Below are 55,111 nucleotides of genomic sequence, written 5' to 3' on the forward strand. Positions count from 1 at the left end.
GCCCTTGTCCATCCGTCGCAGTGGCAACCCGCGCCGGCGCAGGTGACCGATCTGCGCGGTCTGCCTGCCAATATGGTGCATGGGGCGGCGGCGGAAAGGGCTCAGCCAAAGCGCGCGGTCCAGCTCGGCTGCAGGTCGCCCGGCATCGCCGTGGCGGCATGGACCGCGCGGGCGATGGCGCGGGCAAGGCAGCTGGACGCGGCATGGCCGAGCAGGAAGGTGTCGGCGACCGGATCGGCGAGTGGCTTCGCGCCGGTCGCCGCGGCAAAGACCAGATCGCCGTCAATCGGTGTGTGCGAGGGCACGAGCGCACGCGCCATGCCGTCATGCGCCGCCGTCGCCATCCGCTGCGCCTGTGCCTGGCTCAGCGCGGCATCGGTGGCGACGATGGCGATGGTGGTGGCCTCGCCCATCCGCTTCTTCGGTGCGGGCTCGGCGGCGGCGGGGTACAGCAGCGCTGTGCCGCGACCGCCGAATTCGCCCTCAAGCTCCCAGGGCGCGGCCCAGAAATGCGGGCTGTCCTCGACCGTGGCCGAGCCGAGCGCGTTCACCGCGACCAGCGCGCCGACGGTCATCCCGTTCTCCAGCACCGCCGAGGCCGAGCCGAGCCCGCCCTTGAGCGTGCCGGTGAGCGCGCCGAAGCCCGCGCCCTCGCTGCCGATGGCAAACTCGGGGCTTGCCGCCTCGAGCGCCGCCCGGCCAAGCGCGGCATAGGGGTTGGTGCCCCAGCCCTTGTCGCCGCCATTGAGCAGATCGAACAGGATCGCCGCCGGCACGATCGGCACGCGCATCTCGCCGACGGCAAAGCCGCGGCCGCGCGCGCGCAGCCCCTCGGCCACGCCCGAGGCCGAATCGAGCCCGAAGGCCGAGCCGCCAGAGAGCACGATCGCATCGACCTCCTGCACCAGCCGGTCGGGGGCGAGCAGATCGGTCTCGCGGGTGCCGGGGGCGCCGCCCATCACCTGCACGGCGGCGGTGAAGGGGCGGTCCGCCAGCAGCACGGTGCAGCCCGAGCGCAGCCGCCCGCTGTGCGCGTTGCCGACGCGCAGCCCCTCGATGTCGGTGATCAGATTCTTCGGTCCCGGCTGCATGACGCTCTCCTCGCTGCGCTGCAGCATTATGCGCTGGTCGCGGGGGCGGGATCAAGCGTGCTCCACGTTTCGGGCAGCCGCGGCGTCGCGGCAAGCAGCCGGCGGGTGTAGGGATGGCGCGGCGCGGTGAAAAGATCCGCAGTCGGGCCTTCCTCGACGATCCGGCCGGCCTGCATCACCAGGCAGCGCGTGGTGACGGCACGCACCACCGACAGGTCGTGCGAGATGAAGAGGTAGGAGAGCCCGTGGTCCGCCTGCAGCCGGGCGAGCAGCGACAGCACCTGCGCCCGCACCCGCACATCGAGCGCCGAGACCGCCTCGTCGAGCACGATCAGCCGCGGCCGGATGATCAGCGCGCGGGCGATGGCAAGGCGCTGGCGCTGACCGCCCGAGAACTCGTGGATGTAGCGGTCGCGGTCTTCGGGCGAAAGGCCGACATCGCTCAGCGCGGCATCGATCCGGGCCTCGGCATCCGGCGGGCGGCCGGTCAGGTGGAAGGGTTCGGCGATCAGCCGCGCCACCGTCTGCCGCGGATCGAAGGAACCGTAGGGATCCTGGAACACCACCTGCACCGCGGCGCGCTGCGCGGGCGGCATGCGCGGCGAGACCGGCGCGCCGGCGAGCGCGATGCGCCCGCCCGAAAGCGGGTCGAGGCCGAGGATGGCGCGGGTCAGGGTCGACTTGCCGCAACCCGATTCGCCCACCAGCCCCAGCGATTCCCCGGCGCGCAGGCTGAAGGAGACACCATCGACCGCATGCAGCTCGGGCGCCGCGGCGAACAGCGAGGGCCGGGGCAGGCGGTAGCTGCGGCGCGCGTCCTCGACCCGCAGCAGGGCGTCCGCGTCGGGTTTCGAGGCTTTTTGCCAGGAAAAAGCCCCCGCTGCTTTTCCCTGGTCCAAATACGCATCGGACAGCGGGGCAAGGCGCGCGGCGGCCAGAAGGGCGCGAGTATAGGGCCGGGCGGGGGCGCGGAACAGCGCCTCGGTCGGCCCCTCCTCGACGATTCGGCCGTCCTGCATCACCGCGACGCGCGCGGCCATCTTCGCGGTCACCGCAAGGTCGTGGGTGATGAGCAGAAGCGCCATCCCCTCCTCGCGCACGAGGTCGCGCAGCAGCGCCAGCACCTCGGCCTGGGTGGTGACATCAAGCGCGGTGGTGGGCTCGTCGGCGATCAGCAGTTGCGGGCGCAGCGCGATGGCCAGCGCGATCGCCACGCGCTGGCGCTGGCCGCCCGAAAGCTCGTGCGGATACAGGGTCAGCGGAAAGCGCGGTGCGGGCAGGCCGACGCGGTCGAGGCGGTCGCGGGCGATCCGCCGCGCCTCGCTGCGGGCAAGGCCGCGGTGGACGATCAGCGTCTCGGCCACCTGATCGCCGATCGTCATCAGCGGGTTCAGCGCGGTCATCGGCTCCTGAAAGATCATCCCCACGCCGGCGCCGCGCAGCCGGCACAACTCGCGTTCGGCAAGCGTGGTGATCTCGCGCCCGGCCAGCCGGACCGAGCCGGAGGCTTGCGCGCCCTCGGGCAAGAGCCCCATCACCGCCAGCGCCGTCATCGACTTGCCCGAGCCCGATTCGCCGACAAGGCCGAGGATCTCGCCCGCCTGAAGCCGCAGCGAGACGTCGCGCAGCACCTCGGTCGTGCCGATGCTGACGCCGAGGTGCTCGATCGCAAGCAGGCTCATGTCAGCCGCCCCCGCAGCCGCGGGTCGAGCGCATCGCGCAGCCCGTCGCCCAGAAGGTTCAGCCCGAGCACGGTGAGCACGATCGCCAGCCCCGGGAACAGCGCCACATGCGGGGCAATCGCCACCATCGTCTGCGCCTCGGCCAGCATCCGGCCCCAGCTGGCGGTGGGCGGTTGCGCGCCAAGGCCGACATAGCTCAGCCCCGCCTCGGCGAGGATGCCGAGCGAGGCCTGGATCGTCGCCTGCACGATCAGCAGGCTGGCGATATTCGGCAGCACATGTTCGGCCGAGATCCGGGCGCGGCCCTTGCCCGCCACCCGGGCGGCGCGGATGTAATCGAGCGTCCACAGGCTGAGCGCGGCGCCGCGGGCGGTGCGGGCGAAGACCGGGATGTTGAACAGCCCGATCGCCAGCGTCGCGTTCAGCGCCGAGGGGCCGAGCGTCGCGGTGATCAGGATCGCGGTGACGAGGGCTGGGAAGGCGAAAATGAGGTCGTTCAGCCGGGCGAGCGTGGCGTCGAGCAGGCTGCCGCGGCTGGCCGCCGCGGCGAGCCCGAGCGGTGTGCCGATGCCCGCGCCGATCGCCACGGCGGCCAGCGCCACGGCCAGCGAGCTGCGCGCCCCCGCCATCAGCATCGACAGGATGTCGCGACCGAAATGGTCGGTGCCCATCCAATGCGTGGTCGACGGCGGTTGCAGCCGCGCGCCGATCGCCAGTGCCGCGGGGTCCCAGGGCGTCCAGACGAGCGACAGCGCGGCCGCGGCGACGGCCAGCCCGCTCAGCCCCGCGCCGATCAGCAGCGCGGGCCTCATGCCGGCCTCCGCAGCCGCGGGTCGACCAGCGCATAGGCAAGGTCGGTGACGAAGCTGACGACGATCACGGCGACGACCAGCAGCATCACCGCGCTCTCGACGACGATCAGATCCCGCTGGGTGATTGCCTGGAAGATCAGCCGGCCGAGCCCGGGCAGGTAGAACACGTTCTCGATGATGATCGCGCCGGCCAGCAGGAAGGAGAACTGCATGCCAAGCACGGTCAGCACCGGGATCAGCGCGTTGCGCAGCGCGTGGCGGGTCAGTGCGGCGCGCCGGCTCAGCCCCTTGGCGCGGGCGGTGCGGATGTAGTCCTGCGCCATCGCCTCGATCAGCGCCGAGCGCAGGATGCGGGCGAGGATCGCGGCCTGCGGCAGGGCGAGGGCGAGGGCGGGCAGGATCAGCGCGCGCAGCGCGGCGCCGGGGTGCGCCCAGCCCGGGAACCCGCCCGCCGGCAGCAGCTGCCAGCGCAGCGCGAAGAGCGCAACGAGCATCATCGCGAACCAGAAATTCGGCACCGCGATGCCGATCTGCGCAAGCCCGGTGACGGCCAGATCGGCGCCCTTGCCGCGGCGCGCGGCGGCGATCAGCCCGGCGGGCAGGGCGAGCGCCGTCGACAGGATCAGCGCCAGCCCGGCGAGCGGCGCCGACAGTGCCAGCCGTTCGGCGATCAGCCCGGCGACCGGGGTCTTGTAGGTATAGCTGATGCCGAAATCGCCGCGCAGCAGCCCCGCGAGCCAGTGCAGATAGCGCCAGACCAGCGGCTCGTTCAGGCCGAGCTGGTCGCGCAGCGCCGCCACCGTGTCGGGGGCGGCGTTCATGCCGAGCATGTAGGAGACCGGATCGCCCGGCACCACCTCGATCGCCGCAAAGATGACGAGGCTCGCCGCCAGAAGCGAGGCCGCGAGCGAGAGGGTGCGAAGGAGAAGGAAGCGCGCCATTGCCGCAAGCTTGCCCGCTGCGCCGCAGCGGTCAAGCCCTGTCAGGCGGCCGAGCCGCCGACGGTGATCCCGCCGATCAGCAGCGAGGGCATGCCGACGCCCACCGGCACCCATTGCCCGGCCTTGCCGCAATTGCCGATGCCGGGGTCGAGCGCCATGTCGTTGCCGATGGCGCGGATCCGGTGCAGCGCGGTCGGCCCGTCGCCGATCAGCGTCGCGCCCTTGACCGCGGCGCCGACAACGCCGTTCTTCACCCGGTAGGCCTCGGTGCAGTTGAACACGAACTTGCCGTTGGTGATGTCGACCTGCCCGCCGCCGAAGCCCACGGCATAGATCCCGTCCTTCAGATCGGCGAGGATCGCCTTCGGGTCGGCATCGCCGCCGAGCATGTAGGTGTTGGTCATCCGCGGCATCGGCGCATGGGCAAAGCTCTCGCGCCGGCCGTTGCCGGTGGCAGGCACCCCCATCAGCCGGGCGTTCTGCCGGTCCTGCATGTAGCCCACGAGCACCCCGTCCTCGATCAGCACGTTGCGCCCCGAGGGCGTGCCCTCGTCATCGACGGTGATCGAGCCGCGCCGGTCGGGGAGGGTGCCGTCGTCGAGGATGGTCACCCCCTTCGCCGCCACCTGTTGCCCCATCAGCCCGGCGAAGGCCGAGGATTTCTTGCGGTTGAAATCGCCCTCGAGCCCGTGACCCACGGCCTCGTGGATCAGCACGCCCGGCCAGCCCGGGCCAAGCACCACGTCGAACTGCCCGGCGGGCGCGGGTTCGGCCGACAGGTTCACCAGCGCGATGCGCAGCGCCTCGCGCGCGACGGGCTGCCAGTTCGCCGGCTCGATCAGGCTCGACAGGCCGAAGCGGCCGCCGCCGCCATGCCCGCCCGATTCGCGCCGGCCGTTCTCCTCGACGATGACCGAGATGTTGAGCCGCGCCATCGGCCGGATGTCCTGCACGAGGCCGCCTTCGGGGCGCAGGATGAACACCTCCTGATGCGAGGCCGCCATCGAGGCGGTGACCTGCACCACGCGCCGGTCGAGGCCGCGGGTGAAGGCGTCGATCTCGGCAAGGATGTCGATCTTCGCGCCAAAGCCCGCGTCGGCCATCGGGTCGGCGTCGGTGTAAAGGTGGCGGTTGGTGCCGGCGGGCGGGGGCGCCATCACGCCACCGCCATCGCCCACGGCGAGCCGCGCCGTTTCCGCCGCGCGCTTCAGCGCCGGTTCGGAAATCTCCGTCGAATGGGCATAGCCCGCGACCTCGCCCTTGACCGCGCGCAGCCCGAACCCCTCGGAGGCGTCATAGGAGGCCGTGCGCAGCCGCCCGTCATCGAAGACCAGCGCCTCGGAGCGCCGACGTTCGAGGAACAGCTCGCCGTCCTCGGCCCCCGCGGTGGCCCCGCGCAGCACCGCAAGTGCGGCGGCCTCGTCGATCTGCGTCTCGAAGGGGGCGAAACGGTCCTCGGTCATGGCGATCCTCTCTGACGGCCCGGTGCGGCGCAGTGTCGCAGCTTTTGCTTGCCGGACCGGGCTGAATGTGTATGCAATACCTACATAACGTCCCGATCGGTGAAGGGAAGCACCGGTTTGGGCGGGGCGGCTGGGGAGAGCCGTCCGAGGGAGGAAAACATGCGACTTGCGAGGCTCTGCCGCCCCTTGGCGGCCGGTTTCCTGCTGGCCTGTGTCAGCGGGCAGGTGATGGCTCAGGACATGATCACCGGGTTGCCGGTGATCGGTCAGCCGCATCTTGGCGGGGTGGGGTTCCAGCCCGCCTCGTCCGAGCTGGCCCAGGATCAGCAGTGGCTTGACCACATGCTGCTGACGATCATCACCGCGATCTGCATCTTCGTCTTCGCGCTGCTGATCTATGTGATGATCCGCTTCAACAGCCGGACGAACCCGGTGCCGAAGCGCTTCACCCACAACACCCCGCTCGAGATCGCCTGGACGCTGGTGCCGATCCTGATCCTCGTGGTGATCGGCTCGTTCTCGCTGCCGATCCTGTGGAAGCAGCAGGAGATCCCGAAGGGCGACATCGTCATCAAGGTCACCGGCAACCAGTGGTTCTGGAGCTATGAATACCCCGACGAGGGGATCAGCTTCGACGCGATGCCGCTGGAAAAGGCCGATCTTGCCGCGAATGGCTATGACCCGGACCAGTATCTGCTCGCCGTCGACAATGCGGTGGTGGTGCCGCAGGGCAAGCGCATCGTGATGCAGCTGACCGGCGCCGACGTGATCCACAGCTGGACGATCCCGGCCTTCGCGGTGAAGCAGGACGCGGTGCCCGGCCGCATCGCGCAGCTGTGGTTCGATACCGAGCGCGAGGGCGTCTATTTCGGCCAGTGTTCCGAGCTCTGCGGGCAGGGGCACGCCTATATGCCGATCGTGGTGAAGGTCGTGCCGGCCGAGATCTATGACCGCTGGCTTGCCCGGGCGAAGGCCGATTTCCCGGCCGGCGAGCGCATTGACGTCACCGCCTGGCACGCCGGGCGGCTGCAGGTCGCGGCGAACTGAGGGGGCGGGGATGAGCGACACCTCCTTTTCCGCCGCCGCCCCGGGCGAGGCCGGTCTGCGCGATTTCCTCGCGCTGCTGAAGCCGCGGGTGATGTCGCTCGTGGTCTTCACCGCCTTCGTCGGGCTGGTGGTGGCGCCGGTGCCGGTGCATCCCTTCGTCGCCGCGGTGGCGATCCTGTTCATCGCGCTTGGCGGCGGCGCCGCGGGGGCGCTGAACATGTGGTATGACGCCGACATCGACCGGCTGATGCGCCGCACCGAACGTCGCCCGGTCCCTGCGGGCCGGGTCAGCGAGGGCGAGGCGCTCGGCTTCGGGCTGGCGCTTGCGGGCATCTCCTGCGTGATGCTGGCGCTGGCCGCGAATGTCTTCGCGGGGTTGTTCCTGGCCTTCACCATCTTCTTCTACGTCGTCGTCTATACCGTCTGGCTGAAGCGGCGCACGCCACAGAACATCGTGATCGGTGGCGCCGCCGGGGCCTTTCCGCCGATGATCGGCTGGGCGGTGGCGACGGGCGGGATCTCGGCCGAGAGCCTCTTGATGTTCGCGCTGATCTTCCTGTGGACGCCGCCGCATTTCTGGTCGCTCGCGCTCTTCATGCGCGACGACTATTCCCGCGCCGGGGTGCCGATGCTGACGGTGACGCATGGCCGCCCCGCGACCCGCGGCTGGATCCTTGCCTATACCTTGGCACTGATCCCGGCCTCGCTGGCGCTTGCCTTCAGCACGGTCGGCGGGCCGCTGTGTCTTGCCGCCGCCGTGGTGCTCGACGCGCTGTTCCTGCGCGGTGCGCTGCGGCTGTGGCGGCGCGACGAGGCCGTGGCCGAGGCGGATGGCTTTGCCGCCGAGAAGCGGCTCTTCCGCTTTTCGCTCTTGTGGCTCTTCGGCCATTTCGCCGCGCTTCTGGCCGAGCGCGCGCTGCATCTGACGGGTTGGGGAGGCTGGGCATGACGCTTGCACATGTGCACGATCTGCATCGGCGCCGGCTGGGGCGCAACCTCGGCCTCGGCGCGGCGCTTCTGCTCTTTGTCGCGCTGGTCTTCGGGCTGACGCTGGTCAAGGTCGGGCAGGGCGACCGGATGCACGCGAATGACGCGCCGGGGGCGGCCCGGGCGGCCTCCGGGGGGCAGCCATGAACGGGCGGGCGAACACGCGCCTTGCCGCGCGGCTGGTGCTGGTGATCCTCGCCATGGGCGCCGCCGCCTGGGCCGCCGTGCCCTTCTACAGCTGGTTTTGCCGCACCACCGGCTATGGCGGCACCACCAATGTCGCCACCGCCGGCCCGGGCGAGGTGCTCGACCAGACCATCGAGGTGCGTTTCGACGCCAATGTCGCGAAGGGCATGCCGTGGAAATTCCGCCCCGCACAGACCAGCATGACGCTGCGCATCGGCGAGACCGGACTTGCCTTCTTCGAGGCCGAGAACACCTCGGATCGCACCGTGGCCGGCGCCGCCGCCTATAACGTCGCCCCCGACACCGCGGGCTATTACTTCGACAAGATCCAGTGCTTCTGCTTCACCGAGCAGGTGCTGGCGCCCGGCGAAAAGGTCGAGATGCCGGTCTCCTTCTATGTCGACCCGGCGATGGTGACCAACCCCGACACCGCCCGCATCCGCTCGATCACGCTGTCCTACACCTTCTTCGAGACCGACCTGCCCGAGCGGCAGGCCGCCGTTCCCGCCGCGCCCACGCCCGTCAACTGACAGGAGCTCCGACATGGCCCACAGCCGCAACCACGATTATCAGATCCTGCCGCCGTCGATCTGGCCGCTGCTGAGCGCGCTCGGCGCCTTCGTCATGCTGTTCGGCGCGGTGCTCTGGATGCAGCACGTCACCCCTTATGCCTTCGTCGCGGGGCTTTTGCTGGTGCTCTACTGCATGATCGGCTGGTGGTCCGACGTGGTGCGCGAGGGCGAGGCGGGCGAGCACACGCCGGTCGTGCGGATCGGGCTGCGCTATGGCTTCATCCTGTTCATCATGTCTGAGGTGATGTTCTTCGTCGTCTGGTTCTGGAACTTCTTCAAGAACGCGATGTATCCGCTCGGCCCCGAGTATCCGCTGAAGGACGGCGTCTGGCCGCCCGCGGGGACCGAGCTGTTCGACCCCTGGCACCTGCCGCTGATCAACACAGTGATCCTGCTGCTGTCGGGCGTCACCCTGACCTGGGCGCACCACGCGCTGGTGCACGAGAACAACCGCCGCGACGCGATCAATGGGCTGGTGTTGACGGTGATCCTCGGCCTCAGCTTCACCGCGCTGCAGGGCTTTGAATACCTGCACGCACAGCAGGCGATCGGCACCGGCTCGCTCTACTGGGACACCTTCTTCATGGCGACGGGGTTCCATGGCGCCCATGTCATCATCGGCACCATCTTCCTGCTGGTCTGCCTGATCCGGCTGACCCGCGGGCAGATGACGCCCGAGCAGCATGTGGGCTTCGAGGCCGCCGCCTGGTACTGGCATTTCGTCGATGTGGTGTGGCTCTTCCTCTTCGCCTCGATCTATATCTGGGGCAGTGCCTGAGCCCACCGGCCGGCGCGACAGCTGACGCGGGGGGCGTTCCCCCGCGTCTTGCGTTCGAGAGGTGTCATGCGTCGTTACGTCTTCCCGCTGTTGCTTGGCCTGATCGGCTGCGCGATTCTGGTTTCGCTGGGCGCCTGGCAGGTCGAGCGGCTGCACTGGAAACAGGCGATGCTGGCCGCGATCGAGGCGCGGATCGGGGCCGACCCGCAGGAGCTGCCGCCCATGGGCACCGACACGCGGGGGCTGAAATACACCCCGGTGCTGCTGATGGGGGCGACGACCGGGACCGAGATCCGGGTGCTCAGCGGCGAGAAGGGCACGGGGCCGGGCTTCGAGGTGATTTCGGCCTTCGAGACCGGCGACGGCCGGCGCGTTCTGCTGGACCGCGGCTTCATCCCCGAGGAGCACGGGCCTGACCCGCGTCCGGCCACGGCGATGATCGTCACCGGCACCCTGCACTGGCCCGAGGAGACCGACGCCTATACCCCCGCGCCGGACGCCAGGACCGGGATCTGGTTCGCCCGCGACGTGCCGGCGATGGCCGCGGCGCTTGGCACCGAACCGGTTCTGGTCGTCGCGCGCGCGGTTCAGGGCGATGCGCAGGGCGTGGTGCCGCGCCCGCTTGGCACCGAAGGCATCCCGAACGATCACCTCGAATATGCGATCACCTGGTTTTTGCTGGCGATCGTCTGGGCAGGGATGACAGCGTTCCTGTTGTGGCGTATCAGGCGGGGACGGAATTGAAGGGCGAAAGATGCGCTATATCTCCACCCGGGGGCAGGCCCCGGTTCTGAGCTTCGGCGAGGCGATGCTGACGGGCCTTGCACGGGACGGCGGGCTCTATGTGCCGGAAACCGTGCCGGTGATGACCGCGGACGAGATCGCGGCGCTTGCCGGGCTGAGCTACGAGGAGGTCGCCTTCCGGGTGATGCGCCCCTTCACCGGCGACACCTTCACCGAGGCCGAGCTGAAGGGCGCCATCGCGCGCGCCTATGCGGGCTTCGGCCATGCCGCGCGCGCGCCGCTCAAGCAGCTGGCGCCGAACCACTTCCTGCTCGAGCTGTTCCACGGCCCGACCCTCGCGTTCAAGGATTTCGCGATGCAGGTGATCGGCCAGCTGTTCCAGATCGAGCTGGCCAAGCAGGGCCGCCGCATCACCATCGTCGGCGCCACCTCGGGCGACACCGGCTCGGCCGCGATCGAGGCCTTCCGCGGCCTCGACAATGTCGATGTCTTCATCCTCTTCCCGCATGGCCGGGTGAGCGAGGTGCAGCGCCGGCAGATGACGACGCCGATCGAGGGCAACGTCCATGCGCTGGCCGTCGAGGGCGATTTCGACGATTGCCAGGGCAAGCTGAAGGACATGTTCAACGACTTCGCCTTCCGTGACGAAGTGGGCCTTGCCGGCGTGAACTCGATCAACTTCGCCCGGGTGCTGGCGCAGATCGTCTATTTCTTCACCTCGGCCGTGGCGCTTGGCGCGCCGCACCGCAAGGTCAGCTTCACCGTGCCGACCGGCAATTTCGGCGACATCTTCGCGGGCTTCCTGGCGAAGGAGATGGGCCTGCCGGTCGAGCGGCTGGTGATTGCGACGAACCAGAACGACATTCTCGACCGCTGCCTGAAGGCGGGCGATTACACCAAGCACGGCGTCACCCCCTCGATCAGCCCCTCGATGGACATCGAGGTCAGCTCGAACTTCGAGCGCGCGCTGTTCTGGGCCTATGGCAAGGACGGCGCCGCCATCTCTGCGCTGATGGACGAGCTGAAGACGAAGGGCAGCTTCACTGTCTCGGCCAATGCCATGGCGCATCTGCGCGACACCTATGACAGCGGCTCGGTCGGCGAGGCGCGCACGCTCGAGGTGATCGGCGAGACGCTGAGGGAGACGGGCGAGCTCGTCTGCCCGCACAGCGCCGTGGGCGTGGGCGTCGCGGCCGGGGCGATCGACCGCGATCCGGGCACGCCGATGGTGACGCTGGCCACCGCGCATCCGGCGAAATTCCCCGATGCGGTCGAGGAAGCGACCGGCATCCGTCCGGCGCTGCCGCCGCGCATGGCCGACCTCTTCGAGCGGCCCGAGCGGGTGACCCGCGTGGCGAACGATCTGGCCGCGCTCGAGGCGCTCATCCGCAAGGAGCGGCGCGCATGATCGAGACCACGACGCTGCCGAACGGGCTTCGGATCATCACCGAGCCGATGCCCGGGCTTGCCTCGGTCTCGGTCGGGATCTGGGTGCTGGCCGGCGGCCGCCACGAGCGGCCCGAGCAGAACGGCATCGCCCATTTCCTCGAGCACATGGCCTTCAAGGGCACGAAGACCCGCACCGCGCTGCAGATCGCCGAGGCGATCGAGGATGTGGGCGGCTATATCAACGCCTATACCTCGCGCGAGATGACGGCCTTCTACGCCCGGGTGCTCGGGGCGGACGTGCCGCTTGCGCTCGATGTCATCTCGGACATCGTGCTGAACCCGGTCTTCGACCAGCGCGAGATCGAGGTCGAGCGCAACGTGATCTTGCAGGAGATCGGCCAGACCCTCGACACGCCCGACGACATCATCTTCGACTGGCTGCAGGAAGCCGCCTATCCGGATCAGGCGATCGGCCGCACCATCCTCGGCCCGGCCGAGAAGGTGTCGCGTTTCGGGCGCGAGGATCTGTCGCGTTTCGTGGGCGAGCATTACGGCCCCGACCAGATGATCCTGGCCGCCGCGGGCGACGTCGATCACGACGCGATCGTGAAGCAGGCCGAGGCGATCTTCGGTGGCCTGTCGCCGGTGCGCCAGCCGGCGCCGCAGCTGGCCCGCTGGGTCGGCAGCGAACGGCGCGAGCTGCGCGACCTCGAGCAGGTGCATTTCGCCCTCGCCTTCGAGGGGCCGACCTATCGCGACCGCGACCTTTACACCGCGCAGGTCTACACCACCGCCATGGGCGGCGGCATGTCCTCGCGGCTGTTCCAGAAGATCCGCGAGGAGCGCGGGCTGTGCTACTCGATCTTCGCGCAGGCCGGCGCCTATGACGACACCGGGATGATCACCATTTATGCCGGCACTTCCGAGGAGGAGGTGGCGAGCCTTGCCGCATTGACCATCGACGAGCTGAAGCGCGCGGCCGAGGACATGACCGAGGCCGAGGTGGCGCGGGCGCGCGCGCAGATGAAGGCGGGGATGCTGATGGGGCTTGAAAGCCCGTCGAGCCGGGCCGAGCGTCTGGCGCGCAATCTGGCCGTCTGGGGCCGGGTGCCGCCGCTCGACGAGATCGCGGGTCTGATCGACGCGGTCAGCACCGCCGATGTGCGCCGCTATGGCGAGGAGATGATCACCCGGGACCGCACCGCGCTTGCCCTCTATGGGCCCGCGGCCAGCGCCCCGGATCTTGCGGGGTTGCGCCAGAGGCTCGCCGCCTGATGCTCGTCCGTCGCCGGAAGCCGAAGGTCGAGACGGAACGCATGACGCTCCGCCTGCCGATGCATTCGGACTACCGGGACTGGGCGCTGCTGCGCGAGGAAAGCCGGGCCTTCCTGACGCCGTGGGAGCCCGCCTGGTCGCCCGATCACCTCGGGCGCAAGGCCTTCACCAACCGTGTCTACTGGGCGGCGCGGGCGGAGAGCGCGGGCACGGCGCTGCCCTTCTTCCTGATCCGGCGCGAGGACGGGCGCGTCCTTGGCGCGATCACCCTCGACAACATCCGCCGCGGCCCGGCGCAGGCCGGCACCATCGGCTACTGGATCGGCGAGCGTTATGCCCGGCAGGGCTACATGCGCGAGGCGATCCGCGCCGTCGTGCATCACGCCTTCCACGTCCTCGACCTGAGCCGGGTCGAGGCCGCCTGCCTGCCCGAAAATGCCGCCTCGCGCGGGGCGCTGGAGAAATCGGGGTTCAAATACGAGGGCGTGGCGCAAAGCTATCTGCAGATCAACGGCCGCTGGCGCAACCACGTGCTCTATTCCAACCTGCGCACCGACCGGCGCGGGCGCACCGACATCGGCTGAGACGGCCCCGGCGGGCCCGACAGAAGAAGGAGACCGCGATGCTGACCCCGGCAGATCAGGCATTTCTCGACCGGCTGCGCGCCGAGGGCGTCGAGGTGGGCGAGGCCGAACCGCGTTACCTCGAGGAGCCGCGCGGGCGCTGGCCGGGGCGCGCCGCGGGCGTGGCGCGGCCGCATTCGACGGCCGAGGTGGCGCGGGTGCTGCGCGCGGCCGCGGCGGCGCGGGTGGCGGTGGTGCCCTATGGCGGCGGCACCGGGCTTGTCGGCGGGCAGGTCAAGGGCGAGGGCCCGCTGCCGCTGGTGCTCAGCCTCGAGCGGATGACGGCGCTGCGCGCGATCGACCCGCAAAGCCTGGTGGTCGAGGCGGGGGCGACGCTGCAATCGGTGCAGGAGGCGGCGCAGACGGTGGGGCGGCTCTTCCCGCTGACCATCGCCGCGCAGGGCACGGCGCAAATCGGCGGGTGCCTGTCGACCAACGCGGGCGGCGTGCATGTGCTGCGCTATGGCAATGCCCGTGCGCTCTGCCTTGGCCTCGAGGCGGTCCTGGCCGACGGCACGGTCTGGAACGGGCTCACCCGGCTCAGGAAGGACAACACCGGCTATGACCTGCGCGATCTGCTGATCGGTGCCGAAGGGACGCTCGGCGTGATCACCGCGGCGGCGCTGCGGCTCTTCGAGCCGCCGGCGGTCGAGGGCCTTGCCTTCTTCGCGCTGCCGTCGCCCGCCGCCGCCGTGGCGCTTCTCGGTCTGGCGCAGGGCCGCTTTGCCGGCTGTGTCTCGGCCTTCGAACTGATCTCGCGGCAGGGCCTGTCCTTCCTGCGCGAGGTCGGGCCCGAGGTTCACATGCCCTTTGCCGAAGACCCGGACTGGATGGTGCTGATCGAGCTTGGCCTGCCCGCCGGCATGGACGCCGAGGCGGCCTTTGCCGAGCTCTTCGAGGCGGCGGACGATCTGGTTCTCGATGCGGTGATCGCGCAATCGGGTGCGCAGGCCGCGCAGATGTGGGAGCTGCGCGAGAGCCTGCCGCTTGCCAACCGCCGCATCGGCGCGATCTCGAGCCATGACATCTCGGTGCCGGTGGCCGCGATCCCCGATTTCGTCGCCGAGGCGGGCGCGATGCTCGCCGCCATGGGCGCTTTCCGCATCAACTGTTTCGGCCATGTCGGGGACGGCAACCTGCATTACAACGTCTTCCCGGCGCCGGGGCGGAACCGCGGCGAATACGACGCGCAGAAGGATGCGGTGAAGACCGCGGTGCATGACCTCGTGGTGCGCGGCTACAACGGTTCGGTCTCGGCCGAGCATGGCATCGGCCGGCTCAAGGTCGGCGACCTCGAGCGTTACGCCGATCCGGCGAAGCTGACGATGATGCGCGCGATCAAGACGGCGCTTGATCCCTTGGGCATCCTGAACCCCGGCGCGGTGCTGCGCGATTGAGGGCTCAGGCGCCCTCGAACTCGCACAGCACGCTGATCGGCAGGCCGAGGCTTTCGAGGAGCTTGCGGCCACCGAGTTCCGGCAGGTCGACGATGAAGGAACAGCCGACGATCTCGCCGCCAAGCCGCTCGATCAGCTGCGTGCCGGCGCGGCAGGTGCCGCCGGTGGCCAGCAGGTCGTCGACGATCAGCACCTTCTCGCCGGGCGCGATCGCGTCCTCGTGGATCTCCATGATCGCCTCGCCGTATTCGAGCTTGTAGGCCTGGCTGATCGTCGCACCGGGCAGCTTGCCCTTCTTGCGCACCGGCACGAAGCCCTTCGAGAGCTGATGCGCGATCGCGCCGCCGAGGATGAAGCCGCGCGCCTCGAGCCCCACCACCTTGTCGATCTGCTCGCCGGCCCAGGGGGTCAGCATCTGGTCGACCGCCATGCGGAAGCCCTTCGGATCGGCAAAGAGCGTGGTGACATCGCGAAACAGGATCCCCTCATGCGGGAAGTCGGCGATGGTGCGGATGTAATCCTTGACGGTTTTCATTCTTGGCCTTTCAGGACGCGGCCCATCACGGGCATCAGCTGGGCGACGAGCGCGGGGTCGCGCTTCGCCGGATGGGTCATGATCGCGCTGTCGAGCGCGTGGGTGCAGCCCGCGGCGCAGTCCACGGCGGGGCCGGCGATACGGGCGGGGAGTGCCGCGACGAGGGCGCGGGCCTTGTCGGCATTGGCGATCGCCGTGGCCACCACCTGCGCCACGTCGACGGCGTCATGCTCGGGGTGCCAGCAGTCGTAATCGGTGATCATCGCGATGCAGGCATAGCAGAGCTCGGCCTCGCGGGCGAGCTTGGCCTCGGGCATGCCGGTCATGCCGATCACGTCGGCCCCCCAGCTGCGATAGAGCCGGCTTTCGGCGAGCGTCGAGAATTGCGGCCCCTCCATCGCGACATAGGTGCCGCCCTCGTGCACGGTCAGGCCGAGGTCCCGCGCCGCGCCCGCGCAGAGCGCTGAAAGGCGCGCGCAGGTCGGGTGCGCGAAGGGGACATGGCCGACGAGACCCGGTCCGAAGAAGCTTTTCTCGCGCGCGAAGGTGCGGTCGATATACTGGTCGACGATCAGGAAATCGCCTGGCGCATAGGCCTCCTTCAGCGAGCCCACGGCCGAGACGGCGATGAGGTCGGTCACGCCGAGGCTCTTCATCGCGGCGATATTGGCGCGGTAGGGCACGGTGGTGGGCGTGTGCACATGGCCGCGGCCGTGGCGCGGCAGGAAGACCATCTCGACCCCGCCGAGCGTGCCGGTCAGCACCGCGTCCGAGGGGGCACCGAAGGGCGTGTCGACCGTGACCCAGGCCGCGTTCTCGAGCCCGGCGATCTCGTAGACGCCCGAGCCGCCGATCACCCCGATCTTCCGTTCCATCGCCCTCTCCTTGCTGCTGCGCGGCGAAGATTAGGCGCCTGGCGCGGGCAAGAAAAGGGCGGATTGCAGGAGGAGGCGGGGAAGGGAGGGGGCGCTGCCCCCTCGGCCCCCTGGGCCTCACCCCCGGGATATTTGGGGCAATTGGAAGCGGGAAGCGGTCGTGCCTCAGCCCCCCTGCGGGCGGTCGAGCTCGAAGGTGTCGCGCACCGCGGCGTAATCCTTGTAGCCGAGCCGGCTGAGCCGGTCGGGCGGCAGATAACGGCTATCGGTCAGACAATCGGGACGGATGTGGATGCCGGTCACCTCGCCATGGATCAGGAAGTTCGACTTGCCGAGCAGCGGGATCACCTGCACCAGCCGGCATTCGAGGGCGGCCGGGGCCTGCGCGACGCGCGGGCAGTCGATGGTCTCGCACTCGGCCTTCTCGAGGCCCGCGACGGCGAACTCGTCCGTTCCCGCGGGCAGCGGGGCCGAGGAGGCGTTCATCGGCCCGATCAGCTCGGAGGAGACGAGGTTGACGCAGAACACCCCGCTTTCGCGGATCTGCGCGAGGCTGTCCTTGGTGTCGCCGCGGTCGGGTTTCGCCGCGGTCGAGGCGAAGACCACCTGCGGCGGGGTATAGGCGACGGCGTTGAAGAAGGAATAGGGGGCGAGATTGTCGCCGAGACTGCCGCGCGTCGCGATCCAGCCGATCGGGCGCGGCGCGACGATCGCGTTGAACGGGTTGTGCGGCAGGCCGTGGCCATCGGCGGGGCGGTAGAACATGGCAGCGGGGGTCCCTTTGATTTGAACCTGACATTATCGCGTGTTAGGCGCGTCTGACGAGGGATTCGGGGGCGCCATGTATCAGCTCGAGGAAGAGACCGAGGCCGACTGGTGGGAAGTCGAGGCGCTTTATGACCTGTGCTTCGCGCCGGGGCGCACGGCGCTGTCCTCCTATCGGTTGCGCGACGGCGTCGAGAAGGTCCATCCGCTGTGCCTGACGCTGCGCGAGGACGGGGTGCTGGCCGCCGTCATCCGCTACTGGCCGGTGAAGGTCGGCGGGCAGCGCGTGCTGCTGCTGGGCCCGGTCGCCGTGCACCCGACCCGGCAGGGCGAGGGGCTCGGGGGCATCCTGATGCACGAAAGCCTGGCCGAGGCGCGCCGGCTCGGCTGGGAGCGGGTGCTGCTGGTCGGCGATCTGCCCTATTACCAGCGCTTCGGCTTCTGGAAGATCGACGGCGTGATCATGCCGCCGCCGACCAACCCCGAGCGCGTCCTGGCGCTTGAATTGCAGCCCGGCGCCTGGGAGGGCGTGCGCGGCCCGGTGGAAAAGTTCACCGCCTGATTGGCGCCGGCCCGCCGCGCCCCCATATCGGGCGAAACGGAGGATGCGATGCCGCCTGAGATCCTGTTGCCCGTCACCGATCCGAAGCTCGTGACCGAGCTCGATGCCCTTGCCCGGCGCCACCGTGGTGCCTCTGGCCCGGTGATGCAGGTGCTGGGCTTTCTCGGCGGCTCGGCCGAGGGGCTGGTGAACCGGCTGCCGGCGGGCGTGCGCACGGGGCTCGAGGGCGCGACCGAGCGTGCGCTCGACACCGCGATGGCGGCGGCGAGCCGCTCGCGCGGCGTGGTGGCGGACCGGCCCGACTGGGTGAACACGGCGCTTGCCACCGCCATGGGCGCGGCGGGCGGTTTCGGCGGGCTGCCCGGGGCGCTGGCGGAGCTGCCCTTCACCGTGACCATGCTGCTGCGCGCGATTCAGGGCATCGCGGCCGAGCACGGCTTCGACCCGGCCTCGGACGAGGTGCGGCTTGAATGCCTGCGCGTCTTCGCCTCGGCCGGGCCGCTCGCGCGTGACGATGGCACCGACATGGGCTTCTTCACTGCCAAGGTGACGATCACCGGCGCCGGGCTCTCGGGGCTGATCGCCCGCGTCGCGCCGCGGCTGTCGGTGGTGCTGGGCGAGAAGCTTGCCGCGCAGACGGCGCCGGTGCTGGGCGCGGTGGCGGGCGCCGCGGTCAACTATGCCTTCACCAGCTATTACCAGGAAATCGCTCGGGTGCATTTCGGCCTCAAGCGCCTTGCCCGCGACAGCGGCGAGGACGAGGGGCTTCTGCGCGAGGAACTGGTGGCGCGGATCACCGCCAGACGCTGAAAAAGGCGCCTCCGGCGGGAGCATTTCCACCAGGAAAAGCCCGGGGCTCCGGGGCTCCGAAGACCGCGAGGGGGCTTTTCCTGGTCAAAATCCTCGTCTTCCCCCCACCGCCCGGGCGGCGTGGGGGCTCAGAGCGTGGCGAGATAGGCCATCACCGCGGGGCGCACGCTTTGCGCCCCGGCCTTTCGCGCCTCGAGGATCACGCGGCGCAGCGCGTCGAGATCGGCACGGCGGATCAGGTGCTTGACCGGGCCGATCGAGGCCGGGCGCATGCTGAGCGTGCGGATGCCGAGCGCGGCGAAGGTCAGCGCCTCGACCGGGCGGCCGGCATCCTCGCCGCAGAAGCTGAGCGCGGTATGCGAGACGTCGCAGCGCGCGATGATCCGCTCGATGAAGGTCAGGAAGGCGCTGTCGAGCGTGTCATAGCGGCGCCGCACGCGTTCGTTCTCGCGGTCGGCGGCGAAGAAGAACTGCTTCAGGTCGTTGCCGCCGATCGAGATGAAATCGCAGGCCTCGAAGAAGCTGTCGGGGGCGAAGGCGAGCGAGGGCGTTTCCAGCATCGCGCCGATCTTCAGCTTGGCGGGCACCGGGCGGCCGCGCGCGGCCTCGCGGTCGCGTTCGTGCAAGAGCGCGGCCTTCGCCTCGTGGAACTCGTCGGGGGTGGCGATGAAGGGGAACATCACCGAGAGCGGCCGCCCCTCGGCGGCGCGCAACAGCGCCTGCAGCTGCATCCGCAAGACGCCCGGCTTGTCGAGTCCGACGCGGATCGCGCGCCAGCCCATGGCCGGGTTCGGCTCGTCTTGCGGCTTCATGTAGGGCAGGACCTTGTCCGAGCCGATGTCGAGCGTGCGGAACTGCACGTGCTTGCCATCGGCCGCGTCCATCACCCGTTTGTAGAGCGCGGCGAGTTCCCCGCGCCGCGGCACGCGCGAGCGGATCAGGAACTGCAGCTCGGTGCGGAACAGCCCGACGCCATCGGCGCCCGAGCTCATCAGCGAGGGCAGGTCGGCCATCAGACCGGCGTTCATCATCAGCGACACGGTCTTGCCCGAGAGGTCGATGGCGGGCAGATCGCGCAGGTCGGCGTAGCGCTTCTGCGCCTCGGCGGCCATCGCGATCTTGTCGCGGAAGGCGGCGGCGACGCTTTCCTCGGGGCGCAGGTGCACGATGCCCTGATCGCCGTCGACAAGGATCTGGTCGCCGTTCAGCGCCTCGGTGGTGATGCGCTTGGCGTGGATCACCAGCGGAATCGCCAGCGCCCGCGCGACGATCGCGGCGTGGGAGCCGACCGAACCCTCTTCCAGCACCACGCCCTTCAGCTGCCGGCCATAGTCCAGAAGCTCGGCCGGGCCGATGTTGCGCGCGATCAGGACCGGATTCTCGGGCAGTTCCGCCCCGGTGTCGCGGCCCTGGCCGGTCAGCAGGCGCAGCAGCCGGTTCGACAGGTCGTCGAGGTCATGCAGCCGCTCGCGCAGATAGGGGTCGGGCGATTGCTCGAGCCGGGCGCGGGCGCTCGACTGTTCCTTCTCGACCGCCGCCTCGGCAGACAGGCCAAGCGCGATGTCCTCGCCCATCCGCCGCACCCAGCCCCGGGAATGCGCCAGCATCTTGTAGGCCTCGAGGATCTGGCGCTGGTCCTTGTCCATCGCCACCGAGGCGGTGAGCATCTCGTCGATCTGGGCCTGCAGCGAGGTCACCGCCTCGATCAGGCGCGCCTGCTCGGCTTCGGGATCGTCGCCCACCGGGTTCGTCACCACGACGCGCGGCTCGTGCAGCCAGACCCGGCCCTCGGCCGCGCCCTCCTGGCCGGTGGCGCCGCGGAACATGACGGGGAAGCGATGCGTAGCGCCGATGCCGTTGTGCTCGCCGGTGAAGGCGCCCAGCTCGGTCATCTCGGCCAGCACCATCGCCACGACCTCGAGGCCATAGACCTCGTCGTCGGAAAACTCGCGCGCCTCGCGCGACTGCACGACCAGCACGCCGAGCCGTTCGCCCACGCGCTGGATCGGTACGCCGAGGAAGCTCGAATAGATCTCTTCGCCGGTCTCGGGCATGTAGCGGAAGCCGGGCTCGGAAGGCGCGTTACCGGTGTTCACCGGCGCCCCGGTGCGGGCGACTCGGCCGACGAGACCCTCGCCAAGCCGCATCCGCGTGTGATGCACCGAATCCGGGTTGAGCCCCTCGGTCGCGCACAGCTCGAGCGTTTCCGGGTCGCGGAAGAGATAGATCGAGCACACATGCGTGCCCATCGAATCCGCGATCAGGCTGGTGATGCGGTCGAGCCTGTCCTGCCCCCCGCCCGGGGTGGCAAGCGTATCCCGCAGACGCCGCAACAGGTTGCGGCTGTCGCTCTCGCTGCGATCCGGCATCGACCTCGCGCGCCCCGCTTCTTGTGCTCAGGGGCCTGACCCGGTCAGATCAGGCCGCTTTTTCCAGTCCGAAAGCATCATGGAGGGCCTGCACGGCCAGTTCCATATATTTCCGGTCGATCAGCACCGAAATCTTGATCTCGGAGGTGGTGATGACCTTGATGTTGATGTTTTCCGCAGCGAGTGCGTCGAACATGCGCGCCGCGACACCGGCGTGCGAACGCATGCCGATGCCGACGACCGAGACCTTCGCCACGTCGGTGTCGATGATCAGCTCGTCATAGCGGATCAGATCGGCGGCCTTGGCATCCTCGAGCGCCTTCTGCGCGCGGGCGACCTGATTGATCGGGCAGGAGAAGGTCATGTCGGTGACGGCGCCGCTGTGGTGCTCGTCATAATCCTTTTCCGAGATGTTCTGCACGATCATGTCGACGTTCACGCCGGCTTCGGCAAGCGGCCCGAAGATCGCCGAGGCGACGCCGGGGCGGTCCTCGATGGTGAAAAGCGTGATCTTCGCCTCGTCACGGGAAAAGGCGATACCGGAGACGGCTTTCGATTCCATGATTTCATCCTCACCGCAGACAAGGGTTCCAGAATTTTCATCGGTGTCCTCGAAGGAGGACAGCACCCGCAGGCGCACATTGTAGCGCATCGCCAGCTCGACCGAGCGGGTCTGCAGCACCTTCGCGCCGAGCGAGGCGAGCTCGAGCATCTCCTCGAAGGCGATCTTGTCGAGCTTGCGCGCCTTCGACGAGACGCGCGGGTCGGTGGTGTAGACGCCGTCGACATCGGTGTAGATGTCGCACCGCTCCGCCGCGAAGGCGGCGGCGAAGGCGACGGCGGTGGTGTCCGAGCCGCCGCGACCAAGGGTGGTGATCCGGCCCTCGGGCGACAGGCCCTGGAAGCCCGCAACCACGGCGACCTTCATGCCCTCGGCGAATTTCGCGTCGATATTGGCCCGCGGGATGTCGACGAAGCGCGCCGAGCCATGCGCCGAGGTGGTGTTGATCGGCACCTGCCAGCCCTGCCAGCTGCGCGCCGGAACGCCCATCTCCTGCAGGCGCAGCGCCATCAGACCGGCGGTGACGTTCTCGCCCGAGGCGACGACGGCGTCATATTCGCGCGCGTCATAGAGCGGCGAGGTCTGTTCGACCCAGCCCACGAGCTCGTTGGTCTTGCCCGACATGGCCGAGACGATGACGATGACGTCATAGCCACGCTCGACCTCGCGCTGCACCTTCGCCGCCGCATTCGCGATCCGGTCGAGGTCAGCCACCGAGGTGCCGCCGAATTTCATGACGAGAAGCGGCATGATACCCCCCCTGAAACGCCGCGGCCCTCTGCCCCGGACTTTGCGCCCCTGCTAGCGGAAGGGGGCGACGCTTGCAAGAGTGCGCCTGTTCCGCAAGGCGTGATCTGGCCGTCGTGCGGCTGTCACGTGGCCGTCATGTGCCGGGGATAGCCGGAACCGGTCAAGCGAGGAGGGTCGCGATGAGTCTGACTGAGGTTGAAGGGCGCGAACGGCGCGCGCAGGCGCGTGGCCTGTATCGGGCACTCGAGGTGCTGCGCGCCGACATGGCGCGGCGGTCGGAGACCACGCTCGAGGCCTGGGATGGCAAGATCCTGCGGCCCGAATTCGTGCCTTCGGCGCGCAACCTGGCCGATTATCTCGCGTTGCGGCGCGGCGACCTGGTGCCGTTCCAGGCGCCGCTATCCTCGCTCGGGCTGTCGTCGCTCGGCCGCTCCGAGGCGCATGTGCGCCCCTCGCTCGATGCGGTGCTGGCGTCGCTCGCGCTGATCGGCGGCGAGGGGGTGGCCGAGTATCCGCCGGTCGAGATCTTTGCGGCCGGCCCGGCGCGGCTCGCGGCGCGCCGCGATGCGCTCTTCGGCGCGCGCCGCGGCAATCCGAACACCCGGATCATGGTCACGCTGCCCTCCGAGGCCGCCGCCGACGCGGGGCTCGTGGCCGCGCTGATCGAGGCCGGCGCCGATTGCATGCGGATCAACTGTGCCCATGACGGCCCCGATGCCTGGTCGGCGATGATCGGCCACGTGCGCCGCGCCGCCGCTGCGGCCGGGCGGCCGGTGCCGGTGCAGATGGACCTGCCCGGGCCGAAGCTGCGGGTCGAGGAGGTCGCGCCGGGCAGGACCGAGAAGGGCGCGAAGAAGGAAAAGCTCGAGCCGGGCGAGACCGGGCGGCTGTTCGAGGGCGACCGCTTCGAGGTCGTCGAGACGCTTTCGGCCAAGCCCGGCCTGCCGCAGATCACCCTCAGCCATCCGGCGCTGATGGCGGCGATGGCCGAGGGCGGCGCGCTCTGGATCAACGACGGCAAGATCCGCGCGAAGATCCTCGAGGTGACCCCGGGCCGGGTGCTGGCCGAGATCACCGGCACGCCGGGCAAAGGCGCGAAGATCAAGGCCGAGAAGGGGGTGAACCTGCCCGGCGTCGATCTGCGGGTGCCGGCGCTGACCGAGGAGGACCTCGGCCATCTCGACTTCGTGCTGGGCCACGCCGACATCATCGGCTTTTCCTTCGTGCAGACCGGTGCGGACCTGCGCGCGCTTTTCGCCGCGCTCGCGGCACGCTCGGAGCCCGCGGGCGAACACGCGGGCCCCTCGCTGATGCTGAAGATCGAGACCCCGCTTGCGCTGCGCAACCTGCCCGGCCTGATCGTCGAGGCGGGCGGGCGGATGCCGGTCGGCGTGATGATCGCCCGCGGCGATCTGGCGGTGGAGATCGGCTTCGAGCGGCTCTCCGAGATCCAGGAGGAAATCCTGTGGCTGTGCGAGGCGGCCGAGGTGCCGGTGGTCTGGGCGACGCAGGTGCTCGAGACCATGGTCAAGGACGGTCAGGCGAGCCGCGCCGAGATGACCGATGCGGCGATGAGCCAGCGCGCCGAATGCGTGATGCTGAACAAGGGCCCGCATCTCGACGACGCGGTGATCTTCCTGCGCGACGTGCTGATGCGGATGGACCGTCACACCAACAAGAAGTCGCCCCGGCTCGGGGCCCTCGGCCTCTGGCACGATCTCTGAGTGCGGGCGACGGGCGGGGGCGCCCCCCCGCCTTGCCTCAGAACGGGATCGGCGTGCCGTCCCAGGCCTCGAAACAGCCGGTGGTGTCGGGCCCGAGCGCGGCAAAGCGCGCGGCAAGCCCCGCGGCCGAAGCCTCGGCCTCGATCTGCGCCTCGGGGCCGCCCATGGTGGTCTTCACCCAGCCGGGGTGGTAGATGCCGACCGCGATCCCCTCGGGTTTCAGGTCGACCGCAAGATTGCGTCCGAGGTTCAGCGCGGCGGCTTTCGAGGCGCGGTAGATGTAGCTGCCCCCCGGTGCCGTCGTATCCGAGGCCATCGCCGAGGACAGGATCGCGATCTTGCCCTTCGCCGCGCGCAGGTTCGGCAAAAGCGCCTGGATCGTCAGGAAGACGCCGGTGACATTGGTGGCAAAGCCCTGCGCCCAGAGGGGCGCGGCATAGCCGGTCTCGAGCTCCTGGCCCTTGTCGGGATAGATCCCGGCGTTGCACACCAGCAGATCGAGCGGCAGCCCGTTCAGCCGCTGTGCCAGTGCCACGGCGCTTTTGGGCGCGGTGACGTCGAACGGCAGCAGGTCGCCTTCGGGCTGGCGCGCGGTGCCGAAGGCGGCGCGGCCCGCGTCGCGATACTGCGCGAGGAGCGCGGCGCCGATGCCGCGGTTCGCGCCGGTGATGAGAATGGTCATGTGCTTCTCTCCCTTGTCCTTTTTCCCCAGAATGCGCCTTGCGGCGGCGGGTGCAAGGGGGGTCAGTTCGTCTTGCGCGGCGGCAGGAAGGGCAGGGGCGTCACGGCGATCCCTTCCTCGAGAAGCGCGCGCGCCTCGTCCGGCCGCGCCTCGCCATGGATCGCGCGTTCGGGTTTCTCGCCCGCGTGCATCGCGCGGGCCTCGTCGACGAAATCACGCCCGACGTAGTCCGAGTTCTCCTCGATCACCCGGCGCATCGCGGCCAGCGCCGCCTCGACCTCGCCCTGCGGCGTGCTGAGCGGGTGCTCGGCGGTCTCGGGGGCGGCGTCGCGGCCAGGGCGCAGGGCCGGGGTCATCAGCGCCTTCTCGACCGTGGTCGAGCCGCAGACGGTGCAGGCCACCATCCCCGTCGCGCGCAGCTTCTCGAAGGCCTCGGCCGAGGCGAACCAGCTGTCGAAGCTGTGGTCCTGATCGCATTTGAGCGTGTAGCGGATCATCGGCGGCCTGCGGGAAAGGGGTTTCCCTGAGATAAGCGAAGCGGGGCCGAATGCAAGCCCGGCGGCGGCGCTCAGTCCCGCGCCAGCGCGCGCAGCAGCGTCGCAAGCTCGGGCTCGGCCACCGATTTCGCCGCCTTCTTCGCGGTCATCCACTTGCGCCGGCGCTGGCCCTTTTCCGGGAATTTCGCCGCCAGCCGTTCGACCCGGACCGGGTGCACCTCGACGCGCGAGGGCATCGGCGTGCCGGTGACCAGCTCCTTCAGCGCCCCATAGCTGCCAAGCGCCTCGCCGGTCAGATGGCCGACGACGCCGGCCTCTTCCCAGGCCTCGGTCAGGGCCGTCTCGCCGCCCGATTTGCCGGCCATCGGCCAGCCCTTGGGCAGGATCCAGCGCCCCGTGTCGCGCGAGGTGATGAGCAGCACCTCGAGCCGCCCGGCCTTGTGGCGGGTGCAGAGGGCTGCGAACTGGACCGGCACCGCTCCCTGCGCGTCGCGCAGGAGGGCCAGCTTTCTTTCGAATTTCATGGCCTCGCCCGTGGTTGCGGCTGATGCGCCGCTTTGATCTTCTTGTCAGGAAAAAATAGGGCGAAATGCCGCAGATTTCCATAACAGCCATGTAACGTTCGGGCGAAGAATCGCTGAAATTTTCGGGGAATGCCTGTTTCAGCGGCGTTTCGGGGTGTCGATCCGCGCGAGAAGCGCCTTTGCCAGACGGGCGGGGGCCCCCTCGGCGGCGAGCGCGGCGAGGGCGCGGCGCGCGGCACGGGCCAGATCGGTCTGCGCCGCGGGGGCAAGCGCGAATCCGGCGGCGAGGCTGTCGGCGTCTTCCACCCGGATCGCGCCCCGGGCGGCATCGAGCGCGGCGAAGGCATCGCCATGGTTGAAGACCGACGGGCCGTGCAGCAGCGCGCAGCCCTGGGCGGCGGGCTCGAACGGGGTGTGGCCGCCCTTCGGGGCAAGCGTGCCGCCGATGAAGCAGATCCCGGCAGCGGCATACCAGTTCGTCATCTCGCCCATGGTGTCGGCCAGCAGCACCGGCGCGGTGGCGGGGGCGCCGGTCGAGCGGGTGGCGAAGGCAAGGCCGCGGGCGGTGATCAGCCGCGCGATCTCGGGCCCGCGCCGCGGGTGGCGTGGCGCAAGGATCAGGCGGAGTGACGGATTTGCCGTCCGTGCGCGGGCGAAGGCATCAAGGACGATCTCCTCCTCGCCCTCGTGGGTCGAGGCCGCGAGCAGGGTCGTCTCGCGCGGCCAGCCCAGGCTGACATCGGGCTCGGGCAGGCGCACGGCGGTCTTCAGGTTGACGATCGGCAGCGTCGCGCGGGCGGGCAGGCCGAGGGCGCGGAACTCGGCCTCGGAGGCGGGGTCCTGCGCCGAAAGCGCGGTGACCGCGCGCATCAGCCGGGGCCCGAGCCCGGTCTTGCGCCAGCGCCGGGCCGAGCGCGCCGACATCCGCGCGCCGATCGCCAGCACCGGAAGGCCGCGCGCGGCACAGCCCAGCAGCCGGTTCGGCCAGAGTTCGTTCTCGACCACGATCAGCGCCGCGGGGCGGTGGCGCGCGAGAAACCGGGCCAGCGCCCAGCGGGTGTCGAGCGGCGCCGCCCGCACCGTGATCCGCTCGTCCCCCCAGCCAAGCGCCATCGCCCGGGCGGTGACGGTGTTCGTGGTGACCACAAGCCGCAGCCCGGGCCGCGCGGCAAAGAGCGCGGCAATCAGCGGTTGCGCCGAGATCAGTTCGCCATTCGAGGCGGCATGGAGCCAGATCGCCCCGGGCGCCGAGGGCGCGCCGCCGCCAAGCCGTTCGGCGAGTGCCGCGGCGGGCTCGGCCCCGCGCAGCGCCCGCAGTCCGAGCCGGATCAGCAGCACGGGCAGGGCGAGCGACAGGAGCAGGCGATAGAGGAAGAGCACGGGCAGGTCCGGGGTGAGGTCGCGGCATCAAAGCGGGGCGGGGCGGCGGATGCAAGGGGCCGAAATGCAACTGCCCCCGGACGGGCCGGGGGCAGCGGGTCTTGTGCGGCAGGGCAGGGGGCTCAGCCCGCCGCCAGCCGTTTCTCGCGCGCCTTGCGCATCGCCTCGTCCGAGGGGGCGATGAAGGTGTAGAACATCGGCACCACAAAGAGCGTGAACATCGTGCCGATCAGCAGGCCCGAGAACATCACGATGCCCATGGCCTCGCGCGCGGCGGCGCCGGCGCCCTTGGCGATGACCAGCGGCACGACCGCGAGCGCCATTGCCGCGGTGGTCATCAGGATCGGCCGCAGTCGGGTCTTGGCGGCAAGTACGATCGCCTCGCGCCGGGTGTGGCCGTGCTCCTCGCGCTGCTGGTTCGCGAATTCGACCATCAGGATGCCGTGCTTGGTGATCAGACCGACGAGGGTGATCAGGCCGACCTGACTGTAGATGTTCAGCGTGCCGAGCCCGAGGTTCAGCGGCAGGATCGCCCCGAAGATCGTCAGCGGCACCGACATCAGGATGATGAACGGGTCGCGGAAGCTTTCGAACTGCGCCGCCAGCACCAGATAGATCACCAGCACCGCCGCCCCGAAGGCAAGCGCGATGGTGTTGCCCTGCTTCACCTCGAGCCGCGACTGGCCCGAATAGTCGATGAAGAAGCCCTCGGGCATCACCTCCTGGGCGATCTGCACGATCGTGGCGAGCCCGTCGCCGGTCGACTGGCCGGGCATCGGCAGCGCCGAGATCGTGGCCGAGTTCAGCTGGTTGAACTGCTCGACCGCCGAGGCCATGACGCCGGTCTCGATCTTCACCACCGAGGACAGCGGCACCATCTCGCCGGTCGAGGCGCGGACGAAATACTGGCCGAGCTGCTCGGGGTTCGAGCGGAACGATTTCGGCACCTGGGTGACGATGTCGTAGGAGTTCGAGTCGCGGTCGAACTGCGCCACGGTCGGGCCGCCGACGAGCAGGCCAAGCGTGTTGCCGATCTCGGCGACCGAGACGTTCAGCGTCGCGGCGCGGTCACGGTCGATCGTCACCCGCACTTCGGGCGAATCGTAGTTGAGCGAGTTCTGCACCATGATGAACTTGCCCGACTTCTGCGCCTTGATCCGGATCTCCTCGGCGACCTCGGAAACGCGGTCGGGCGCGTGGATCGACTGGATCACCACCGAGATCGGCAGCCCGCCGCCGGTGCCCGGCAGGGTGGGCGGCGCGAAGGCAAAGCCCTTGAGCCCGGTCGAGGTGTCGATCGCGGCCTGGATCTGCGTCTGGATCTGCTTCTGGCTGCGGTCACGATCGCCCCAGTCCTTCAGCGCCCAGATGTAGATGCCCTGGTTCTTCTGCCCGCCGAAGCCGGCAATCGAGAAATAGGTGCGCAGCTCGGGGATGTCCTTGGTGTCGGTGCCGATCCGGTCGATGTATTTCGCGGTGTAATCCGAGGTCGCATAGCGCGGCCCGGTCACCATCGCGATCACCGCGCCCTGATCCTCCTCCGGCGCAAGCTCGGTCGAGGTGTGGATGAACATGAAGCCCATCACCGAGATCAGCACGACGACGATCATCACCGTCACCGGCCGATAGTCGAGAGAGCCGTTCACCCGCCGCTCGTACCAGCCCGCGAAACGCTCGAACGTGCGGTCGACCCAGGCCTGGAAGCCCGAGGCATGGCCCGATTTCAGGATCCGCCCCGACATCATCGGGGTGATGGTGAGCGCGATGATGCCCGACAGGATCACCGAGCCCGCAAGCGTGAAGGCGAACTCCTTGAAGAGCGCGCCGGTCAGCCCGCCGGTGAAGCCGAGCGGTGAGAGCACCGCGGCGAGGGTGATGGTCATCGCGATCACCGGGCCGGTGATCTCCTTCATCCCCTGCACTGCGGCCGGGATCGGCTTCATCCCGTCCTCGATATGGCGGTGGATGTTCTCGACCACCACGATCGCGTCGTCGACGACGAGGCCGATCGCCAGCACCATGGCCAGCAGCGTGAGCAGGTTGATCGAATAGCCAAGCGCCAGCAGCACCGCCATCACGCCGATGAGCGAGAGCGGAATGGTGACGATCGGCATCAGCACCGAGCGCAGCGAGCCGAGGAACAGCAGGATCACCACGACGACGATCGCCACGGCCTCGCCGATGGTCTTGAACACCTCGTCGATCGAGGCCGAGATCTGCTCGGTCGTGTCGTAGACGAGTTCGATCTTCATCCCCTCGGGCAGGGCGTTGTTGATCGCGGGCAGCTCGTCACGCACCGCCTGCGCGGTGTCGAGCGGGTTCGCCGCGGGGGTCGGCGAAAGCCCGATGAAGGTGCCCTGCCGGCCGGCGAAGGTGACGATCTCGCCCGAGTCGTCCGAGGCGAGCTCGACCCGCGCCACGTCGCGCAGCCGCACCACCTTGTCGCCGGTGGCACGGATCGGCAGCGCGCCGAAGGCATCGGGCGACTGCAGCGTCGATTTCAGCGTGATCGACTGGGTGACGTCGATGTTCTCGGTCTTGCCCGGCGCCGACAGGAAGTTCGAGGCCTTGATCGCCGCCAGCACCTCGGAGGCGGTGACGTCGCGAGCCGCGAGCTTGTCGGGGTCGATCCAGACCCGCATCGTGTAGTTCGCGGCGCCGATGATGCTGACCTCGGCGATGCCCGAGATGGTGGACATCCGCGGCTTGATCACACGCTCGAGGTATTCGGTCAGCTGCTCGGGCGTCATGTTGGGGTTGATCGCCGCGAGATACATCAGCGCGAAGGTGCGCCCGGTGCCCTTGACGATCACCGGGTCATCGGCATCGGAGGGCAGCTTGCCGCGCACCTGCTGCACCTTCGACAGCACTTCGGTCAGCGCGGCATCGGGGTCCGAGCCGAGCTTCATGTTGACCGACACCACCGAGGCCGAGTTGACCGAGGAGGAGGTGACGTAGTCGATGTTCTCGGTCGTCGCCACCGCCTCGGCGATCGGCGCGGTGATGAAGCCCTGGATCAGGTCGGGCGAGGCGCCGGCGTAGGTGGTGGTGATCGTCACCACCGTCTCGTCGACCTTGGGATATTGCCGGACCGGCAGGTTGAAATAGGCCTGGATGCCGAGCAGCAGCATGAAGGCGCCGACCACCGTCGACAGGACGGGGCGTCGGATGAAGATTTCGGTGAAATGCATCGCGCGTCCCTCAGTTGCCGGCGGCCGGAACGGCGGTGCCGTTCTCCTCGGAGATCTTCACGACCGCACCCGAGGTCAGCTTGTTCTGCCCGGCGTCGACGATCTTGTCGCCCGCCTCGACGCCCTTGATGATCTCGATCTTGTCGCCCGCCCGGCGGCCGAGGGTGACGAAGACCTGACGCGCCACGAGCTGCGCCTCGCTGGCGCCCTCGGGCGTTTCCGAACGCACCACGAAGACCGAGTCGCCGTAGAGCGTGGAGGAGACCACCGTCTGCGGCAGCGCGATGATGCCCTCTTCCTCGGGCAGGTTCACCCGCACCCGCAGGAACTGGCCCGGGGTGAGGGTGGTGCCGGCCTCGGGCAGCTCGGCGCGGATCGTCACCAGGCGCGAATTCGGGTCGATCTTCGGCTCGATGCCGGTGACCGAGCCCTGCAGCACGTCCTCGCCCGATTCCGGGGTGACGGTGACCGACATGCCCGGCTTGACGATGCCGGCCTGCTGTTCGGAGAGGGTGAAGTCGACGCGCATGTGGCGGATGTCCTGCAGCGTCGCATAGACGGTGCCCGGGGTGACATACTGGCCCACCTCGATCTGCGGAATGCCGATGGTGCCGGCGAAGGGCGCGGTCAGCTGCTTGGTTTCAAGCACGGCCTTGAGCTTGGCCACGGTCGAGCGGGCAGAGACGGCCTCGGCCTCGGCGCTGTCGAGCGTGGTATTGGCCGAGACGCCGCGGTCGCGCAGCTCGCGCGCGCGGGTCAGCGTGGTTTCGGCCAGATCGAGCGCGGCCTGCGCGGCGGCCAGATCGGCGCGCTCCTGGCGGTCGTCGATCTGCACCAGAAGCTGGCCCTGCTCGACATGGTCGTTGGCCGCAAAGCGGATCTCGCGCACCAGCCCCGAGGCCTCGGTCGCCAGATCGACGCCGCGCGCGGCCGAGGCGGTGCCGATCGCCTCGATCCCCGGCGTCCAGCGCTGCGGCACCGCGTCGGTGACCGACACCGCGACCGGCGCCGGCTTCATCGTTGCGAAGAACTGGGCGATCATCTTCGAGCGGAACAGATTGAAGCCGACGATGCCGCCGCCGACGAGAACAAGTGCGAGAATCGCGATGATGAAACGTTTGATCATTGTCTGTCCCGGTTCGTTTCAAACAGAGAGCCAGCGTGGCACGCTCTGCCGCACTGGCTCCTTCCTGAACTCTAGAGTTCAGAGACTGGAGTGGAAGTCAATTACCCTTGCGCGAGATCTGGCTGCCGTTGCGGAAAAGACAAGAGCGTGCCGCAGAGAACACGGCCGGATTGCGCAAAACGCCGGGTCTTGCCATAAAGTCTCCCTTTCGCCGGCGTCAGAAAACCGTCATAACCGTCAGGATTTTCCTCAGGTGCCCCCACATGCCGCGCAAGACGGTGGGGCCGGTGTCCGGGGGCGCAGGCGAGAGAGGGTGCCTATGGACTATCAACCGATTTCGCCGGTGTCGCTGGCTCTTCAGGCCACCCGCATCGGCTTCGAGGCGCAGTCGGTGATTGCGATGCGTCTGGCCGGCATGGCGGGTCTCTGGGCGACGCCGCCCTCGGAGTTCACCCTGATGGTCGCGGAAAAGGCGCAAGCCGTGGTCGAGGCCGCCGAGGCGGCGACCGTCGCGGCGCTGAGCGGACGCGGCCCGGACGCGATGCTCGAGGCGAGCATGGTCGAGATCGGCCGCCACACCTCGGGCAATCTCGAGCGGCTCAGCCGCATGGGCCCGGCCTGGGGCCCGGTGTTCTGGTAAACGACGCATCGCCGCGGGCCTGTTCGCCCCAGTCGCATTAACAATCTGTTAACCATACTTCGGGACACTGGCGGGGTTCAGCCCCCGCGAGGACCGATGCGCCTGCCTGTCCTGATCCTGCCCGTGGCCCTGTTTCTTGTCGCCTGCGGCGCGCAGCCAAGCCCGGTCTTCTTCGGCGCCGAGCGGCACGAGCTGGTGCTCGAGGACATCCGCTTCGTCGTCTTCCGCAAGGAGGACCACGCCGAGGTGATCCGCCTCGGTTATCTCTCCCGTGCCGAGCGTGACGCGGTGCCGGCGCTGATGGAGCGCGCGGCGGCGCAGGCGACGGGCTGCACGACGGTCGGGCCGGGGCGGGGGATGTGGGCCTCGCCCTCGCTCATCGGCGACACCGGCGAGGCGACCTTCCAGCTTTCGTGCTGACCCGCCGCCCGGGGCTGCGACAGCACGCCGCGCCCGGACAGGCTGCCCGGGCGGACCGATCTGACCCAGATCAAGGTTCGCGCTGCACAAATGATGATCTGTGGATGCATGAAACGCGCCTGAACGGAGACCCTTTCCATGATCCGCCTGATGGGCATCATCTATGCGCTTGCCGGCCCGACCCTTGCCGGTGTCCTCATCATCGCCGCGCTGACCATGAACATGTTCGACATGAAGTCGGTGCTGGCCGCAGCGGCGATCGGTTTCGTCGTGGCGATTCCCGCGGCATGGCTGGTGGCCAGGCAGATCGTCGCGAACGCCTGAAAACGCGGCAAATCGCCCTGCAACTGAGGTTGCAGGGCGCCGTTAAGCCGGTTTTACGGGCTTGTCGGTCAGAATGCTGCGTGGCAGCACTGCGCTGTCGGAAACCGGAGGTCATCATGCCCGCCCCGCAAGGCTATTCCCGCCTTCACATCGCTCTGCACTGGCTCACCGCCGTGCTCATCATCCCGCAATTCCTGCTCAACGACGCTGTCGGCGAAGCCTTCGACGCCGGCCTCGAAGGCGAGCAGATCACCGCCTCGATCCTCGCGCCGCTGCATGTGGCGACCGGGATCTCGATCCTCGTTCTGGTGCTGTGGCGGATCGCCCTGCGCTTCAAGAACGGCGTGCCCGCGGCCCCGGCGAACGAACCGGCGATCCAGAAGCTCGTGGCAGCCGCCACGCATCTGGGGCTCTACCTCGTGCTGATCCTCACCGTCGCCGCCGGCGCGGTGGCCTGGTTCGGTGGGGTCGAGGATGCGGGCGACCTGCACGGGGCGCTCACCACCGTGCTGCTCGTGCTGATCGGCCTGCATATCGTCGGCGCGCTCTATCAGCAGTTCTTCGCGAAGACCAATATCATCGACCGGATGCGCACCGCGCGTCTCTGAGCGCATCCGTCGACGACAGAAATGGGGCCGCTCCGGGCAACCGGGGCGGCCCTTGTCCTGTCCGCAATCCTCAGCGCGACAGGAAGGCCTCGACCGCAGCCTCGACCTCGCGCGGGCGCTCGGCATGGAGCCAGTGCCCCGCGCCCTCGATGCCCTCGAATTCCGCCTTCGGGAACAGCGCCCGGATCGGCGCGTGATACTCCGGCCGGACATAGGCCGAGTTCTTGCCATAGAGGAACAGCGCCGGTCCGGCGAAGGGATGGGCCGCGGCGGGCAGCGGGTCGGGCCAGGCCAGGATGCCCTCGAGGCTGTTCTTCAGCGCCTCGAGGTTGAACTTCCACCGCACCGGGCCGTCGCGCAGCTCGAGCGATTGCAGCAGGAAGGCGCGTGTCGCGGGGTCCTGCACCCGCTCGCTCAGCCGCCGGTCGGCTTCCGAGCGCGAGGTGATGTCGTCGATCCGGATCGATTGCATCGCGTCGATCAGATAGCCATGCGCGATGCCGTGGTCATAGTTCACCGGCGCCATGTCGGCGACCACGATCCTGTTCACCAGCCCGGGCCGGGTCAGGGCGAGCATCATCGTCGCCTTGCCGCCCATCGAATGGCCCATCACGTCGCAGGCCCGCCCCTGTGCCGAGATCACCCCGGCAAGGTCATTGGCCATCGCCGGATAGGAATGCTCGTCCGACCAGAAACTGTCGCCGTGGTTGCGCATGTCGAGCGCCAGCACGAGCCGTTTTTCGGACAGCCGCTTGGCGACCACGCCCCAGTTGCGGGCGGAGCCGAAAAGGCCGGGGACGATGAGGAGCGGGGGCAGCTCGGTGTCGCTGCCATGGGCGATGACGTTCAGCATGACGCATAGGTAGCGCGGCCCGCGCCGCTCTTCCAGTGGGGGCGTAGCGGGGGAACGTTGCACGGGCGCGCCGGCGCGGCTAGGCTTCGTGTCAGGAGGAGCGTCGATGGATCCGATCACCCTGCGCCAGATGACCGGGCGCGTCTCGCAGCTTCTGGCCGAACGGCTGGGCGCGCGCGGGCGCACGCTGCGCGACCGGCTCAAAAGCCGCTCCCGCGCCTTGCCGCGCAGGGTGCGCCGGGCCGCGGCGCTGCTGGCCGAGGCCGAGGCGCTCGCCGCCTCGCCGCGGATGATGCGGCAAGCCGACATGAGCGAGATCGCCGAAGCCTATGACATCTGCGTCAACTATCTGCGCCCGCTCGGCAGCGGCGCGCGGGTGCAGGGGCTGGCGCGCTCGGCCGCGGCCTCGGTGGTCTTCGGCCTCGTCGTGGTCGGGGCGCTGGTGCTCGCCGTGGGGCGGTTGCGCGGCCTGTTCTGAACGGGGCGCATGAAAAAGGCCCCCGCGCGGGGGGCCTTTCGTTCCTGCGATCCGCCGACGGGATCAGAGCGTCGGGTAGATCGGGAAGCGGGCGAGCAGCGTCGCGACCTTGGCCTTGACGGCTTCCTCGACCTCGACGTTGCCCTCTTCACCATTCGCGGCAAGCCCGTCGACGACCTCGACGATCAGCCGGCCGATCTCGCGGAACTCGGCCTCGCCGAAGCCGCGGGTGGTGCCGGCCGGGGTGCCGAGACGCACGCCCGAGGTCACCGTCGGCTTTTCCGGGTCGAACGGGATGCCGTTCTTGTTGCAGGTGATGTGCGCCCGGCCGAGCGCCTTCTCGGTGGCGTTGCCCTTCACGCCCTTCGGGCGCAGGTCGACCAGCATCACATGGGTGTCGGTGCCACCGGTGACGATGTCGAGGCCGCCCTTCATCAGCTCGTCGGCGAGCGCCTGCGCGTTCAGCACGACCTGCTTGGCGTATTCCTTGAACTCCGGACGCAGCGCCTCGCCGAAGGCCACGGCCTTGCCGGCGATGACATGCATCAGCGGACCACCCTGGATGCCCGGGAAGATCGCGGAGTTCACCTTCTTGGCGATCTCTTCGTTGTTCGTCAGGATCATGCCGCCACGCGGGCCGCGCAGCGTCTTGTGGGTGGTGGTGGTGACCACATCCGCATGCGGGAAGGGCGACGGGTGCTGGCCGCCGGCCACGAGGCCCGCGAAATGCGCCATGTCGACCATCAGCCAGGCGCCGACCTCGTCCGCGATCTTGCGGAACTCGACGAAGTCGATCTGCCGCGGGATGGCCGAGCCACCGGCAACGATCAGCTTCGGCTTGTGCTCGTGGGCAAGGGCGCGGACCTGGTCATAGTCGAGCCGGCTGTCCTGCTTGCGCACGCCATACTGGATCGCGTTGAACCACTTGCCCGACTGGTTCGGGCGCGCGCCGTGGGTCAGGTGACCGCCGGCGTCGAGGCTCATGCCGAGGATGGTGTCGCCGGGTGCGAGCAGCGCGTTGAATACGCCCTGGTTCGCCTGGCTGCCCGAGTTCGGCTGCACGTTGACGAAGGCACAGCCGAAAAGCTGCTTGGCGCGGTCGATCGCCAGGTTTTCCGCCACGTCGACGAACTGGCAGCCGCCGTAATAGCGCTTGCCCGGATAGCCCTCGGCGTACTTGTTCGTCATCACCGAGCCCTGGGCCTCCATCACCGCCTTCGAGACGATGTTTTCCGAGGCGATCAGTTCGATCTCGTCGCGCTGGCGGCCGAGTTCGTCGGTGATCGATTTCCAGATGTCGGGGTCGCGGGAGGAAAGGCTTTCGGTAAAGAAGCCGGCGTCGCGTTGGGCGGTCATGGGCGTCTCCTGAACGGGATGGTCGCGGGTCGTTTATCGCAGAAATCCCGGGGCCGAAAGCGCTCAAAACGACGTCAGGACGTTTTGGCGCGGCATCCGTGCGCCCATTCGCGTCTTGTGTTTCCGATCGTCGCTTGTCACATCAGGACGGAAACCCGGGGGTCGCAGATGAACAGGCCGAACCACATCCATTTCGCCGCGGCAAATGCCGAGGCCGCGCAGGCGGCACTTGCGGAACTGGTGGAGCGCTATGGCCAGGTGCCGCGCTATGCGGCCGATGTGATCGTGGCGCTTGGGGGCGACGGCTTCATGCTGCAGACGCTGCATGCGGGGGCGGGGCTGCCGGTCTATGGCATGAACCGCGGCACCGTCGGCTTCCTGATGAACGACTATTCCCCGGACGACCTGCCGGCGCGGCTCGCGCAGGCAGAGGAAGAGGTGATCAACCCGCTTGCGATGCGGGCGATGACGGTCGACGGGGTGATGCACGAGGGGCTGGCGATCAACGAGGTCTCGCTGCTGCGCGCCGGGCCGCAGGCGGCGAAGCTGCGGATCTCGGTCAATGGCAAGCTGCGGATGGAGGAACTCGTCTGCGACGGGGCGATCGTCTCCACCCCCGCGGGCTCGACCGCCTACAACTATTCCGCGCACGGGCCCATCCTGCCGATCGGCTCGGACGTGCTGGCGCTGACCGGCATCGCAAGCTTCCGGCCGCGGCGCTGGCAGGGCGCGATCCTGCCCTCCTCGGCGATCGTGCGCTTCGACGTGCTCGACCCGGCGAAGCGACCGGTGATGGCGGATGCGGACTCGCGCTCGGTCAAGCCGGTGCTCTGGGTCGAGATCCGCTCCGAGCCGAAGGTCGAGCACCGCATCCTGTTCGACCCCGGCCACGGGCTCGAGGAGCGGCTGATGCGCGAGCAGTTCGCCTAATCCTTCCGCCAGGCGTCGAGCTTGCGATAGAGCGTCGAGGGCGCCACGTCGAGCTCGCGCGCCGCGCGCGGCACCGAACCGTCGTGCCGGGTCAGGCAATCCTCGATCACCAGCCGCTCGATTTCCGCGAGGCTGCGACCGGCGAGCGTGGTCATGTTCAGCCCGGGGCAGGGCGGGGCATGCTCGGCCGGAAAGCGGATCTCCTCGGGCAGCATCTCCTCGGTCAGCTCGTCGCCGTCATGGGTCACGGTCGCGGCGCGCAGCACGTTCATCAGCTCGCGCACGTTGCCGTTCCAGGGCTGGGCGCGCAGCACCGCCTCGGCGGCGGGCGAGAGCCGGGTGAAGGCGCGGCCCTCGAGAATGGCGAAGCGGCGCAGGATTTCCGCCGCGAGCGGGGCGATGTCGTCGGGGCGCTGGCGCAGCGGCGGCATCTCGATCGGCACGACGCGAAGCCGGTAATAGAGATCCTCGCGCAACCGCCCGTCGTGCACCGCCTGCAGCGGCGGCTGCGCCGAGGCGGCGATCACCCGCAGGTCGACCCGCTGCGGCCGCGCTGCGCCGAGCGGCTGGATCGTCGCGCTCTGCAGGAAGCGCAGCAGCTTCGGCTGCAGCTCGGGGGCAAGGTCGCAGATCTCGTCGAGGAAGAGCGTGCCGCCATCGGCCAGCGCCGCCGCCCCGGCCTTGTCGGTGACCGCGCCGGGAAAGGCGCCGCGCAGATGGCCGAACAGCTCGGACTCGAAGCGCTCGACCGGGATCGCGCCGCAATCGAGGGTGATGAAGGGGGCCGCCGCGCGCGGCGACAGCGCATGGACCGCCTGCGCGCAGAGCTCCTTGCCGGTGCCGCTTTCGCCGGTGACGAAGACCGGCGCCATCGAACGCGCGGCCGAGCGGATCCGGGCATAGACCGTGCGCATCGGTCCCGAGGTGCCGATGAAGCCGGCAAGCGGCGCCTCGCGCCCGGGCACCGCCTGCGGCCGCGACAGCTGGGCTGCGGCGCGGGCATTGGCGATCGCCGTCATCAGCCGCAGTTCCGAGACCGGCTTGACGAGGAAGTCATGCGCGCCCGCGCGCATCGCCTTCACCGCGCGCTCGGTCGAACGGTCGGCGGTGATGACCACCACCGCGGTGCGCGGCTGCAACGCCAGCATCTCGCGCATCAGGTCGATGCCGTCGCCGTCGGGCAGCATCAGGTCAAGCAGCACGACGGGCGGATCGGTCTTGCGAAACAGCGCCAGCCCCTCGGCGGCGGAGGCGGCCGAAAGGGTGACGAAGCCCGAGCTGCGCAGATGCGCGTCATAGATCGCGCGCAGCGTCGGCGTGTCCTCGATCAGCAGGATATCGGCGGCGATCGGCGGCGAGGCGGCTTCGTTCACGGCATCTCTCCTGCGCGATCCTCGCGCGCGTCCAGTTCGCCCTCGGTGAAGGCGATGAGCTGTGCGATCCGCGCGAGAACGGCCCGGCCGAGCAGCGCCGTCGCCTCGGGGCGGCCCTCGCGCAGCCCCGCGCCCAGTGCAGCGGCGCAATCGTAGAGCGACTGTGCCCCAAGCTCGCCCGAGATCGCGGTGAGGATGTGCATCTCGCGCCGGATCGCCGTGCCGTCGCCCTGGGCAAGCGCGTCGCGCAACCGCGTCTCGATGCCGCGCAGATCGGCCAGCAGCCGGTGCAGGAGCTCGCGGCTGCCGTCCTCGCCGGCGATGGCGAGCAGGCGGCTGAATTGCGCGCCGTCGACGATCAGCAGCCCGTCGATGAAGCCCGGGTCGGCCCCGGCGGGCGGGGGGGGCGGGGATGGGTCGCGCTGCAGGGCGCGTTCGACCGCGGCGGCAAAACGCGGCAGGCTGGCCAGTGGCTTCACCACCACCGCGTCGGCGCCCATGGCGAGCAGCGCGTTGCGGGTCTCGGGCATTGCATCGGCGGTGCAGGCAAGGATCGGCAGGCGCCGCCGCATCTCGCCCGACCGCAGCGCGGTAATCACCCCGCGGCCGTCAAGCCCGGGCATCTCGATGTCGATCACCGCAAGGTCATAGTCGCGCGCGGCCAGCAGGGCGAGCGCCTCGCGCCCGTGGTCGGCGGTGATGCAGGTCGCGCCCATGTCGTCAAGCATGTGGCAGATCACCGCCTGATGCGTGCGGCTGTCATCGGTGACGAGAACGCGCAGCCCGCTCAGGTCGGGCGACGCGGCTCCCTCCTCGACAAGGAGCGGCAGCGCCGGCAGCATCGGCACGATCAGGGTGACGATGGCGCCGCCCTCGGGGCGGTTGTGCACCTCGATCCGGCCGCCGAGCCGCTCGGCCATGTCGCGGGCGATGGCAAGTCCGAGGCCGTAGCCGGGCATGTTCGGCGTGCTGCCGCGCTGGCCCGGGCGGAACAGCCGGCCAAGCAGTTCGGGCGGGAAGCCCGGGCCGTCGTCGCGCACGCTGATCTGCAGCAGGTCGCCGGCGGCGAGACGGAAGGAGACCTGCACCACGCCCTGCCGCGCATATTTGAAGGCGTTCGACAGCAGGTTCGACACCGCCCGCTCGATCGCCAGCCGGTCGAGCACCAGCACCGGCGGAATGTCGGGGGCGAGGGTGAATTGCAGCGCGATGCCCCGTTCGCGGGCGGGACCCGACCAGCGGATCTCGAGCTCGCGCAGCAGCCGGGCGGTCTGCACCTGCTGCGCGCCGGCGGCCTCGGCCTCCTCGGCGATCAGCACCAGCCCCTCGTCGAGCAGCCGCGCGACGAGGTCGCTGGCCACCCGCACCCGCTCGATCTGGTGCCGGGGGCCGTCCTCGAGCCGTTCCCGGCTGACGAGCCGCAAGGAGGCAAGGATGTCCGCAACGGCCGCCCGCAGGTCGTGTCCAAGCAAGGTGATCTGTGCAAGCTTCAGCTGCGCGGTCAGCGCAGGATCAGGCGGAACGGAAGGCGTGTCTTGCGTCTTCATGTCGAAACCCTTCCCCGAAGCCCCGGGGTTCGCATCATAAAAACAGAATCCGGAAATAATGTTACGGGGAAAATGTGGCTTTCCGTCGTGCAACGTGACGGAAAGCGGCGGAGCCCGTCGCGCGGGCTCCGCCGGCACGGTCAGCTGGCGGGGTAGCCGATCGCTTTCAGCGCCGCGGTGATCTCGTCAAGGATCGCCGGGTCGTCGATCGTGGCGGGCATCTTGTAGGGCTCGCCGTCGGCGATCTTCACCATCGTGCCGCGCAGGATCTTGCCCGAGCGGGTCTTCGGCAGCCGGTCGACGACGAGCGCGGTCTTGAACGCCGCGACCGGGCCGATCAGGTCGCGCACCAGGGCGACGCATTCGCGCACGATCGCCTTCTCGTCGCGGGTGCAGCCCTTGTTCAGGCACAGGAAGCCGATCGGGGTCTGCCCCTTCAGCTCGTCCGCCGCCCCGATCACCGCGCATTCGGCGACATCGGGGTGCGAGGCGAGCACCTCCTCCATCGCGCCGGTCGAGAGCCGGTGCCCCGCGACGTTGATCACGTCATCGGTGCGCGCCATGATATAGAGATAGCCGTCCTCGTCCTTGTAGCCCGCGTCGCCGGTCTCGTAATAGCCCGGGAAGTGGCTGAGGTAGCTCTTCTTGAAGCGCTCCTCGGCATTCCACAGCGTCGGCAGCGTGCCCGGAGGCAGCGGCAGCTTGATCGCGATCGCGCCCAGTTCGCCGTCCTTCATCGGGTGGCCGCCCTCGTCGAGGATCTGCACGTCATAGCCCGGCATCGCCACCGAGGGCGAACCGAGTTTCGTCGGCAGCAATTCGATGCCAAGCGGGTTCGCGGCGATCGCCCAGCCGGTTTCCGTCTGCCACCAGTGGTCGATCACCGGCACGCCGAGGTGCTCCTGCGCCCATTTCACCGTGTCCGGGTCGGCGCGCTCGCCGGCCAGGAACAGCGCCTGCATCTCGTGCAGCTTGTAGCGCTTGATCCAGTCGCCGTTCGGGTCCTCGCGCCGGATCGCGCGCAGCGCGGTGGGCGCGGTGAAGAAGCTCTTGATCCGGTTGTTCTGGATCACCCGCCAGAACACGCCCGGGTGCGGCGTGCCGACGGGCTTGCCCTCGAACACCACGGTGGTCGCGCCGGCGATCAGCGGGCCATAGCAGATGTAGCTGTGGCCGACGACCCAACCCACGTCCGAGGCGGCCCAGAACCGGTCGCCGGCCTCGATGTTGTAGATGTTCTTCATCGTCCAGCTCAGCGCGACGAGATGGCCGCCGGTCGCCCGGATCACGCCCTTCGGCGCGCCGGTGGTGCCCGAGGTGTAGAGGATATAGGCCGGGTGGTTGCCCTCGACCGCCACGCATTCGGCCGGGCGCACGCCATACTGGAAGCCGTGCCAGGAGAAGTCGCGGCCCTCGACCAGCTTCGCCACTTCCTGCTCGCGCTGGAAGATCACGCAGAACTCGGGCTTGTGGGTGGCGATGTCGATCGCCTCGTCGAGGAGGGGCTTGTAGTGCACGACGCGGTTCGGTTCGAGCCCGCAGGACGCGGCGATGATCGCCTTCGGCGTGCAGTCGTCGATGCGCACGGCCAGCTCGTTCGCGGCAAAGCCGCCGAACACCACCGAGTGGATCGCGCCGAGCCGGGCACAGGCCAGCATCGCCTCGAGCGCCTCGGGGATCATCGGCATGTAGATGATGACGCGGTCACCCTTTTCGACGCCGCGCATGCGCAGCGCGCCGGCAAGCGAGGCCACGCGCTTTTGCAGTTCCTTGTAGGTGATGCCCTTGGTCGAATGGGTGATCGGGCTTTCGTGCATGATCGCGATCTGGTCGCCGCGACCGGCCAGCACATGGCGGTCGACCGCGTTCCAGCAGGTGTTGACCATGCCATCCGAGAACCATTCGTAGATCGGGGCCTTCTCGTCGAAGAGCGCCTTCGTGGGTTTCTCGACCCAGTCGATCTGCTCCGCCGCCTGCATCCAGAACCCTTCCGGGTCGGCCTGCCAGGCAGCGTAGACGTCCTTGTATGCCATTGTATGCCTCCTCCAAGCTGGATTTCTTGTTACGGAGGCTAAGAGATTCCTGCAAGATTGTTACCGGGGAATGCGACATTCCGACCGGAAAATTTTGCAGTTCCTCGGCCTATGCTTGCGCAAACTTTTGCAAAGCAGTGGATTTTGTTGATGCCGCGTGAGCGGCATAACGCAATTTGCAAAGTTTCTTCGCTTTGCATCCGGCGCGGAGCGCGTGTGCCCCGCGCCGGCCGGGATCAGCCGTAATGCGCGACCGGCGTGCCGGCGAGGGCCGAGATGTTCAGCAGCCCGCGGGTGGTGATCGAGGGGGTCACGATATGCGCCTTGTTGCCCATCCCCATCAGGATCGGACCGACCTCGAGCCCATCGGCCTTTGCCTTGAGGATGTTGCGCACCCCCGAGGCGGCGTCGGTATTGCCGAAGATCAGCACGTTCGCCGCGCCCTCGAGCCGGCTCTCGGGCATCAGCCGGTGCCGGATCTCGGGCGAGAGGGCGGCGTCGATGTGCATCTCGCCCTCATAGGCGAAATCGGGCTCGCGTGCGTCGAGCAGCGCCATCGCCGCCCGCATCCGCCGCCCCGAGTCGATGTCGAGGTTGCCGAACTGGCTGTGCGAGCACAGCGCCACCTTCGGCGCCAGCCCGAAGCGGCGCACGTGCCGCGCCGCGCCGATCACCGCGGCGGTGATCTCCTCGGGGGTCGGTTCGTGGTGGACATGGGTATCGGCGATGAACAGCGGCCCGTCCTCGAGGATCATCAGGCTGAGCGCGCCGACCGGGTGCAGCCCGTCGCGCGCCAGCACCTGACGGATATAGTTCAGGTGCCACAGATATTGCCCGAAGGTGCCGCAGATCATGCTGTCGGCGTCGCCGCGATGGACGGCGATCGCGGCGATCGCGGTGGTGTTGGTGCGCATGATCGCGCGGGCGAGGTCGGGGGTGACGCCGCGCCGCGCCATCAGCCGGTAATAGGTCTCCCAATAATCGCGATAGCGCGGGTCGTTGTTCGGGTCGACGACCTCGAAATCGGTGCCCGGGCGCAGCGGCAGGCCGATGCGGTCAAGCCGCGCCTCGATCACCTCGGGGCGGCCGATCAGGATCGGCCGGTCGGTGGTCTCCTCGATCATCGCCTGGGCGGCGCGCAGCACGCGCTCGTCCTCGCCCTCGGCGAAGATGATCCGGCGCGAGGCGGTGGCGGCTGCCTCGAACACCGGGCGCATCAGCAGGGCCGACTTGAACACCGAGCCCTCGAGCGCGCGCTTGTAGGCGGCGAGGTCCTCGATCGGGCGGGTGGCGACGCCGGTCTCCATCGCGGCCTTCGCCACCGCCGAGGAGACGACGCCGATCAGCCGCAGGTCGAAGGGCTTCGGGATCAGGTAGTCGGGACCGAAGGTCATCTTCTCGCCGCGATAGGCCGCCGCCGCCTCGGCCGAGGTGGTGACGCGGGCAAGCGCCGCGATGCCCTCGATGCAGGCAAGCTGCATCTCGTCGTTGATCGTCGTCGCGCCGACGTCGAGCGCGCCGCGGAAGATGAAGGGGAAGCACAGGACGTTGTTGACCTGGTTCGGGAAGTCCGAGCGGCCGGTGGCGATGATCGCGTCGGGGGCGACCGAGCGCACCTCGTCGGGCAGGATCTCGGGGGTGGGGTTCGCCAGCGCGAAGATGATCGGGCGCGCCGTCATCTTCGCCACATGTTCGGGCTTCAGCACGCCGGGGCCCGAGAGGCCGAGGAACATGTCGGCGCCGGCGATCACGTCATCGAGCGTGCGCAGGTCGGATTTCTGCGCATAGGCCGCCTTTTGCGGGTTCATGTCCTCGGCGCGGCCCTCGTAGACGAGGCCGTGGATGTCGCACAGCCAGACGTTCTCGCGCTTGACGCCCAGCTTCAGCAGCATGTTCAGGCAGGCGATGCCGGCCGCGCCACCGCCGGTCGAGACGATCTTGATCTCGTCGAAGCGCTTGCCCGAGATCCGCAGCGCGTTGGTCGCCGCCGCGCCCACCACGATCGCGGTGCCGTGCTGGTCGTCGTGGAACACCGGAATGTTCATCCGCTCGCGGCAGATCTTCTCGACGATGAAACAGTCGGGGGCCTTGATGTCCTCGAGGTTGATCGCGCCGAAGGCGGGTTCCATCGCGCAGACGATCTCGGCCAGCTTCTCCGGGTCGGGCTGGTTCAGCTCGATGTCGAAGGCGTCGATATTGGCGAATTTCTTGAACAGGACCGCCTTGCCCTCCATCACCGGCTTCGCGGCAAGCGGGCCGATGTTGCCGAGGCCCAGCACCGCGGTGCCGTTCGTCACCACGGCGACGAGGTTGCCGCGCGCGGTATAGCGCGCCGCGGTCGTCGGATCTGCCTTGATCTCGAGGCAGGCCTCGGCCACACCCGGCGAATAGGCGCGGCTCAGGTCGCGGCCGTTGGCGAGCGGCTTTGTCGCGCGGATCTCGAGCTTCCCGGGCTTCGGAAATTCGTGGTAGTCGAGCGCGGGATGACGCGCGGGTTCGTGCCGTGACTCGTCCATGAGGGCCTCCCTGAAACTGGTTTAGCTTTAAACTATTTGGCCTGACGCTGCAAATAGGCCCGTCGGCGCAAGGCCGCAAGGGGGCATCCCGCGCACTGCATGGCGGCTTGCATCGCTTCGGGAGGCGGCGCAAGCTTCGGGCGAGTTGAACCGTTTGGACAAATCACCCCCGGAGGCCCCGATGTCCCTTGTCGAACTGGCGCGCGACGTGCGCGAGAACGCCTATGCGCCCTATTCGCGATTCAAGGTGGGTGCGGCGGTGCGGGGCAAGTCGGGGGCGGTCTATCGCGGGGTGAATGTCGAGAATGTCGCCTATCCCGAGGGCACCTGCGCCGAGGCCGGCGCGATCGCGGCGATGGTCGCGGCGGGCGAGACCGAACTTGTCGAGGTGGCGGTGATCGCCGACAGCCCGACCCCGGTGCCGCCCTGCGGTGGCTGTCGGCAGAAACTGGCCGAGTTCGGTCGGGCCGAGACGCCGGTGACGCTCGCCACCACCTCGGGCGCGCGGTTTGACACCACGATCGGCGAATTGCTGCCCGGCCGTTTCGATGCAAGCCACATGGACAAGTGCTGATGGAGGCGCGCTTGATCATTGCCGGCGTGCGCGACGGGCAGGGGCTGACGGCCGAGGCCGCCGCCTGGTTCGCCGCGGGACTGGCCTCGGGGGCGGTGTCGGACGCGCAGGCGGGGGCCTTCGCGATGGCGGTGTTCCTGAAGGGCATCGGCACCGAGGGGCGCGTGGCGCTGACGCGGGCGATGCGCGACTCGGGGCAGGTGCTTGACTGGGATCTGGCCGGGCCGGTGATCGACAAGCATTCGACCGGCGGCATCGGGGATTCCGTCTCGCTGCTGCTTGCGCCGGCACTGGCGGCCTGTGGCGTCTTCGTGCCGATGATCTCGGGGCGCGGGCTCGGTCACACCGGCGGCACGCTCGACAAGATGGAGACGATCCCGGGCTATCGCGCGCTGCCCGGCGTCGAGGCGCTGAAGAAGGTGGTGGCCGAGGTCGGCTGTGCGATCGTCGGCGCCACCGACGAGATCGCGCCCGCCGACAAGCGGCTTTACGGCATCCGCGACATCTCGGGCACGGTCGAGTCGATCGATCTCATCACCGCCTCGATCCTGTCGAAGAAGCTCGCTGCCGGGCTCGACGGGCTGGTCCTCGACGTCAAGGTCGGCTCGGGCGCCTTCATGGCGAAGATGGAGGATGCCGAGGCGCTGGCGCGCAGCCTCGTCGCCACCGCAAACGGGGCGGGCTGCCGCTGTTCGGCGCTGATCACCGACATGAGCCAGAGCCTTGGCCATTCGGCGGGCAATGCGCTCGAGGTGATCGAGGTGATGGAGACCTTGACCGGATCGGCGGTGAACGAGGCGCTGTGGGACGTGACCGCGGCCTTGGGCGGCGAGGCGCTGGTGCTTGCGGGCAAGGCCGAGACGATGGACGACGGTGCGGCGATGATCGACCATGCGCTTGAGACCGGACGCGCGGCCGAGGTCTTCGGCAAGATGGTCGCGGCGCTTGGCGGGCCGCTCGATTTCGTCGAGCGCTATCCCGACCGGCTGCCCTCGGCGCCGGTTCTGGTGCCGGTGCCGGCGCCACGCGCGGGCTTCGTGACGCGGGTCGATGCGCGCGCGCTTGGCGAGGCGGTGGTGCGGCTGGGCGGCGGGCGGCTCGTCGGCACCGACCGGATCATCCCCTCGGTCGGGCTGTCGGGCCTTGCGGTGATCGGTGAGGAGATGGACGCGGGCGAGCCCCTCGCCCTTGTCCATGCGACGACGGCCGACAGGGCCGAGGCGGCGGTGGCGGCAGTGCGCGCGGCCTATGGGCTGAGCGCGGACATGCCCGAGGAGCCGCCGCTGATCCATGGCCGCATCGGCCCGGAGGATGTGTGAGATGACCCGTGCCTTCCTGATCGTGATGGACAGCGTCGGCATCGGCGGCGCACCCGATGCCGCGCGCTTCTTCAACGATGGCGAACCCGATACCGGAGCGAACACCGTGGGTCATATCGCCACGGAATGTGCTGCGGGGCGGGCCGAGGCGGGGCGCTCGGGCCCGCTGAAGGTGCCGCATCTCGATGCGCTCGGGCTCGGCGCCGCGGTGACGCTTGCCTCGGGGCTGTGCCCGCCCGGGCTCGGCGCGCCGCCGCGCGGGCTTTGGGGCGCGGCGAGCGAGGTCTCGAAGGGCAAGGACACGCCCTCGGGGCATTGGGAGCTGGCCGGCGTGCCGGTGCCCTGGGACTGGCACTATTTCCCCCAGGTCGAGAACAGTTTTCCGCCCGATCTGGTCGATTTCGTCGCCGCGCAGGCCGGCACCGCGGGGATCCTGGGCAATTGCCACGCCCCCGGCACCGCGATCATCGAGCGACTCGGCGAGGAGCACATGCGCAGTGGCTGGCCGATCTGCTACACCTCGGCCGACAGCGTGTTCCAGATCGCCGCCCATGAAGAGACCTTCGGCCTTGCCCGCCTGTTGCAGCTGTGTCGTGACATCGCGCCGCGGCTGCATGCGATGAAGGTCGGGCGGGTGATCGCGCGGCCCTTCGTCGGCCGCCCGGGCAATTTCGTGCGCACCCCGAACCGGCGCGATTTCGCAATCGAGCCGCCGGCGCCGACGCTGCTCGACTGGGCCTATGACGCCGGCCGCACCACCCATGCGATCGGCAAGATCGGTGACATCTTCAGCCATCGCGGCATCAGCGCGCTGCACAAGGGCAAGAATGACGCCGACCTGATGGACCATCTGCAGCGGCTGGCGGGCGAGGCCGAGGAGGGCAGCCTGACCTTCGCGAACTTCGTCGAGTTCGACAGCCTCTATGGCCACCGTCGCGATGTTTCGGGCTATGCCCGGGCGCTTGAATGGTTCGATGCGCAGGCCGGACGCTTCCTCGCGCGGCTGCGGCCGGGAGATCTGGCGATCTTCACCGCCGACCATGGCAACGATCCGAGCTGGCACGGCACAGACCACACCCGCGAGCGGGTGCCGGTGCTGGGACATGGTGTCGGCTTGCGGTCGGTGGGGCAGGTGGCCTATTCGGACGTCGGAGCCTCGGTCGCGGCGCATCTCGGTTTGCGCGCCGCGGGCCCCGGGCACAGCTTTTTGCAAGAACAAGACTGAGGGATGCCATGGACGAATTCGTGACGGTGGTCGACCACCCGCTGGTGCAGCACAAACTGACGCTGATGCGCGAGAAGGACACGTCGACCGCGGGTTTCCGCCAGCTGCTGCGCGAGATCAGCCTGCTTCTGGCCTATGAGGTCACCCGCGGGCTCGAGCTGACGACGAAGACGATCGACACGCCGCTGTGCAAGATGGAAGCGCCGATCCTCGAGGGCAAGAAACTCGCGCTGATCTCGATCCTGCGGGCGGGCAATGGCCTGCTCGACGGTATCCTCGAGCTGATCCCGGCGGCGCGCGTGGGCTTTGTCGGCCTCTACCGCGACCCCGAGACGCTGCAGCCGGTGCAGTATTACTGCAAGGTGCCGAACATGCTCGAGGACCGGATGGTGATCGTGGTCGATCCGATGCTGGCCACCGGCAACAGCTCGGTCGCGGCGGTCGATCTGATCAAGGCGCAGGGTGCGAAGAACATCCGTTTCCTGTGCCTGCTCGCGGCCCCCGAGGGCATCGCGCGGATGCGCGAGGCGCATCCCGATGTGCCGATCGTGACCGCCTCGATCGACGAATGCCTCAACGATCACGGCTATATCGTGCCGGGCCTAGGGGATGCGGGCGACCGCATGTTCGGCACAAAATAAGGCCTTTCTCCTTTACTCGCAGACAATCCTGCGTCATTTTCCCTGATAGGTGATTTGGGGGAAATGATGCGGTTTGGCGGGGTTCTGACGACGACGCTTCTGCTGGCGGTGCTTGGGGCTCCGGCGGCATGGGCCGGGCTCGAGACCAACGGGCCGGCCGAATTTCCGCCAGCCTCCTTCTCGGGGCGCCAGTATGTCGACAGTGCCGGCTGCGTCTTCGTCCGGGCGGGCTATGGCGGCAGCGTGAACTGGGTGCCGCGGATCGGCCGCGACCGCAAGCAGCTGTGCGGCTACAAGCCGTCGCTGGCCGCGGGGGCGCCGGTCCTCGACGTGGCGAAGAGCGCGCCGGCCACGGCGCCGACGCCCTCCGCGCCGGCTCCTGTTCCCGCTCCGGCCAAGGTCGCCGCCGCTCCGGCGCGGCCGATGCGCGCAGACTCGCCGTTCGAGCCGACGCCCGGCGTGGGCCGGCCGATGCCGACCATTGCGCTCACCAATACCCCGCCGCGGATCGGCCGTGCGGCAATGCCGGCCCCGGCGCCGGTCGCGATGCCCGCCCCCCCGGTGGCCGCGCCGGCCCCCGGCCCGGTCAAGATCGCTGCGGCCCCTGCGCCCGGCCGCTATGTCTCGCCCTATGCCCTGGGTGGCGAGTGGAGCGGCACGGCTGCGACGGCGCCCGCGGTGACCCCGGCCCCCTATGGCGCGCCGGTGACCATTCTCGCCGCCGAGACGGTGCAGGGCGCCACCACCACCTGTCCGAACCTGTCGCCGGTCGCGCAGCGCTATACGCTGTCGGACGGGCGCAGCGTGGTGCGCTGCGGCCCGCAGACCGAGGACCCGGTGGGCTTCATCAACCGCGCCGCGGTGCCGGGGCTGGTCGTCGCCTCGACCACGCCGGTTGCCGGGACGAGCCGCGCCGTCGCCGCGCCACGCGTCTCGCGCGCGCCGGTGGCCCAGCCGATCGCGCCGGTGCCGATGACGCCGCAGCAGGGCTATTCCGCCTCCAGCCCCTATCAGGGCACGCTGGCACCCGCCCCCGATGCGGTCTATCTGCGCCACCCGGCGGGGCCGACGACGCTCGCCCCGGTGATCGTGGCGACGAAGGTCGGCCCCTCGGGGTACAAGCCCGCTTTCGATGACGGCCGGCTGAACCCCTATCGTGGCCCGCGGGCGAGCACGGGCGATGTGCAGCAGGCGCAGGTCTGGACCAATCAGGTGCCGGCACAGACGCTGACCGCCACCACCCCCGCCAGCGCGCGGGTGATCGTGTCGACGCCAATGGTGCAGTATCGCGAGGCGGTGCAGCAACCGCTGGTGCTGCCGGTTGCGGCCCGGCCCTCGACGAAGTCGGTGGCGCCGGTCGCGCCGGCACCGGTCGCCTCGGCCGCGCGCTATGTGCAGGTCGGCACCTTCGGGGTGGCGGGCAATGCCGAGGCCGCGAAGGCGCGGCTGCGCGCCCTTGGCCTGCCGGTGTCGAGCGCGCGGATCACCCGCTCGGGCAAGCCGATGACCATCGTCTATGCCGGCCCGATGCCGGGTGGCGATGCCGGCACGGCGCTTGGCAGCGTGCGCGCGGCGGGCTTCGGCGACGCGATCCTGCGCTGAGCGATCGTCCTCTCGGGATAGAAAAGGCGGCCTTCGGGCCGCCTTTTTTCGTCAGTCGCAGATCCCCTGCAGTGCCACCCATTGCTCGTCGGCCAGCACCGCCTCGGGCGCGGGGCGGCCCTTGAACGGGTCTGCCTCGATCAGGCCGAGCACGCTTTCACCCGAGGCGTCGCGGGCATAGGCCCAGGGCGTCGAGGATACCCCCGCCGCGCCGAAGGCCGCCAGCAGCGCCCCCTCGGGCGGCAGCGGCGGCGGCGTGTCGAGCAGATGCGCGCCATAGCCCGAGACCGCATCGCGGGGCAGGTCCCCGGTGACGAGCAGGCTGAAGGCCGCGCGCACCCCCGCCCAGCGGAGGAAATCGAGCAGCGGGTCGTGCCCGGCGGCGGCGAGGTTCGCCTCGATCACCGCGCCGGCGGCAACCTCGGGCGTGTCGGGGCCGGCGATGGTGTCGCGGCCAAGCGCGACGATCTTGCCCGGCAGGCGCCGCCCGCCGGTCAGCCCGCGCGGCAACACGGCGACCTGCGCGGTGTCGGGCAGGCGCTCGGCCAGTGCCGCAAGCGCGGCATCGCCCGCCTTCGAATGACAGGCCGCGGCGCCTGTCGCGCGTTCGAGCTCGACCAGCACGGCGCGGCCGATTTCGGTGCGCTTCGCCAGCGGCGCGACGCGGGCGGCCTGTGCGGTCAGCGCGCCGGGCAGCCAGAAGAGGGCGGCCAGCACCACGACGCCGATCGCGCCCGCGGTCAGTATCCCGCGCAGCCGGCCCGGATGCGGGCGGCGGGCCTCGATCGCGCGGTGCACCTTCTCGATCGCGTCGATCAGGGTCGTGTCCTCGATCTCGAGCTCCTCGCCCGGTTCCTCGGAGGGGGCATAAAGCGCGGGCCGCTTGCCGGGGTTGAGCCGCACCAGTGCCGCGAGCGACCAATGCGCGAGCGCCCGCGCCGAGCGATCGTCGGCGATCACCAGCGTCGCGTCACCGAAGGAGATGATCACCGCGCGTCGCTGAGCCTCGGGCCCCTCGCGCCAGATGCCGGGGGCTTCGAGCCTCAGAAATTGCTTGAGTGCGGTCATCCGGTCCGGGTCTGCCTTGTTTCGGGCAGGATAGCGAATCGGGGTCCGGGGTCAATCGCAGGGCCGAAAGAAGAGCGGGGGGCCGAAGCCCCCCGTCCTGCGCTTCGCGGAGGCGATCCCGTCAATCGAGCAGCTTCGCGACGGCGCGCAGCTCGAATTTCTGGATCTTGCCGGTCGAGGTCTTGGGCAGATCGGCGAAGACCACACGCTTCGGCGTCTTGAAGCCGGCGAGGCGCTCGCGGCAGAAGGCCATGATCTCCTTGTCGGTGACCGTGGCGCCTTCCTTCAGCTCGACGAAGGCGCAGGGCACCTCGCCCCATTTCTCGTCGGGCTTGGCCACGACCGAGGCGAGCGACACGGCGGGATGCGCCGCGATCACGCCCTCGACCTCGACCGAGGAGACGTTCTCGCCGCCCGAGATGATGATGTCCTTCGCGCGGTCGGTGATCTTGATATAGCCATCGGGGTGCATGAAGGCGATGTCGCCCGAGCGGAACCAGCCGCCCTCGAAGGCCTCCTGCGTCGCCTGCGGGTTCTTGAAATAGCCCTTCATCACCGAGTTGCCGCGCATCACGATCTCGCCCAGATGGACGCCGTCGCGGGCGACCTCGTGGCCGTGGTCATGCACGGTGATGGTTTCCATCATCGGCATCAGCACGCCGGTGCGGGCCTTGATCTCGGCGCGCTCCTCGCCCTCGATGCCCTTCCATTCGGGCTTCCAGGTGCAGACGGTGGCGGGGCCGTAGACCTCGGTCAGGCCATAGACCTGCGTCACGTTGAAGCCCAGGGGCTCGATCGCGGCAAGGGTCGCGGCGGGCGGCGGGGCGCCGGCGGTGAACACCTCGACCACATGGTCGAAGGGGCGGCGGTCGCTGTCCTTGCAGTTGATGATGGTGTTCAGCACGATCGGCGCGCCGGCGAAATGGGTCACGCCCTCGTCGGCGATCGCGTCATAGATCGCCTTCGCGGTGACGTCGCGGCAGCACACCGTGGTGCCGCCCAGCATCGGCATCATCCACGGGTGGGTCCAGCTGTTGCAGTGGAACAGCGGCACGATGGTCAGCAGCACCGGGTAGAGCTGCATCTGCCATGAGATCGCGTTGCCCATGGTGGCGAGATAGGCGCCGCGGTGGTGATAGACCACGCCCTTCGGCTTGCCGGTGGTGCCCGAGGTGTAATTGAGCGCGATGCTCTCCCACTCGTCCTCGGGCATGATCCAGTCGAACATCGGATCGCCCATGGCGACCAGCTCTTCATATTCGAGGTAATGGCCGCCTGCCGCGAAGCCATGCTCGGGGTCGGCGACCTCGATGATCTGCGGCGGCGTGCCGTGCATCTGCTTCACCGCATCTTCGGCAAGCTTCAGGAACTGCGTGTCGCACAGCACCATCTTCGCGCCGGAATGCTCGAAGATATAGGTGACGGTGTCGACGTCGAGGCGGGTGTTGATCGCGTTCAGGATCGCGCCACAGGCGGGCACGCCGAAATGCGCCTCGACCTGCGGGGCGGTGTTGGGCAGGATCGCCGCCACCACGTCACCCGGGACGATGCCGCGCTCCTTCAGCGCCGAGGCGAGCTGGCTCACCCGGGCGTGGAACTCGACATAGGTGCGGCGGGTGGTGCCGTAAACGAGCGCAGTGCGCTCCGGAAAGACCTCGAGCGCGCGGTTCAGATGCGACAGCGGCGTCAGCGGCACGAAGTTCGCCGCGCATTTGTCGAGCCCTGTTTCGTCTGCAAGCCAACCCATCGGTTCTCCTCCCCGGTCGTCAGATTGTGAAATATTCCGCAAAATTTCCGCGATCATTGGCAACTGTTGCGCGAAAGGGAAGGGGGCGCGGTGCACGTCACGCGAAAGTTTACGTTACGTCATATTGTGGTTGCGCTAGCAGCCGGCGCGGGGGGCCGGACCCCCTTCTGCCGCCCGCACCAAGGCGCTAGGCTGGGGCCATGATCGTCTCGCCCGGCCGCCGTTTCATCTTCGTCCATATCCCCAAGACCGGGGGCACGGCGCTTGCGCTGGCGCTCGAGGCGCGGGCGATGGCCGAGGACATCCTGGTCGGCGACACCCCCAAGGCGCGGCGCCGGCGCGGGCGGCTTGCGGGCGTGCAGACCGCCGGGCGGCTGTGGAAACACGCGACGCTGGCCGAGGGCGTGGGGCTTTACACCGAGGTCGAGGCACGCGACTGGTTCACCTTCACGCTGGTGCGCAACCCCTGGGACCGGATGGTCAGCTATTACGCCTGGCTGCAGGGGCAGAACTTCGCGCATCCGGCGGTCACGCTGGCGCAGACGCTCGATTTCGGGGCCTTCCTCGCCCATCCCTTCACCCGGGCCTCGATCGGTGGCGCGCCCTATGGCAGCTATCTGCGGCTGGCGGACGGCACCGACTGCGCCCGCGCCTTCCTGCGGCTCGAGCATCTCGAGGAGGATGCCGCGCCGCTCGAGGCGCATCTGGGCTTTCGCATCACGCCGCTTGAACGGGCGAATGCCTCGGAGCGGGGGCAGGACTGGCGGCCCTATTACGGCGACCGCGAGGCCGAGATCGTGGCGCAGATCTGCGCCGAGGATATCGCGCGCTTCGGCTACAGCTTCTGAGAAACGGAAAACGCCGGGGACCTGGGGCCCCCGGCGTCGGTCATTGCGGTGCGTTCCGGCTCAGGCGGCCTTCGCCGCGATGCCAGAGCCGTAGCGGCCATAGAAGCTCTCGCCGGTCGCGGCGAGATCGCGCAGGAGCGCCGGCGTCTCGAAGCGGGCGCCGAAGCGGGCGGTGAGATCGTCGCAGATCTCGGCCGCACGCGCCGCGCCGAGGATGTCGAGCCAGCTGAACGGGCCGCCCGACCACGGCGCGAAGCCCCAGCCGAGGATGGCGCCGACGTCACCCTCGCGGATGTCCTCGAGCACGCCCTGCTCGAAGGCGCGCACGGCTTCCAGCACCTGCGCCATCAGCAGACGGTGCTGCACCTCGTGCAGGTCGGGCTGTTCGGCGGCCTCGGGATACTTGGGCGCCAGCCCGTCCCAGAACCCGCCGCGCTTGCCGGCCTCGTCATAGGTGTAGAAGCCCGCCTTGTTCTTGCGGCCAAGGCGGCCCTGATCGGCCATCCAGAAGATCACCTCGTCCACGGCCGCGTCCGGATAGGCGTCGCCCATGGCGGCCTTGGTCGCCTTGGCGATCTTGACCCCCAGGTCGATCGAGGTCTCGTCGACGAGCTGCAGCGGGCCAAGCGGCATGCCGACAAGCTTCGCCGCGTTCTCGATCAGCGTGGGGCTCACGCCCTCGGCCAGCATCCGGATCCCCTCGTTGATATAGGGGATGATGCAGCGGTTGGCGTAGAAGAAGCGCGCGTCGTTGACGACGATCGGCGTCTTGCGGATCTGGCGCACGAAATCGAGCGCCTTTGCCACCGCGACCGGGCCGGTCTGCTCGCCCTTGATGATCTCGACCAGAAGCATCTTGTCGACCGGCGAGAAGAAGTGGATGCCGATGAACTGCTCGGGGCGCTTGCTGGCCTTCGCCAGCATCGAGATCGGCAGGGTCGAGGTGTTGGTGGCGAAGATCGCGTCCTCGGGGATCACCGCCTCGGCCTGCGCCGTGACGCCGGCCTTCACGGTCGGGTCCTCGAACACCGCCTCGACCACCAGGTCACAGCCCGCAAGGGCGGCGTAATCGGTGGTGGCGGTGATGCGGGCGAGCACCTCGGCCTTCTTCTCCTCGGTCACCTTCTTGCGCGAGATCCCCTTGTCGAGGAGCCCGGTCGAATAGGCCTTGCCGCGCTCGGCCGCCTCGATCGTGCTGTCGATCAGCACCACCTCGATGCCGGCGTTCGCCGAGACATAGGCGATGCCCGCGCCCATCATGCCGGCGCCGAGGATGCCCACCTTCTTCACCGTCTGGTCGGCGACCTTCGGCCGGTTCGCGCCCTTCTCGAGTGCTTCCTTGTTGATGAAGAGCGAGCGGATCATCGCCGTCGAGGACGGGTTCATCAGCACGTTGGTGAACCAGCGCGCCTCGATCTTCAGCGCCTGGTCGAAGGGCACGAGCGCGCCTTCATAGACCGCGCTCAGCAGCGCCTTGGCCGCCGGATAGACGCCCATGGTCTTGCCATGCACCATCGCCGAGGCGCCGACGAAGGTCATGAAGCCCGCCGGGTGATAGGGCGCGCCGCCGGGCATCTTGTAGCCCTTCGCGTCCCAGGGCTTCACCAGATCGGCGTCCTTGGCGTTCAGCACCCATTCCTTCGCCGCGGCGACCGGGTCCTCGGCCACCT

At 69.1% G+C, this 55,111-nt stretch carries 50 protein-coding genes (1 of these 50 running past the window's edge); 25 read left to right on the plus strand and 25 right to left on the minus strand.

The window, feature by feature from the left end; genetic code table 11:
- Positions 1–101: 101 nt before the first annotated feature.
- The 5 genes from DYS74_RS05570 to tldD are packed head-to-tail and all read right to left on the minus strand — an operon-like array spanning position 102 to position 5,989.
- Positions 102–1,091 (minus strand): P1 family peptidase, encoded by a 990-nt coding sequence (locus DYS74_RS05570; protein WP_121532049.1) that lies wholly within the window; start codon positions 1,089–1,091, stop codon positions 102–104.
- 26 nt (positions 1,092–1,117) lie between these two features.
- Positions 1,118–2,773 (minus strand): ABC transporter ATP-binding protein, encoded by a 1,656-nt coding sequence (locus tag DYS74_RS05575; protein WP_121531748.1) that lies wholly within the window; start codon positions 2,771–2,773, stop codon positions 1,118–1,120.
- Positions 2,770–3,585, minus strand: a complete 816-nt coding sequence (locus DYS74_RS05580; RefSeq protein ID WP_121531750.1) for an ABC transporter permease — start codon at positions 3,583–3,585, stop codon at positions 2,770–2,772. The genes DYS74_RS05575 and DYS74_RS05580 overlap by 4 nt, the downstream gene beginning before the upstream one ends.
- Positions 3,582–4,526, minus strand: coding sequence for an ABC transporter permease (locus tag DYS74_RS05585; RefSeq protein ID WP_121531752.1), 945 nt, complete (start codon positions 4,524–4,526; stop codon positions 3,582–3,584). Before DYS74_RS05585 ends, DYS74_RS05580 begins: the two co-directional genes overlap by 4 nt.
- A gap of 41 nt (positions 4,527–4,567) precedes the next feature.
- Positions 4,568–5,989 (minus strand): metalloprotease TldD, encoded by a 1,422-nt coding sequence (tldD, locus tag DYS74_RS05590; protein ID WP_121531754.1) that lies wholly within the window; start codon positions 5,987–5,989, stop codon positions 4,568–4,570.
- Positions 5,990–6,148: 159 nt separating this feature from the next.
- Here tldD and coxB point away from each other — a divergent pair, with 159 nt between their 5' ends.
- The 10 genes from coxB (at position 6,149) to DYS74_RS05640 (ending at position 14,987) form a co-directional block, all read left to right on the plus strand.
- Positions 6,149–7,036, plus strand: a complete 888-nt coding sequence (gene coxB / locus DYS74_RS05595) for a cytochrome c oxidase subunit II (protein WP_121531756.1) — start codon at positions 6,149–6,151, stop codon at positions 7,034–7,036.
- Between the two features lie 10 nt (positions 7,037–7,046).
- Entirely contained in the window at positions 7,047–7,985 is a 939-nt protein-coding gene (gene cyoE / locus DYS74_RS05600) for a heme o synthase (protein WP_121531757.1), read from the plus strand.
- Positions 7,982–8,170, plus strand: coding sequence for a hypothetical protein (locus DYS74_RS05605; RefSeq protein WP_121531759.1), 189 nt, complete (start codon positions 7,982–7,984; stop codon positions 8,168–8,170). The genes cyoE and DYS74_RS05605 overlap by 4 nt, the downstream gene beginning before the upstream one ends.
- The gene (locus tag DYS74_RS05610) at positions 8,167–8,739 is read left to right on the plus strand and encodes a cytochrome c oxidase assembly protein (protein WP_121531761.1); all 573 of its coding nucleotides are present in this window, start codon (positions 8,167–8,169) and stop codon (positions 8,737–8,739) included. The genes DYS74_RS05605 and DYS74_RS05610 overlap by 4 nt, the downstream gene beginning before the upstream one ends.
- A gap of 13 nt (positions 8,740–8,752) precedes the next feature.
- Positions 8,753–9,559: a cytochrome c oxidase subunit 3 gene (locus DYS74_RS05615; RefSeq protein ID WP_121531763.1), complete on the plus strand. Its 807-nt coding sequence runs from the start codon at positions 8,753–8,755 to the stop codon at positions 9,557–9,559.
- A gap of 66 nt (positions 9,560–9,625) precedes the next feature.
- Positions 9,626–10,303 carry an SURF1 family protein gene (locus DYS74_RS05620; protein WP_121531765.1) on the plus strand — a complete coding sequence of 226 codons (678 nt, stop codon included), beginning with the start codon at positions 9,626–9,628 and terminating at the stop codon, positions 10,301–10,303.
- 10 nt (positions 10,304–10,313) lie between these two features.
- Positions 10,314–11,711 carry a threonine synthase gene (gene thrC, locus DYS74_RS05625; protein WP_121531767.1) on the plus strand — a complete coding sequence of 466 codons (1,398 nt, stop codon included), beginning with the start codon at positions 10,314–10,316 and terminating at the stop codon, positions 11,709–11,711.
- Positions 11,708–12,967, plus strand: coding sequence for a M16 family metallopeptidase (locus tag DYS74_RS05630; protein WP_121531769.1), 1,260 nt, complete (start codon positions 11,708–11,710; stop codon positions 12,965–12,967). The genes thrC and DYS74_RS05630 overlap by 4 nt, the downstream gene beginning before the upstream one ends.
- On the plus strand, positions 12,967–13,551 hold the full coding sequence (locus tag DYS74_RS05635) for a GNAT family N-acetyltransferase (protein WP_121531771.1): 585 nt from the start codon (positions 12,967–12,969) through the stop codon (positions 13,549–13,551). Before DYS74_RS05630 ends, DYS74_RS05635 begins: the two co-directional genes overlap by 1 nt.
- A 38-nt stretch (positions 13,552–13,589) precedes the next feature.
- On the plus strand, positions 13,590–14,987 hold the full coding sequence (locus DYS74_RS05640; protein ID WP_121531773.1) for an FAD-binding oxidoreductase: 1,398 nt from the start codon (positions 13,590–13,592) through the stop codon (positions 14,985–14,987).
- 4 nt (positions 14,988–14,991) lie between these two features.
- Here DYS74_RS05640 and DYS74_RS05645 read toward each other — a convergent pair whose 3' ends face one another.
- The 3 genes from DYS74_RS05645 to DYS74_RS05655 all read right to left on the minus strand — a co-directional run bounded on the left by DYS74_RS05645 (position 14,992) and on the right by DYS74_RS05655 (position 17,162).
- Complete coding sequence (locus DYS74_RS05645) at positions 14,992–15,522, minus strand: adenine phosphoribosyltransferase (RefSeq protein WP_121531774.1); 531 nt, start codon at positions 15,520–15,522, stop codon at positions 14,992–14,994.
- Complete coding sequence (locus DYS74_RS05650; protein WP_121531776.1) at positions 15,519–16,397, minus strand: S-methyl-5'-thioadenosine phosphorylase; 879 nt, start codon at positions 16,395–16,397, stop codon at positions 15,519–15,521. Before DYS74_RS05650 ends, DYS74_RS05645 begins: the two co-directional genes overlap by 4 nt.
- 165 nt (positions 16,398–16,562) lie before the next feature.
- Entirely contained in the window at positions 16,563–17,162 is a 600-nt protein-coding gene (locus tag DYS74_RS05655) for a flavin reductase family protein (RefSeq protein WP_121531778.1), read from the minus strand.
- Between the two features lie 76 nt (positions 17,163–17,238).
- Here DYS74_RS05655 and DYS74_RS05660 point away from each other — a divergent pair, with 76 nt between their 5' ends.
- Together DYS74_RS05660 and DYS74_RS05665 are read left to right on the plus strand one after the other, a co-directional pair.
- Positions 17,239–17,724, plus strand: a complete 486-nt coding sequence (locus tag DYS74_RS05660; RefSeq protein WP_113900535.1) for a GNAT family N-acetyltransferase — start codon at positions 17,239–17,241, stop codon at positions 17,722–17,724.
- Between the two features lie 48 nt (positions 17,725–17,772).
- Entirely contained in the window at positions 17,773–18,534 is a 762-nt protein-coding gene (locus tag DYS74_RS05665; RefSeq protein WP_121531780.1) for an EcsC family protein, read from the plus strand.
- A 128-nt stretch (positions 18,535–18,662) separates the two neighbouring features.
- Here DYS74_RS05665 and ptsP read toward each other — a convergent pair whose 3' ends face one another.
- On the minus strand, positions 18,663–20,903 hold the full coding sequence (gene ptsP / locus DYS74_RS05670) for a phosphoenolpyruvate--protein phosphotransferase (RefSeq protein WP_121531782.1): 2,241 nt from the start codon (positions 20,901–20,903) through the stop codon (positions 18,663–18,665).
- Between the two features lie 49 nt (positions 20,904–20,952).
- Positions 20,953–22,215, minus strand: coding sequence for an aspartate kinase (locus tag DYS74_RS05675; RefSeq protein ID WP_121531784.1), 1,263 nt, complete (start codon positions 22,213–22,215; stop codon positions 20,953–20,955).
- Positions 22,216–22,394: 179 nt separating this feature from the next.
- On the opposite strand from DYS74_RS05675, the gene DYS74_RS05680 reads away from it, so the two are divergent.
- A complete protein-coding gene (locus DYS74_RS05680; RefSeq protein WP_121531786.1) occupies positions 22,395–23,939 on the plus strand; it encodes a pyruvate kinase in 1,545 nt (514 codons plus the stop codon).
- A gap of 37 nt (positions 23,940–23,976) precedes the next feature.
- On the opposite strand, the gene DYS74_RS05685 is transcribed toward DYS74_RS05680, so the two are convergent.
- From DYS74_RS05685 to DYS74_RS05710, 6 genes are all read right to left on the minus strand, one after another.
- Positions 23,977–24,621: an SDR family NAD(P)-dependent oxidoreductase gene (locus DYS74_RS05685; RefSeq protein ID WP_121531788.1), complete on the minus strand. Its 645-nt coding sequence runs from the start codon at positions 24,619–24,621 to the stop codon at positions 23,977–23,979.
- 62 nt (positions 24,622–24,683) lie between these two features.
- Positions 24,684–25,118 (minus strand): DUF1178 family protein, encoded by a 435-nt coding sequence (locus DYS74_RS05690; protein ID WP_121531790.1) that lies wholly within the window; start codon positions 25,116–25,118, stop codon positions 24,684–24,686.
- Between the two features lie 71 nt (positions 25,119–25,189).
- Positions 25,190–25,642: an NUDIX hydrolase gene (locus DYS74_RS05695; RefSeq protein ID WP_121531792.1), complete on the minus strand. Its 453-nt coding sequence runs from the start codon at positions 25,640–25,642 to the stop codon at positions 25,190–25,192.
- Between the two features lie 138 nt (positions 25,643–25,780).
- A complete protein-coding gene (locus DYS74_RS05700) occupies positions 25,781–27,022 on the minus strand; it encodes a 3-deoxy-D-manno-octulosonic acid transferase (protein ID WP_121531794.1) in 1,242 nt (413 codons plus the stop codon).
- Between the two features lie 122 nt (positions 27,023–27,144).
- The gene (locus DYS74_RS05705) at positions 27,145–30,213 is read right to left on the minus strand and encodes an efflux RND transporter permease subunit (RefSeq protein ID WP_121531796.1); all 3,069 of its coding nucleotides are present in this window, start codon (positions 30,211–30,213) and stop codon (positions 27,145–27,147) included.
- Positions 30,214–30,223: 10 nt separating this feature from the next.
- Positions 30,224–31,339 carry an efflux RND transporter periplasmic adaptor subunit gene (locus tag DYS74_RS05710; RefSeq protein WP_121531798.1) on the minus strand — a complete coding sequence of 372 codons (1,116 nt, stop codon included), beginning with the start codon at positions 31,337–31,339 and terminating at the stop codon, positions 30,224–30,226.
- Between the two features lie 319 nt (positions 31,340–31,658).
- On the opposite strand from DYS74_RS05710, the gene DYS74_RS05715 reads away from it, so the two are divergent.
- The 4 genes from DYS74_RS05715 to DYS74_RS05730 all read left to right on the plus strand — a co-directional run bounded on the left by DYS74_RS05715 (position 31,659) and on the right by DYS74_RS05730 (position 33,331).
- Complete coding sequence (locus tag DYS74_RS05715; protein WP_121531800.1) at positions 31,659–31,979, plus strand: antifreeze protein; 321 nt, start codon at positions 31,659–31,661, stop codon at positions 31,977–31,979.
- Between the two features lie 96 nt (positions 31,980–32,075).
- Positions 32,076–32,399 (plus strand): hypothetical protein, encoded by a 324-nt coding sequence (locus tag DYS74_RS05720; RefSeq protein WP_121531802.1) that lies wholly within the window; start codon positions 32,076–32,078, stop codon positions 32,397–32,399.
- A gap of 138 nt (positions 32,400–32,537) precedes the next feature.
- Positions 32,538–32,723 carry a hypothetical protein gene (locus tag DYS74_RS05725; protein ID WP_121531804.1) on the plus strand — a complete coding sequence of 62 codons (186 nt, stop codon included), beginning with the start codon at positions 32,538–32,540 and terminating at the stop codon, positions 32,721–32,723.
- Positions 32,724–32,839: 116 nt separating this feature from the next.
- Positions 32,840–33,331, plus strand: a complete 492-nt coding sequence (locus DYS74_RS05730; RefSeq protein ID WP_183077463.1) for a cytochrome b — start codon at positions 32,840–32,842, stop codon at positions 33,329–33,331.
- Positions 33,332–33,401: 70 nt separating this feature from the next.
- Here the strand turns inward: DYS74_RS05730 and DYS74_RS05735 are convergent, their stop codons facing one another.
- A complete protein-coding gene (locus DYS74_RS05735; RefSeq protein ID WP_121531808.1) occupies positions 33,402–34,184 on the minus strand; it encodes an alpha/beta fold hydrolase in 783 nt (260 codons plus the stop codon).
- A gap of 106 nt (positions 34,185–34,290) precedes the next feature.
- Here DYS74_RS05735 and DYS74_RS05740 point away from each other — a divergent pair, with 106 nt between their 5' ends.
- Complete coding sequence (locus DYS74_RS05740) at positions 34,291–34,662, plus strand: hypothetical protein (protein WP_121531810.1); 372 nt, start codon at positions 34,291–34,293, stop codon at positions 34,660–34,662.
- A 63-nt stretch (positions 34,663–34,725) separates the two neighbouring features.
- On the opposite strand, the gene glyA is transcribed toward DYS74_RS05740, so the two are convergent.
- The gene (gene glyA, locus DYS74_RS05745) at positions 34,726–36,018 is read right to left on the minus strand and encodes a serine hydroxymethyltransferase (protein ID WP_121531812.1); all 1,293 of its coding nucleotides are present in this window, start codon (positions 36,016–36,018) and stop codon (positions 34,726–34,728) included.
- A 168-nt stretch (positions 36,019–36,186) separates the two neighbouring features.
- Between glyA and DYS74_RS05750 the strand changes: the two genes are divergently transcribed.
- Positions 36,187–36,948 carry an NAD kinase gene (locus DYS74_RS05750; protein WP_121531814.1) on the plus strand — a complete coding sequence of 254 codons (762 nt, stop codon included), beginning with the start codon at positions 36,187–36,189 and terminating at the stop codon, positions 36,946–36,948.
- Here DYS74_RS05750 and DYS74_RS05755 read toward each other — a convergent pair.
- The 4 genes from DYS74_RS05755 to DYS74_RS05770 all read right to left on the minus strand — a co-directional run bounded on the left by DYS74_RS05755 (position 36,945) and on the right by DYS74_RS05770 (position 44,417).
- On the minus strand, positions 36,945–38,321 hold the full coding sequence (locus tag DYS74_RS05755; RefSeq protein ID WP_121531816.1) for a sigma-54-dependent transcriptional regulator: 1,377 nt from the start codon (positions 38,319–38,321) through the stop codon (positions 36,945–36,947). The two genes, DYS74_RS05750 and DYS74_RS05755, sit on opposite strands and share 4 nt — an antisense overlap.
- Positions 38,318–39,868, minus strand: a complete 1,551-nt coding sequence (locus DYS74_RS05760) for an ATP-binding response regulator (protein WP_121531818.1) — start codon at positions 39,866–39,868, stop codon at positions 38,318–38,320. The genes DYS74_RS05755 and DYS74_RS05760 overlap by 4 nt, the downstream gene beginning before the upstream one ends.
- A 140-nt stretch (positions 39,869–40,008) precedes the next feature.
- Positions 40,009–41,901: a propionyl-CoA synthetase gene (locus DYS74_RS05765; RefSeq protein WP_121531820.1), complete on the minus strand. Its 1,893-nt coding sequence runs from the start codon at positions 41,899–41,901 to the stop codon at positions 40,009–40,011.
- A gap of 236 nt (positions 41,902–42,137) precedes the next feature.
- On the minus strand, positions 42,138–44,417 hold the full coding sequence (locus tag DYS74_RS05770) for an NADP-dependent malic enzyme (protein WP_121531822.1): 2,280 nt from the start codon (positions 44,415–44,417) through the stop codon (positions 42,138–42,140).
- Between the two features lie 181 nt (positions 44,418–44,598).
- Here DYS74_RS05770 and DYS74_RS05775 point away from each other — a divergent pair, with 181 nt between their 5' ends.
- From DYS74_RS05775 to DYS74_RS05795, 5 genes are all read left to right on the plus strand, one after another.
- A complete protein-coding gene (locus DYS74_RS05775; protein ID WP_121531824.1) occupies positions 44,599–44,991 on the plus strand; it encodes a cytidine deaminase in 393 nt (130 codons plus the stop codon).
- Complete coding sequence (locus DYS74_RS05780; protein WP_121531826.1) at positions 44,991–46,310, plus strand: thymidine phosphorylase; 1,320 nt, start codon at positions 44,991–44,993, stop codon at positions 46,308–46,310. Before DYS74_RS05775 ends, DYS74_RS05780 begins: the two co-directional genes overlap by 1 nt.
- Before the next feature lies 1 nt (position 46,311).
- Positions 46,312–47,535: a phosphopentomutase gene (locus DYS74_RS05785; protein ID WP_121531827.1), complete on the plus strand. Its 1,224-nt coding sequence runs from the start codon at positions 46,312–46,314 to the stop codon at positions 47,533–47,535.
- Positions 47,536–47,543: 8 nt separating this feature from the next.
- The gene (upp, locus tag DYS74_RS05790; protein ID WP_121531829.1) at positions 47,544–48,176 is read left to right on the plus strand and encodes a uracil phosphoribosyltransferase; all 633 of its coding nucleotides are present in this window, start codon (positions 47,544–47,546) and stop codon (positions 48,174–48,176) included.
- Positions 48,177–48,239: 63 nt separating this feature from the next.
- Positions 48,240–49,778: an SPOR domain-containing protein gene (locus DYS74_RS05795; RefSeq protein WP_121531831.1), complete on the plus strand. Its 1,539-nt coding sequence runs from the start codon at positions 48,240–48,242 to the stop codon at positions 49,776–49,778.
- A gap of 51 nt (positions 49,779–49,829) precedes the next feature.
- Here DYS74_RS05795 and DYS74_RS05800 read toward each other — a convergent pair whose 3' ends face one another.
- On the minus strand, positions 49,830–50,846 hold the full coding sequence (locus DYS74_RS05800; protein ID WP_121531833.1) for a hypothetical protein: 1,017 nt from the start codon (positions 50,844–50,846) through the stop codon (positions 49,830–49,832).
- A 121-nt stretch (positions 50,847–50,967) separates the two neighbouring features.
- On the minus strand, positions 50,968–52,593 hold the full coding sequence (locus DYS74_RS05805) for an AMP-binding protein (protein WP_121531835.1): 1,626 nt from the start codon (positions 52,591–52,593) through the stop codon (positions 50,968–50,970).
- A gap of 200 nt (positions 52,594–52,793) precedes the next feature.
- Between DYS74_RS05805 and DYS74_RS05810 the strand changes: the two genes are divergently transcribed.
- Positions 52,794–53,441, plus strand: a complete 648-nt coding sequence (locus tag DYS74_RS05810) for a sulfotransferase family 2 domain-containing protein (RefSeq protein ID WP_121531837.1) — start codon at positions 52,794–52,796, stop codon at positions 53,439–53,441.
- Positions 53,442–53,501: 60 nt separating this feature from the next.
- On the opposite strand, the gene DYS74_RS05815 is transcribed toward DYS74_RS05810, so the two are convergent.
- A protein-coding gene (locus DYS74_RS05815; RefSeq protein ID WP_121531839.1) for a 3-hydroxyacyl-CoA dehydrogenase NAD-binding domain-containing protein crosses the window boundary here: on the minus strand, positions 53,502–55,111 show its 3' portion. The gene runs 580 nt beyond the window's last position; 1,610 of the gene's 2,190 nt are visible here — the last part of the coding sequence; its start codon lies off the right edge, out of view; it ends in the stop codon at positions 53,502–53,504.

It is taken from the genome of Paenirhodobacter hankyongi (genome assembly GCF_003664585.1).
Lineage (GTDB): Bacteria > Pseudomonadota > Alphaproteobacteria > Rhodobacterales > Rhodobacteraceae > Rhodobacter > Rhodobacter hankyongi.

What these genes read in the sequence shown, in the direction of transcription:
- DYS74_RS05570 (WP_121532049.1), bottom strand. Translation starts at nt 1,091, where the DNA reads ATGCAGCCGGGACCGAAGAATCTGATCACCGACATCGAGGGGCTGCGC.
- DYS74_RS05575 (WP_121531748.1), bottom strand. Translation starts at nt 2,773, where the DNA reads ATGAGCCTGCTTGCGATCGAGCACCTCGGCGTCAGCATCGGCACGACC.
- DYS74_RS05580 (WP_121531750.1), bottom strand. Translation starts at nt 3,585, where the DNA reads ATGAGGCCCGCGCTGCTGATCGGCGCGGGGCTGAGCGGGCTGGCCGTC.
- DYS74_RS05585 (WP_121531752.1), bottom strand. Translation starts at nt 4,526, where the DNA reads ATGGCGCGCTTCCTTCTCCTTCGCACCCTCTCGCTCGCGGCCTCGCTT.
- tldD (WP_121531754.1), bottom strand. Translation starts at nt 5,989, where the DNA reads ATGACCGAGGACCGTTTCGCCCCCTTCGAGACGCAGATCGACGAGGCC.
- coxB (WP_121531756.1), top strand. Translation starts at nt 6,149, where the DNA reads ATGCGACTTGCGAGGCTCTGCCGCCCCTTGGCGGCCGGTTTCCTGCTG.
- cyoE (WP_121531757.1), top strand. Translation starts at nt 7,047, where the DNA reads ATGAGCGACACCTCCTTTTCCGCCGCCGCCCCGGGCGAGGCCGGTCTG.
- DYS74_RS05605 (WP_121531759.1), top strand. Translation starts at nt 7,982, where the DNA reads ATGACGCTTGCACATGTGCACGATCTGCATCGGCGCCGGCTGGGGCGC.
- DYS74_RS05610 (WP_121531761.1), top strand. Translation starts at nt 8,167, where the DNA reads ATGAACGGGCGGGCGAACACGCGCCTTGCCGCGCGGCTGGTGCTGGTG.
- DYS74_RS05615 (WP_121531763.1), top strand. Translation starts at nt 8,753, where the DNA reads ATGGCCCACAGCCGCAACCACGATTATCAGATCCTGCCGCCGTCGATC.
- DYS74_RS05620 (WP_121531765.1), top strand. Translation starts at nt 9,626, where the DNA reads ATGCGTCGTTACGTCTTCCCGCTGTTGCTTGGCCTGATCGGCTGCGCG.
- thrC (WP_121531767.1), top strand. Translation starts at nt 10,314, where the DNA reads ATGCGCTATATCTCCACCCGGGGGCAGGCCCCGGTTCTGAGCTTCGGC.
- DYS74_RS05630 (WP_121531769.1), top strand. Translation starts at nt 11,708, where the DNA reads ATGATCGAGACCACGACGCTGCCGAACGGGCTTCGGATCATCACCGAG.
- DYS74_RS05635 (WP_121531771.1), top strand. Translation starts at nt 12,967, where the DNA reads ATGCTCGTCCGTCGCCGGAAGCCGAAGGTCGAGACGGAACGCATGACG.
- DYS74_RS05640 (WP_121531773.1), top strand. Translation starts at nt 13,590, where the DNA reads ATGCTGACCCCGGCAGATCAGGCATTTCTCGACCGGCTGCGCGCCGAG.
- DYS74_RS05645 (WP_121531774.1), bottom strand. Translation starts at nt 15,522, where the DNA reads ATGAAAACCGTCAAGGATTACATCCGCACCATCGCCGACTTCCCGCAT.
- DYS74_RS05650 (WP_121531776.1), bottom strand. Translation starts at nt 16,397, where the DNA reads ATGGAACGGAAGATCGGGGTGATCGGCGGCTCGGGCGTCTACGAGATC.
- DYS74_RS05655 (WP_121531778.1), bottom strand. Translation starts at nt 17,162, where the DNA reads ATGTTCTACCGCCCCGCCGATGGCCACGGCCTGCCGCACAACCCGTTC.
- DYS74_RS05660 (WP_113900535.1), top strand. Translation starts at nt 17,239, where the DNA reads ATGTATCAGCTCGAGGAAGAGACCGAGGCCGACTGGTGGGAAGTCGAG.
- DYS74_RS05665 (WP_121531780.1), top strand. Translation starts at nt 17,773, where the DNA reads ATGCCGCCTGAGATCCTGTTGCCCGTCACCGATCCGAAGCTCGTGACC.
- ptsP (WP_121531782.1), bottom strand. Translation starts at nt 20,903, where the DNA reads ATGCCGGATCGCAGCGAGAGCGACAGCCGCAACCTGTTGCGGCGTCTG.
- DYS74_RS05675 (WP_121531784.1), bottom strand. Translation starts at nt 22,215, where the DNA reads ATGCCGCTTCTCGTCATGAAATTCGGCGGCACCTCGGTGGCTGACCTC.
- DYS74_RS05680 (WP_121531786.1), top strand. Translation starts at nt 22,395, where the DNA reads ATGAGTCTGACTGAGGTTGAAGGGCGCGAACGGCGCGCGCAGGCGCGT.
- DYS74_RS05685 (WP_121531788.1), bottom strand. Translation starts at nt 24,621, where the DNA reads ATGACCATTCTCATCACCGGCGCGAACCGCGGCATCGGCGCCGCGCTC.
- DYS74_RS05690 (WP_121531790.1), bottom strand. Translation starts at nt 25,118, where the DNA reads ATGATCCGCTACACGCTCAAATGCGATCAGGACCACAGCTTCGACAGC.
- DYS74_RS05695 (WP_121531792.1), bottom strand. Translation starts at nt 25,642, where the DNA reads ATGAAATTCGAAAGAAAGCTGGCCCTCCTGCGCGACGCGCAGGGAGCG.
- DYS74_RS05705 (WP_121531796.1), bottom strand. Translation starts at nt 30,213, where the DNA reads ATGCATTTCACCGAAATCTTCATCCGACGCCCCGTCCTGTCGACGGTG.
- DYS74_RS05710 (WP_121531798.1), bottom strand. Translation starts at nt 31,339, where the DNA reads ATGATCAAACGTTTCATCATCGCGATTCTCGCACTTGTTCTCGTCGGC.
- DYS74_RS05715 (WP_121531800.1), top strand. Translation starts at nt 31,659, where the DNA reads ATGGACTATCAACCGATTTCGCCGGTGTCGCTGGCTCTTCAGGCCACC.
- DYS74_RS05720 (WP_121531802.1), top strand. Translation starts at nt 32,076, where the DNA reads ATGCGCCTGCCTGTCCTGATCCTGCCCGTGGCCCTGTTTCTTGTCGCC.
- DYS74_RS05725 (WP_121531804.1), top strand. Translation starts at nt 32,538, where the DNA reads ATGATCCGCCTGATGGGCATCATCTATGCGCTTGCCGGCCCGACCCTT.
- DYS74_RS05730 (WP_183077463.1), top strand. Translation starts at nt 32,840, where the DNA reads ATGCCCGCCCCGCAAGGCTATTCCCGCCTTCACATCGCTCTGCACTGG.
- DYS74_RS05735 (WP_121531808.1), bottom strand. Translation starts at nt 34,184, where the DNA reads ATGCTGAACGTCATCGCCCATGGCAGCGACACCGAGCTGCCCCCGCTC.
- DYS74_RS05740 (WP_121531810.1), top strand. Translation starts at nt 34,291, where the DNA reads ATGGATCCGATCACCCTGCGCCAGATGACCGGGCGCGTCTCGCAGCTT.
- glyA (WP_121531812.1), bottom strand. Translation starts at nt 36,018, where the DNA reads ATGACCGCCCAACGCGACGCCGGCTTCTTTACCGAAAGCCTTTCCTCC.
- DYS74_RS05750 (WP_121531814.1), top strand. Translation starts at nt 36,187, where the DNA reads ATGAACAGGCCGAACCACATCCATTTCGCCGCGGCAAATGCCGAGGCC.
- DYS74_RS05760 (WP_121531818.1), bottom strand. Translation starts at nt 39,868, where the DNA reads ATGAAGACGCAAGACACGCCTTCCGTTCCGCCTGATCCTGCGCTGACC.
- DYS74_RS05765 (WP_121531820.1), bottom strand. Translation starts at nt 41,901, where the DNA reads ATGGCATACAAGGACGTCTACGCTGCCTGGCAGGCCGACCCGGAAGGG.
- DYS74_RS05770 (WP_121531822.1), bottom strand. Translation starts at nt 44,417, where the DNA reads ATGGACGAGTCACGGCACGAACCCGCGCGTCATCCCGCGCTCGACTAC.
- DYS74_RS05775 (WP_121531824.1), top strand. Translation starts at nt 44,599, where the DNA reads ATGTCCCTTGTCGAACTGGCGCGCGACGTGCGCGAGAACGCCTATGCG.
- DYS74_RS05780 (WP_121531826.1), top strand. Translation starts at nt 44,991, where the DNA reads ATGGAGGCGCGCTTGATCATTGCCGGCGTGCGCGACGGGCAGGGGCTG.
- DYS74_RS05785 (WP_121531827.1), top strand. Translation starts at nt 46,312, where the DNA reads ATGACCCGTGCCTTCCTGATCGTGATGGACAGCGTCGGCATCGGCGGC.
- upp (WP_121531829.1), top strand. Translation starts at nt 47,544, where the DNA reads ATGGACGAATTCGTGACGGTGGTCGACCACCCGCTGGTGCAGCACAAA.
- DYS74_RS05795 (WP_121531831.1), top strand. Translation starts at nt 48,240, where the DNA reads ATGATGCGGTTTGGCGGGGTTCTGACGACGACGCTTCTGCTGGCGGTG.
- DYS74_RS05800 (WP_121531833.1), bottom strand. Translation starts at nt 50,846, where the DNA reads ATGACCGCACTCAAGCAATTTCTGAGGCTCGAAGCCCCCGGCATCTGG.
- DYS74_RS05805 (WP_121531835.1), bottom strand. Translation starts at nt 52,593, where the DNA reads ATGGGTTGGCTTGCAGACGAAACAGGGCTCGACAAATGCGCGGCGAAC.
- DYS74_RS05810 (WP_121531837.1), top strand. Translation starts at nt 52,794, where the DNA reads ATGATCGTCTCGCCCGGCCGCCGTTTCATCTTCGTCCATATCCCCAAG.